Origin of the sequence: Klebsiella sp. RCJ4, from assembly GCF_009025755.1 — a bacterium.
GTDB classification, from domain to species: Bacteria; Pseudomonadota; Gammaproteobacteria; order Enterobacterales; family Enterobacteriaceae; genus Klebsiella; species Klebsiella michiganensis.
In genome coordinates, this window is sequence record NZ_WCIN01000012.1 from 1 (window position 1) to 57,671 (window position 57,671).

The following is a 57,671-nucleotide window of genomic DNA, read 5'->3' on the forward strand; positions in this document are numbered from 1 at the left end:
ATCAGACAATCTGTGTGAGCACTACAAAGGCAGGTTCTTTAAGGTAAGGAGGTGATCCAACCGCAGGTTCCCCTACGGTTACCTTGTTACGACTTCACCCCAGTCATGAATCACAAAGTGGTAAGCGCCCTCCCGAAGGTTAAGCTACCTACTTCTTTTGCAACCCACTCCCATGGTGTGACGGGCGGTGTGTACAAGGCCCGGGAACGTATTCACCGTGGCATTCTGATCCACGATTACTAGCGATTCCGACTTCATGGAGTCGAGTTGCAGACTCCAATCCGGACTACGACATACTTTATGAGGTCCGCTTGCTCTCGCGAGGTCGCTTCTCTTTGTATATGCCATTGTAGCACGTGTGTAGCCCTACTCGTAAGGGCCATGATGACTTGACGTCATCCCCACCTTCCTCCAGTTTATCACTGGCAGTCTCCTTTGAGTTCCCGACCGAATCGCTGGCAACAAAGGATAAGGGTTGCGCTCGTTGCGGGACTTAACCCAACATTTCACAACACGAGCTGACGACAGCCATGCAGCACCTGTCTCAGAGTTCCCGAAGGCACCAAAGCATCTCTGCTAAGTTCTCTGGATGTCAAGAGTAGGTAAGGTTCTTCGCGTTGCATCGAATTAAACCACATGCTCCACCGCTTGTGCGGGCCCCCGTCAATTCATTTGAGTTTTAACCTTGCGGCCGTACTCCCCAGGCGGTCGACTTAACGCGTTAGCTCCGGAAGCCACTCCTCAAGGGAACAACCTCCAAGTCGACATCGTTTACAGCGTGGACTACCAGGGTATCTAATCCTGTTTGCTCCCCACGCTTTCGCACCTGAGCGTCAGTCTTTGTCCAGGGGGCCGCCTTCGCCACCGGTATTCCTCCAGATCTCTACGCATTTCACCGCTACACCTGGAATTCTACCCCCCTCTACAAGACTCCAGCCTGCCAGTTTCGAATGCAGTTCCCAGGTTGAGCCCGGGGATTTCACATCCGACTTGACAGACCGCCTGCGTGCGCTTTACGCCCAGTAATTCCGATTAACGCTTGCACCCTCCGTATTACCGCGGCTGCTGGCACGGAGTTAGCCGGTGCTTCTTCTGCGGGTAACGTCAATCGACAAGGTTATTAACCTTATCGCCTTCCTCCCCGCTGAAAGTACTTTACAACCCGAAGGCCTTCTTCATACACGCGGCATGGCTGCATCAGGCTTGCGCCCATTGTGCAATATTCCCCACTGCTGCCTCCCGTAGGAGTCTGGACCGTGTCTCAGTTCCAGTGTGGCTGGTCATCCTCTCAGACCAGCTAGGGATCGTCGCCTAGGTGAGCCGTTACCCCACCTACTAGCTAATCCCATCTGGGCACATCTGATGGCAAGAGGCCCGAAGGTCCCCCTCTTTGGTCTTGCGACGTTATGCGGTATTAGCTACCGTTTCCAGTAGTTATCCCCCTCCATCAGGCAGTTTCCCAGACATTACTCACCCGTCCGCCACTCGTCACCCGAGAGCAAGCTCTCTGTGCTACCGTTCGACTTGCATGTGTTAGGCCTGCCGCCAGCGTTCAATCTGAGCCATGATCAAACTCTTCAATTTAAGTTTGATGCTCGTAGAATTAAACTTCGTAATGAATTACGTGTTCACTCTTTGAGACTTGGTGTTCATTTTCGTCCGAGGACGTTAAGAATCCATGTCACTTTGAGTGCCCACACAGATTGTCTGATAAATTGTTAAAGAGCAGTGCAACGCGGCTTTCGCTCACCGTTGCGAGGTCCCGTATAATACGTTTTCCTCATTCAGAGTCAAGCGCTTATTTTTGCTTTTCTCTGCCGGCATTCATCGCTGAATACCGCTGACCCGGCGGGCTGTAAGCCGTTGTTCCGTGTCAGTGGAGGCGCATTATAGGGAGTAATTCTGAAGTGGCAAGAGGAATTTCAAAAAAAAACTCCACCCGCTTATTTTTCAACCAAAGCTGCAGCTGAGAATACATTATCGCCTGGTTTTTAAACAAAAACGAGCCCGGCGGGCCCGTTTTTGCTGTTTTGTGATTTACTGCACTGCCACTATCCGGTCGTTTTTCACAACCAGCTGCACTTCTTTACCCGGTATTAGCTCACCAGAGAGAATCTGCTGCGCCAACGGGTTTTCGATCTGCTGCTGGATAGCACGTTTCAGAGGACGTGCGCCATAAACCGGATCGTAACCGTTTTCGCTCAGCAGCTTCAGTGCCTCATCAGAGAGGTGAACTTCATAGCCGCGTTCCTCAAGTCGTTTATACAACCGCTGCAGCTGAATCTGCGCAATAGAAGCAATGTGTTTTTCACCTAACGGGTGGAATACCACCACTTCATCAATACGGTTGATAAACTCCGGCCGGAAGCTTTGGCTAACCACGCCCAGAACCAGCTCTTTCATGTGGCTATAGTCCAGGGCACCAAAACGTTCCTGAATGAGATCCGAACCGAGGTTAGAGGTCATGATGACGACCGTATTGCGGAAGTCGACCGTTCTCCCCTGCCCGTCAGTCAAACGTCCATCGTCCAGTACCTGCAGCAGAATGTTAAAGACATCCGGATGCGCTTTTTCCACTTCATCCAGCAGGATGACGGAATAAGGACGACGGCGGACCGCTTCAGTGAGATAGCCGCCTTCTTCATAACCGACGTATCCCGGAGGCGCCCCAACCAGACGTGAAACGGAGTGTTTCTCCATAAACTCTGACATGTCGATACGTACCATCGCATCGTCGCTATCAAACATAAAGTTGGCCAGCGCTTTACAGAGTTCTGTTTTACCTACACCGGTAGGGCCCAGGAACAGGAACGAGCCAATTGGACGATTAGGATCGGATAATCCGGCACGGCTACGGCGGATCGCATTCGATACCGCTTCGACCGCTTCGTTCTGACCAATGACGCGACTATGCAGCTCCTGCTCCATACGCAGCAGCTTCTCACGCTCGCCTTCCAGCATTCTGGCCACCGGGATACCCGTCCAGCGAGCCAGCACTTCCGCGATTTCCGCATCCGTAACTTTATTACGCAACAGACGCATCGTCTTGCCTTCGGATTGCGTTGCCGCCGCCAGCTGTTTTTCCAGCTCCGGGATTTTGCCATACTGCAGCTCGGACATCCGCGCCAGATCGCCGACGCGACGCGCCTGCTCAATAGCGATTTTCGCCTGTTCCAGCTCAGCCTTAATCGTCTGGGTTCCGGAGAGCGATGCTTTTTCAGCCTTCCACTCTTCTTCTAAGACTGAATATTGACGTTCTTTATCGGCCAGTTCCTCATTCAGCATATCCAGCCGCTTAATGCTGGCTTCATCAGACTCTTTCTTCAGCGCCTGCTGTTCCAGCTTGAGCTGAATGATGCGACGGTCGAGTCTGTCCAGCTCTTCCGGTTTTGAGTCAATCTGCATCCGAATGCTGGATGCAGCTTCATCGATCAGGTCGATAGCTTTATCCGGCAGCTGTCGGTCGGCGATATAGCGATGAGACAGCGTGGCTGCCGCAACAATCGCCGGGTCGGTGATCTGCACGTGGTGGTGCAGTTCATAACGTTCTTTCAGACCACGCAAAATCGCAATGGTATCTTCAACGGTCGGCTCCGCCACGAATACTTTCTGGAAACGACGTTCCAGCGCGGCGTCTTTCTCAATGTACTGACGATATTCATCCAGCGTCGTAGCGCCCACGCAGTGCAGCTCACCGCGCGCCAGCGCCGGTTTCAGCATGTTACCGGCGTCCATTGCGCCATCCGCTTTACCCGCACCCACCATGGTGTGCAGCTCATCGATAAACAGGATGACGTTGCCTTCCTGCTTGGCGAGGTCATTCAGAACGCCTTTTAAGCGCTCTTCAAACTCACCGCGGTATTTGGCACCCGCCACCAGCGCGCCCATATCGAGCGCCAGCACCCGGCGCCCCTTCAGCCCTTCCGGCACTTCACCGTTGACGATCCGCTGCGCCAGCCCTTCAACAATGGCCGTTTTACCTACACCGGGTTCACCAATCAGCACCGGGTTGTTTTTGGTACGGCGCTGCAGAACCTGAATCGTACGACGAATTTCTTCATCGCGGCCAATCACCGGGTCAAGCTTGCCCTGCTCAGCACGTTCGGTCAGATCGACGGTAAATTTTTTCAAGGCCTGACGTTGGTCTTCGGCTCCCTGATCGTTCACGCTTTCACCTCCGCGCATTTGTTCGATCGCCTGACTCACGTTGGCGGTTGTGGCCCCGACGGATTTTAAAAGGTCGGTCAGCGTGCCGCGTGATTCAAGCGCTGCCAGAACGAACAGCTCTGACGAAATAAAGTTGTCCTTTCTCTTTTGCGCCAGCTTGTCGCAAAGGTTCAGAATACGCACTAAATCCTGGGACGGTTGAACATCGCCGCCGGTACCTTCCACCTGCGGCAATCGGCTCAACGCCTGTTCAATATTGGTGCGCAACTCTCCGGCATTGATGCCCGCCGAAGTTAATAAAGGACGTATCGATCCCCCTTCCTGATTCAGCAAGGCGCTCATAAGATGAAGAGGTTCGATGAATTGGTTGTCGTGCCCGAGTGCAAGGGACTGGGCATCGGCAAGAGCAAGCTGGAATTTATTGGTAAGACGATCCAGACGCATAACTCCTCCCATAACAGGTCAAATTTGCTACTGGAGATTAAATGAGGTCATCCCTCAATTATTCAAGGTTAAAGACCTGAACTATGCAAAAATAAGTTTGCCTTCTGGATCGTCTTAGTTCGGGAGGTTATATCAGCCAGATGAAACTTGCCATACGACCCGTCGTCTTGTCGCGACGATAAGAGAAAAAATCATCTTTTTCGCTGAGGGTACAGCGGTCACCGCCAAAAATCTGCTCAACGCCAACGCTCGCCAGCCGCTGACGCGCAAGCTGATAGATATCAGCAAAATACTTTTCACCTGCAGGACGAAATGCGCGCTCCGCCTGAGCATCTTTTGCCATAAAGGCCTCACGCACCTCCGGACCAACCTCAAACGCGTCCGGCCCAATGGCAGGACCAAGCCAGGCCATGATGTTTTCCGGTTTATCGGCAAAACAGGCTACGGTTTCTTCCAGCACGCCTTCACAAAGGCCCCGCCAGCCGGCATGAGCAGCCGCGACTTCCGTTCCCGCGCGGTTGCAAAAAAGCACCGGCAGGCAATCAGCGGTCATCACCGCGCATACCGTACCCGGCACATTGCAGTATGAAGCATCAGCACGCTTTGACTCGTACGGCCCGCCGTCGAGCTTTAACACTGCCGTACCGTGAACCTGCTCCAGCCACACCGGGTATGACGGAAGACCGCCAGCGGCGAACATACGCCGACGGTTCTCTTCTACGTGCTGCAGATTGTCTCCGCAATGGGCTCCGAGGTTAAGTGAATCGTATGGCGACAAACTCACCCCACCAGCGCGCGTGGAACTACAGGCTGCCACGCCTTCCGGCATTGGCCATTGCGGTACAATCAGTTTAGTCATAGCCAGTCAATATCGTCTTTATGGGTTTCAAAATCAGCGCGCATGGCATCAATCAAATCAACCATATCCTGTGGAATTGGCGCATGCCATTCCATCTCAATGCCGCTGATCGGATGGTATAAACGCAGCATGGTGGCATGCAGGGCCTGGCGATCGAACTTACGCAGAGCGGTGATGAACTCTTCCGATGCGCCTTTAGGCGGACGCGGGCGCCCGCCATAGACCTGATCGCCCACCAGCGGGTGAGTGATGTGCGCCATGTGTACGCGAATCTGATGCGTACGGCCAGTCTCCAGGCGCAAACGCAGACGAGTATGAATGCGAAAATGCTCCATGATCCGATAGTGCGTCACCGCCGGTTTTCCCATGGGATGTACCGCCATATGCGTACGCTTGGTCGGGTGGCGGCTAATCGGTTCTTCCACCGTTCCGCCAGCGGTCATGTGACCAATCGCCACCGCTTCATACTCGCGGGTGATTTCGCGCAGCTGCAGGGATTCCACCAGGCGGGTTTGCGCCGGAATGGTCTTCGCGACCACCATCAAGCCGGTGGTGTCTTTATCAAGACGGTGCACGATCCCCGCACGCGGCACGTCAGCAATGGCCGGATAGTAGTGCAACAGCGCATTCAGCACAGTACCGTCAGGGTTGCCCGCGCCAGGGTGCACAACTAAATCGCGCGGTTTATTAATTACGAGGATGTCATCATCTTCATAAACGATATTGAGCGGAATATCCTGTGGTTGGAAACGGACTTCTTCTTCGATTTCAACATCGATAGCAATCGTTTCTCCCCCCAGCACTTTCTCTTTCGGCTTGTCGCTGACGCTGCCGTTTACCAGCACTCTCTGGTCAAGGATCCATTCTTTTATGCGCGAACGCGAATAATCCGGGAACAATTCGGCCAAAGCCTGATCTAAGCGTTGTCCGAGTTGATTTTCGGACACCGTTGCGTTGAGTTGTACTCGTTGTGCCATATACAGCTTCTTCGTTTTAACGTTGGGTTTTACGGCTTTGCCGTTTAATATAGTGTGCTATTGTAGCTGGTCTTAATCGGGAGCAGGAACAGAGATTCTCCCGCATAAACATTTTGAGGAAGTCAAAACGTCATGACGCGCATGAAATACCTGGTGGCAGCAGCCACACTGAGCCTGGCTTTGGTGGGTTGCTCTGGCTCAAAGGAGGAGGTGCCCGATAATCCGCCGAATGAGATCTACGCGACCGCTCAGCAAAAGCTGCAGGACGGTAACTGGAAACAGGCAATAACGCAACTGGAAGCGTTGGATAACCGTTATCCCTTTGGACCTTATTCCCAACAGGTACAGTTGGATCTGATTTATGCGTACTACAAAAACGCCGATCTGCCGTTGGCTCAGGCAGCTATCGATCGCTTTGTGCGCCTGAACCCTACCCATCCTAACATTGATTACGTCATTTATATGCGTGGTCTGACAAATATGGCGTTGGATGACAGTGCGCTGCAGGGCTTCTTCGGTGTCGATCGTTCTGACCGCGATCCACAACACGCGCGCGATGCCTTTAACGACTTCTCCAAACTGGTTCGTGGCTATCCTAACAGCCAGTACGCTACTGACGCCTACAAGCGTATGGTGTTCCTGAAAGATCGTCTGGCGAAGTACGAGCTGTCGGTCGTGGATTACTATACCGATCGTGGCGCATGGGTTGCGGTCGTTAACCGCGTAGACGGCATGCTGCGTAACTATCCGGATACGCAGGCCACCCGCGACGCGCTTCCGAAAATGGAAAACGCCTACCGTCAGATGCAGATGAACGCGCAGGCTGACAAGGTTGCGAAAATCATCGCGGCTAACAGCAAGAACACCTGATAGCCCTTAGATAAGCAAAACGGCAGCCGAGTGGCTGCCGTTTTTTTATTCGTTAAATTGTTAAGCTGAAGCGGTTTAGCGCCGAGTTAACTCATCAAATATGGCTCTCTTTCTTCCATTCCACAAGTAAAATCTCACCTGTTCCTGTCCTGTCTCACAAAACAGATTTGTTGACAAAAAGTGACAATAAAATGTGATTTAAATCACGCATTTTGACATTGGGCGAGGTATGCTGAGTTTACCAAGACGGGAAAGACAAGAGGTAAAATTTATGACAATGAACATTACCAGTAAACAAATGGAAATTACTCCGGCAATCCGCCAGCACGTCGCAGACCGTCTCGCCAAACTGGATAAATGGCAAACCCACTTAATTAACCCGCACATCATCCTCTCTAAGGAGCCGCAGGGTTTTGTCGCTGACGCAACCATCAATACGCCAAACGGGCACCTGGTCGCCAGCGCACGGCACGAAGACATGTATGCCGCAATTAACGAATTGATCAACAAGCTGGAACGGCAGCTCAATAAAGTGCAACACAAAGGGGAAGCCCGCCGCGCCGCAACGTCGGTGAAAGAGGCAGGCTTTGTGGAAGAAGAAGAGTAATCCTTAACTTAAGCTTGTGTCATGCCACGCGCCTTCGGGCGCGTTTTTTATTGACAGAGTGAAAACAGTACAGGTACTGTAATCCCCACTAACTCAAGGAATTCATCGTGAAACTGATCCCGTTTTTCTTCGCATTCTTTTTTACCTTCCCCTGAATGGGAGGCAATTCGTCGTGTGATAAAGAATGCGAAGACGAACAACAAGGCCTCCCAAACGGGAGGCCTTTTTTATTGATAATCAATAACAAGAAAGGCAACACATATGACCGAGGAAAACCCATTACTGGCCCTACGCGATAAGATCAGCGCTCTGGATGAGAAACTGCTTGCGCTGCTGGCTGAGCGCCGCGGCCTGGCCGTCGAGGTCGGCAAAGCCAAGCTGGCATCGCACCGGCCGGTGCGGGATATCGACCGCGAGCGGGACCTGCTGGAACGCCTGATGACGCTGGGGAAAAAACACCATCTTGATGCCCATTACATCACGCGCCTGTTCCAGCTGATCATTGAAGACTCGGTCCTTACCCAACAAACGCTGCTGCAACAGCACCTGAATAAAATTAATCCGCACTCCGCGCGGGTGGCATTCCTCGGACCTAAAGGTTCATATTCGCACCTTGCGGCTCGTCAGTACGCCGCCCGCCACTTTGAACAGTTTATCGAAAGCGGCTGCGCGAAGTTCGCCGATATCTTTGAGCAAGTGGAGACCGGCCAGGCTGACTATGCCGTCGTTCCTATCGAAAATACCAGTTCCGGCGGCATCAATGATGTTTACGATCTTCTGCAGCACACCAGCTTATCCATCGTGGGCGAGCTGACGCTGCCTATCGATCACTGCGTGCTGGTCTCAACGTCCACCGATGCGCAACAGATTACGACGGTCTACAGCCATCCGCAGCCGTTTCAGCAGTGCAGCCAGTATCTGAGCCGCTATCCGCACTGGAACATTGAATATACCGACAGCACCTCCTCAGCGATGGAAAAAGTCGCTCAGGCTAAATCGCCGACCGTTGCCGCCCTGGGCAGTGAAGCAGGCGGAGCGCTGCATGGTTTACAGGTCCTGGAACATTGTCAGGCGAACCAGACGCAAAACATCACCCGCTTCCTGGTTCTGGCGCGTAAAGCGGTGGAAGTCTCCGATCAGGTCCCCGCGAAAACCACGCTGTTGATGGCCACCGGCCAGCAAGCCGGGGCCCTGGTTGAAGCACTGCTGGTGCTGCGAAACCATAATCTGATCATGACCAAGCTGGAATCACGCCCCATTCACGGTAATCCGTGGGAAGAGATGTTTTATCTGGATATCCAGGCCAACCTGGAATCACTGCCAATGCGCAAGGCATTAAAAGAGCTGGCCGAGATAACGCGTTCAATGAAAGTGCTGGGCTGCTATGCCAGCGAAAACGTGGTACCGGTCGACCCGGTTTAACGTTCGATAAACGGCAATTTCTTCATCCCTGCCACGGCGACTGGCAGGGTGAAGATCGCGCCGGAAAGCGGATATTTCGCCACTTCGTTGGCATCCATATTCTCCCGCGTGGTGGTAATGTAGAGCGTCTTCATATCCGCTCCGCCAAAACAGACCATCGTCGGGCAACGCACCGGTAGACGATGCTCCTCCAGCTGCTCGCCCGTCGGCGAGAAACGCGCAATACGCCAGCCGTCAAACATCGCGCTCCAGTAGCAACCTTCAGCATCAATGGCCGCGCCGTCTGGAATCCCCTCTCCCGGCTGAAAGCGCAGGAAGACCTCACGTTTACCCGCCTCGCCCCGCTCATCGAGAGGTGTTCGATAGATAACGGCATTTGGCGTATCCGAGGTATACATCCAACGTTTGTCTTCGCTAAACGCCAGACCGTTAGCGCCGTGAATATCACACTGGATAACCTGCGGGGAGAGATCGTTATTGATGCGCACTAAGAGCGCGCCGTTGAAATCTCCCGGCCCCCAAAAAGTCCCGGCATAAAAGCGGCCATCGCGATCGGTTCCACCATCATTAAAGCGCGCTAATTGCGGGTTGCTGGGGTTATCGCAGACTTTGCGCTGTAGAAGACCATGCGCATCAGTGAGCCAGATACCGCTGCGTAAAGCGACGATAAAACCGCCCTTCTCGCGCAGGGCAAAACAGCCGGGCTCCTCGGGAAATTGCAGAACCTGATGTTCACCCGTCTGCACGTCGTAGCGATGAATCTCGCATTCCATAATATCGGCCCAGTACAATGCCTGTTCGGCTTCGCTCCAGGTCGGACATTCCGGTAAATGCCCGGTGTAATCAAACAGCGGTTGTGGTTCAGCCATCGTTTTCATCCCTATAAAAAAAGCCAGCGGGTCACCCCTCTGGCTTTATTGTATACGTGTTTGACGACTTACTGCCGATTATCATTTGCCTGGCGCAGCAACGTCCGGCTTTCGCTCTGGAAGCGCTGGGCATAGTCACCGAACCAGTGCTCAACCTTACGGAAGCTATCGATGAACGCCTGTTTATCCCCCTGCTCCAGCAGGCCGATAGCTTCACCGAAGCGCTGGTAGTATCGCTTAATCAGCGCCAGATTATTTTCCGAGGACATAATAATGTCAGCATAGAGCTGCGGATCCTGGGCAAACAGCCGGCCAACCATCGCCAGTTCCAGACGATAAATAGGCGACGACAGCGCCAGAAGTTGCTCAAGACGCACATTCTCTTCGGCCAGGTGCAGGCCGTAAGCGAAGGTCGCAAAGTGGCGCAACGCCTGAATAAAGGCCATATTCTGATCGTGTTCGACGGCGCTGATACGATGGAGCCGCGCGCCCCAGACCTGAATTTGCTCCAGGAACCACTGATACGCTTCGGGCTGACGGCCATCGCAGTACACCACCACCTGCTTCGCCAGGCTGCCGCTGTCCGGCCCAAACATGGGGTGTAACCCCAATACCGGACCTTTGTGCGCGGCCAGCATCGCCTGCAGCGGTTCCGCTTTCACCGAGGCCAAATCGACCAGGATACAGTCCGTCGGCAGCGGTGGCAGCTGAGCAATCGTTGCCGCCGTGATATGAATCGGCACGCTGACGATAACCATACCGGCATCGGCGACAATCTCTTCCGCCCGCGACCAGTCGTCTTTTTCAAGGATACGAACCTGATATCCGGAAAGCGTCAGCATTTTCTCAAACAGACGCCCCATTTGCCCGCCGCCGCCAACAATCACCACCGGACGCAGGTTCGGATAAAGCGTTTTAAAACCTTTATCGTTTTCGCTGGAATAAGACTCCCGCATGACGCGACGCAAAACATCTTCGATAAGATCCGGTGGGACCCCAAGCGCAGCAGCCTCCTCGCGCCGGGACGCCAGCATCGCCGATTCACGTTCAGGAACGTAAATGGGCAGGCCGTATTGGCTTTTAACCTCTCCGACTTCCGCTACCAGCTCCAGGCGCTTAGCCAGCAGTTCCAGCAGCGCCTTATCGACTTCATCAATTTGATCGCGCAATGCGGTCAGTTCAGCAACCATATCATCCTCTTACGCCAGACGAGCCGCCAGATGGCCTCGCAGATCCTTATCAAGTTCGCGGAGCAGTGCATCGGTGGTTTCCCAACTAATGCAGGCATCGGTCACTGAGACGCCGTATTTCATATCGCAACGCGGCTGCTCAGAGGACTGGTTACCTTCGTGAATATTGCTCTCAATCATCAGACCAATAATGGAACGGTTACCATCTTTAATCTGCGCGACCACGGATTCCGCAACCGCAGGCTGACGGCGGTAATCTTTATTAGAATTCCCATGGCTGCAATCTACCATCAGCGATGGCTTCAGTCCCGCCTGAGTCATCTCTTTTTCACACTTCGCAACATCTTCCGGGCCGTAGTTTGGCGCTTTCCCGCCGCGCAGAATGACGTGACCGTTCGGGTTGCCCTGCGTTTGCAGCAGGCACACCTGTCCGGCCTGGTTGATGCCGACGAAACGGTGCGGCATCGCGGCAGCGCGCATTGCGTTAATTGCCGTGGCAAGGCTGCCATCGGTGCCGTTTTTAAACCCTACCGGCATCGACAGGCCAGAAGCCATCTCACGGTGAGTCTGGGATTCGGTCGTACGCGCACCGATAGCAGACCAGCTAAACAGATCGCCGAGATACTGAGGACTGTTTGGATCCAACGCTTCCGTCGCCAACGGTAGCCCCATATTGACCAGTTCAACCAGCAGACGGCGCGCAATCTTCAGGCCGCCTTCCACATCAAACGAACCATCCATATGCGGATCGTTAATCAGCCCTTTCCAGCCAACGGTGGTGCGGGGTTTTTCAAAATAGACGCGCATGACCAGATAGAGGCTATCGCTGACCTCTTCGGCAAGTGCTTTAAAACGACGAGCGTACTCAATGGCAGTTTCAGGATCGTGGATCGAACAAGGGCCACATACCACCAGCAGACGCGGATCGCGGCCAGCGATGATGTTGGAGATAGTCTGGCGAGACTGCGCGATCTGCGCCTCCTGCTCAACGCTCAGAGGGAATTCAGCCTTCAACTGATCCGGAGTGATCAAAACCTGTTCGTCGGTAATGTGTACGTTGTTCAGCGCGTCTTTTTGCATGATTGCGATCCTGTATAGCTCGTTTGCGATAGTTATTGCCTCAGCGAGGATGACGTAACGATACCACACAAAGTAAAGATTTCAATCCATATTCCGTAAATTTTACTTTACACATAGAAATTAAATCGCGCTGTATTTCATTCAATATGTATAAAATTGTTTACAACTCATCATTAAACGCCAGTTTTTCCCTGCTTCCTCGAATTTCTTTTACGAAAAATCCTGGTAAGAATTATCTCAAAGCAGCGAGGCTGGCTAATGACGATTTTCCTCAACAATGCTATTCTTCGCCCGGGTTTCAGCAATCTGCATCCCCCACGCTATGACAATCTGACGGAACCGTAATGACTGTTCTTCACCGTCTCTTTTTGACTTTAGTACTATCACTCGTGGGTATCTCTGCTGTTGCCTCCGGACCGTCTGAAAATGTTCGGACAATCGTTTCGGGGATCGTGACTTATACTCGCTGGCCGCAATTATCCGGTCCTCCAAGGCTCTGTATTTTTTCAACATCACGATATATCCATAGCCTGGCCGAAGACGCTCCGGAAATATTGCCTTATAAACCCGTGATTGTTCGTAATACACAAGAAGCCTTACAGACGACCTGCGATGGTTTTTATTTTGGCAGTGAATCGCCGACCCAACAGTCTGAATTTACGGCCAAATATGGAAACCGGCCCCTATTACTTATTGCGGAACAAAACACCGATTGCTCTATTGGCAGCGCTTTTTGCCTGCTCATCAACAATGAGAGAGTCAGATTTTCCGTAAATCTGGATGTACTGACGCACAGCGGCGTTCGGGTTAATCCCGAGGTGCTGATGCTTGCCCGGAAAACATCACATGAATAAGGATTTTTCTCAGGCCCCGCGCCCCACATTTAAAAGAGCGCTGCGCCGTATCAGCATGATAAGCGTGGTGATCTCTATGACACTGGTCTGGCTGTTACTCTGCACCGCTTCCATATTTACACTCAAGCAATACGCCCAAAAAAACCTGGAACTTACCGCCGCCACCATGGGCCGTAGCCTGGAAGCAGCGCTCGTTTTTGGCGATAGCGCAGCGGCTGAAGACACGCTGGCCACGCTGGGCAGACAGGGGCAATTTTCTCAAGCAATTCTGGTCGATGGCCGGCAAAGACCCTTCGCCTCATGGCATAACGATGGTCTGGTCAGTCAGGATAAAATCAGCGACGTCATCAGCAAATGGCTCTTCCCGAAACCCACGGTGCAAACTATCCTGCACCAGGGAAAAATTATCGGTGAACTCCGTCTGACCGCGCTGGACAGATTGATAAGCTATTTTCTTGGTATCTCTATTATTGTGCTCACCGGCAGCATTTTTCTGGCTTCCTGCATCGCCTTGCTCCTTACCCACTCGCTGCATCGCGGCATTGTGGCAGCGTTACAGAGCATTACCGAGGTGGTACATGACATCCGCGAAAATCGCCATTTCTCCCGCCGGGTGCCCGAAGAGCGCATTGAAGAATTCCACCTGTTCGCCCAGGACTTCAATAGCCTGCTGGGTGAAATGGAGGACTGGCAGCGGCAGCTTCAGGCTAAAAACGCCCAGCTCCTGCGCAGTTCATTACACGACCCGCTAACCGGGCTGGCTAACAGAGCGGCTTTCCGGAATGTCATTAATGATCTGATAAAGGATGAAACCGCCCAAAGTCATTCTGCGCTGTTATTTCTTGATGGCGATAACTTCAAGCTTATTAACGACAACTGGGGCCACGCAGCCGGCGATAAAGTGTTAATTGAGGTCGCGAGCCGCCTGATGGCCTTTGTCGGTAAACAGCATCAGGCGTGGCGTCTCGGCGGCGATGAATTTGCCGTTCTGCTACGGGATGTTCATTCAGAAACCGAAGTTCGGGCACTGTGCAGCGCGTTGTCTGAACAGTTTATCCCGCCGTTTAATCTACACAATGGCCACACCGCCAGCCTCTCACTGAGCATTGGTTACGCTTTAACCTGGGAACATACCTCTGCGGAAAATCTGCAAGAGCTTGCCGATCAAAATATGTATCGGATGAAACACCAGCGCTTACAGCAAACGCAAAAATAAAAGGAATCACCATGATCGGAAAATATTTTGCTCCTGCTTTACTGGCCGCACTTTTTCTTAGCGGTTGCCAGGCTCCGCAAGGAAAATTCTCGGCAGAACAAATTGCAGCAATGAAGTCATATGGCTTTACTGAAACCAACGGCGACTGGTTATTAGGAATATCTGATACCATCCTGTTTGATAAAAACGACTATCATCTGCGTGCCGAAAGCAAACAGCAAATTCGCACAATGGCTTCACGTCTGGCGAGCACCGGAATTACCCATAGTCGCCTTGAAGGTCATACTGATAATTACGGCGAAGACAGCTACAACGAAATGCTATCGCTTAAGAGAGCTAACAGCGTGGCGGATGCCTGGGCCGAAGGGGCGAATATTCCGCGCGCAAACTTGACCACTCGCGGACTCGGGAAAAAGTATCCTATAGCCAGCAACGATACCGCGAAAGGGCGCGCTGAAAACCGCCGCGTCACGGTGGTTATCAGCACGCCTTAAACACCTATTCGACTGATTTAGCCGCTATCACCGCCGTTGCTGAGCGCCAGCGCAGATAATCAACGGCGAGACATAGCGCGAGGCTGCTCCCCATGAGCGGCAGCGCCAGGCCCAACAACACCGCAACAACGGCAGTCAGCAAACGAGCGGGCCACGCTAAGCCAAACCACGCCTGTATCAACGTATTGGCCGGGTTAAACGCCGCGCGCGCCGGGCGACGGATCCACCACAGCCGGTACCCCACCGCTATCATCACGCAGAGTGCGATTCCGAACGCGATAAGCAGTAGCTGGTTAGCAAGACCGAACAAAATTCCCATATGGAAATCAACGCCCCAGCGGGTCAGCTTAGCCATGAGCGGAAAGTCGGAAAAATGAGTGCGGTCCACGATTTGCATCGTTGCACCATCGATCGCGACAGCATCAACCCGGGTTGGCCAGCTTCTGTCGATTTCATTTACCGTCCACGCGCGCCCGGCACCCGATGGAGGTCGAATCTCCAGCTTGCCGGCATCCAGCCCCGCCGCGCGGGCAGCCAGCAGAACCGGGTCAAAATCCTCTACGCGCAACTGCGCCGTCATCTCCCCCATTGCTCCATGTCCCACATGATGTTCGGCATGCGGATCGTGAGCGGCCGGAGCGGCACTTTCCAGCCGGGTATTCACCTGCGGCGTCAGCCAGCCAAAGGCGGCACGCATCCTATCGACGTGACTACCGGCCCATTGCGACCAGGTTAAACCGGTCGCCGAGAATAACAACATACCGACCAGCAGCACCCAGCCGAGAGAAACGTGCAGGCGGCGGTTATTCTGCACGCTGTTATTTATGCGACGACGCGGCCGGGTCATCGACCACAGCGCAATCCCACCCAGAGCGGCAACCCACATCCAGGAGGCTGCCAGCTCGCTGTACAGTCGGCCGAAGTTACCCAGCAGCAAAGAGCGATGGGCATAATCAATCCACTGACGCAGCGGCAAAATACCGCTGGTGCCGTAAACCGGCATATCGCCTGTCACCCGTAGCGTCACCGGATCGACAAAAATTGCCCGCGTTTCCGATTCGCCAAGGTTCGGGTCAATAAACATCACTCGAGTCGTATCGCCAGCCACTATCCCCGGCCGAACCGCATGCAGGCGGAGGTTTCCCTGAATGGCCTCCGTCGCTACGGTAATTTGCGCGCTTAGCGGCTGTTTTTCCCCAGTCAACGTACCGTACAGAGCATCACGATAGAGCCAGTTTTCCAGCTGAGGGGTGGCGACATATAGCGTACCGGTCAGGGCCGCCACAAAAATAAACGGCCCGATAAACAATCCGATATAGAAATGAAGACGACGCAGCAGGTTCAGCCATGCCGCGCGCGAGGTGCAGGTAGTCATACTTTTCCTTTTTTTAAAGCAAAAGAGAACGTTGCGCAGTGCGCACATTATTTTTTATGTAAGGGAGAAAGCAGACGGACGCGGTGGCGCGCGGGTGTGGGGATAAAGCCAGGTAAAGTCATGCCAGCGTTTCCTCTCCGGGCGGGAAACCGGGGCTCGCTGGCGTCGAAGCATCAGGCTGAGCAGCAGCACCAGCGCGAAAATCAGGCCCGGAACATGAGCTAACAGTACGCAGTAGCCACAGGCTTCAGCATGATCGAGCGGCACGCTGTGCGCGTGTTCCGGCATCGAGGCATCGGTATGCGTCACGGACATCTGATGTGATGGCATACCTTCCGGCATCCCCATCATTGCGTGGTGCATGCCATTCATCGGATCTTTTTGCAGGGCGATGGAGATCAACGGCGCCACCACGATCAGCAGGATCGCAAACAGCGCCAGCCATACGGCCCGCCGTTGTAATGCTGAATGATGAAAAATATTGCTGACCACCGTCCCTCCCCATGAGGGGCGTATTGTAAATGATTCTCAATGGAATGGTTAAAATAAAGATAAAAAAAGGGCCGGCCCATCAGGCCAGCCCTCTCATTCAGGATGTCGCGAAAGCGAATCTTAGTTAAGACGCTCTTTGATACGAGCAGACTTACCGGTACGCTCACGCAGGTAGTACAGTTTAGCTTTACGCACAGCACCACGACGTTTGACAGAAATGCTGTCAACTACCGGAGAGTGAGTCTGGAAGACACGCTCAACGCCTTCGCCGTTGGAAATTTTGCGAACAGTGAATGCAGAGTGCAGACCGCGGTTACGAATAGCGATAACCACGCCCTCGAATGCCTGCAGACGTTTTTTGGAACCTTCAACAACCCATACTTTCACTTCCACGGTATCACCCGGACGGAAGGAAGGTACGTCCTGCTTCATCTGTTCTTGTTCAAGTTGCTTAATAATGTTGCTCATAATTTAATCTCTTATCCTGGGTAAACTGATATTGGGGGCTTACGCCATCCCATCATGTTTATGTTGCTGTTGCGCGAGTTCCTTTTTGAACTCTGCCAGCAACCTTGCTTGCTCTTCAGTCAGAGCCAGGTTTTCCAAAAGTTCAGGTCTTCTAAGCCAGGTACGGCCCAGCGACTGCTTCAGACGCCAGCGACGTATCTCAGCATGGTTTCCCGACAGCAATACCGGCGGTACTTCCATACCTTCTAACACTTCAGGACGCGTATAGTGCGGGCAATCCAGCAATCCTTCAGCAAACGAATCTTCGATTGCTGAAGCTTCATGACCCAGCACCCCCGGAATAAACCGGGAAACGGAGTCAATCAGCGTCATTGCCGGTAGCTCACCACCGCTGAGAACGTAATCGCCAATTGACCATTCTTCATCAATCTCGGTCTGAATTACGCGCTCATCTACGCCTTCATAGCGACCGCACACCAAAATCAGCTTCTGATTTGTTGCCAGTTCGCTGACGCCCGCTTGATCAAGCTTGCGTCCCTGAGGTGAAAGATAAATCACCTTTGCGCCTTCACCTGCCGCGGCTTTTGCTGCATGAATGGCATCCCGTAAAGGTTGCACCATCATTAACATCCCCGGTCCGCCGCCGTAAGGACGATCGTCCACGGTACGGTGCCGGTCATGAGCGAAATCGCGAGGACTCCAGCTCTGGATGCTCAGCAGGCCATTTTTTACTGCCCGGCCAGTTACCCCGTAATCGGTAATTGCGCGGAACATTTCAGGAAACAGGCTAACGATACCTATAAACACAAGCCAATCCCCATAGTGCCGTTTTTTACCGTTTATTCGGAGAATTTAAAAACCAGGATCCCAGTCTACTTCGATGGTACGAGTAGCGAGATCGACTTTCTTGATAACCTGCCCATCGAGGAACGGAACCAGCCGCTCCTTGATACCAAATGCATCTTTCAGGTTTGCCTTGATGACGAGAACGTCATTAGACCCGGTTTCCATCATGTCGATGACTTTGCCGAGGCTATAGCCTTCCGTAGTCACTACCTGGCAGCCCATCAGGTCTTTCCAGTAGTAGTCACCCTCTTCAAGCGCAGGCAGCTGCGATGAATCCACGACAATTTCGCAATTAGTCAACAGATTCGCTGCATCGCGATCGTCAATGCCTTTCAGCTTAATGACGATATCCTGATTGTGGTGGCGCCAGCTTTCCAGCTCAACAACCTGCCACTGACCCGCCTTCTGGATAAACCAGGGCTGATAGTCAAAAATGCTTTCGGCGTCTTCGGTGGAGGAAAACACTCTGAGCCAACCACGGATACCGTAGGAAGAACCCATCTTGCCCAATACAATCGGTTCAACAGGTGCTTGTGCGGTGTGTTGCTTGCTCATCATGACCACCGTGACAGATTAAGCTGCTTTGTTAGCGGCTTTGATCAGCGCAGCTACGCGATCGGAAACAGTAGCGCCCAGGCCAACCCAGTGAGCGATACGATCCAGATCCAGACGAGTTCCTTCTTCGGTCGCAGAAGCGATCGGGTTGAAGAAACCAACGCGCTCGATGAAGCGACCGTTGCGTGCATTACGGCTGTCGGTAACAACAACCTGGTAGAACGGACGCTTTTTCGCGCCGTGACGTGCTAAACGAATAGTAACCATAACATCCTCTTGTGTGAATAAAACACCGGGCCCCATCGAGGAACGGAGCCCGGTGTCATATTAAAAGCCCGAAAATTTTACTGATTTCTGGGGAAATTGCAATCAGCAGTTATAAACTCTGCTGTGGAAGGGCGACTCCGGTACCCTTAAATTGGGTACCGGAGTATAAGTCATAGCCAGAATGCGCCAACCATGTGTCAGAAAAGAAGCGCGCCCCGGCAGAAATGGCGACCAGCCTATCGGCCTCCGGGGAACCCTGGCGGCATCATTCCTTTCATTCCGCGCATCATCTTCATCATGCCGCCTTTCGACTTCATCTTCTTCATCATGCGCTGCATATCGTCAAACTGCTTGAGCAGACGGTTCACATCCTGCACCTGCATTCCGCAGCCTGCGGCGATGCGGCGCTTGCGCGAACCTTTAATAATTTCCGGTTTAGCGCGCTCTTTCAGCGTCATCGAGTTGATGATGGCTTCCATACGCACCAGAACTTTATCATCCATCTGCGATTTAACGTTGTCCGGTATCTGCCCCATGCCCGGCAGCTTGCCCATCAGGCTGGCCATACCGCCCATGTTTTTCATCTGCCGCAGCTGTTCAAGGAAATCGGTCAGGTCAAAACCGTCGCCTTTTTTCAGCTTAGAGGCCAGCTTTTCAGCCTGCGCGCGGTCGACCTTACTTTCGATATCTTCGATCAACGACAGGACGTCGCCCATGCCGAGAATACGGGAAGCGATACGATCCGGATGGAACGGCTCCAGCGCTTCGGTTTTCTCGCCAACGCCGAGGAACTTAATCGGCTTGCCGGTGATATGACGAATCGACAGCGCCGCACCGCCGCGGGCGTCGCCGTCCACTTTGGTCAGCACAACCCCGGTCAGCGGCAGGGCTTCGTTAAAGGCTTTCGCCGTGTTCGCCGCATCCTGGCCGGTCATCGCATCGACAACAAACAGGGTTTCTACTGGATTGAGAGACGCATGGACCTGCTTAATCTCATCCATCATCGCTTCATCAACGTGCAGACGACCGGCAGTATCCACCAGCAGCACGTCGTAGAATTTGAGCTTCGCTTCTTTCAGCGCGGCATTAACGATATCAACCGGCTTCTGACCCACGTCAGACGGGAAGAAATCAACGCTAACCTGCTCGGCCAGCGTTTCCAGCTGTTTGATCGCCGCAGGGCGATAGACGTCAGCGGAAACGACAAGGACTTTCTTCTTGTGCTTTTCACGCAGGAATTTACCCAGCTTCGCGACGCTGGTGGTTTTACCCGCCCCTTGCAAACCGGCCATCAGCACCACGGCTGGCGGCTGCGCGGCTAAATCCAGCGCCTGGTTCTCTTCGCCCATCGCGGCAACCAGTTCGTTGCGCACGATTTTGACGAACTCCTGGCCCGGGGTCAGGCTTTTGTTGACTTCATGACCTACCGCGCTTTCTTTTACGCGGTTGATGAAATCACGTACCACAGGCAGAGCAACGTCCGCCTCCAGCAGCGCCATACGCACTTCGCGCAGGGTATCTTTAATATTGTCTTCAGTAAGGCGTCCGCGGCCGCTAATGTTGCGCAGCGTACGCGACAAACGATCGGTTAAATTATCAAACATTGTCTCTCGCCTGAGGTGGAAACGGTCGGTCGCCGCAGCGACACAAAAACGGAATGGGCGCAGTATAACACGACATAAACGCGAATGTGCTGCAACGGTTGGAGCCAGAGTCGCGTGACGCTATACTGCTTCTCTTTACTATTTAGTCAACAGTCGACACACCTATGCCTGTTTTTGCTCTACTCGCCCTTGTCGCCTACTCCATCAGCCTCGCGCTGATCGTCCCTGGTCTGCTGCAAAAAAACAGCAGCTGGCGGCGGATGGCGATTCTTTCCGCAACTATTGCGTTGATTTGTCACGCCTTCGCGCTGGAGTCACGCATTTTTCCCGGCGGCGAAAGCGGGCAAAATCTCAGTCTATTAAACGTGGGATCGCTGGTCAGCCTGATGATCTGTACGGTGATGACCATCGTCGCCTCGCGTAATCGCGGCTGGCTATTGCTACCCATTGTCTACACCTTCGCCTTAATCAACCTCGCGTTCGCTACCTTTATGCCGAACGAATACATCACGCATCTGGAAACCACGCCGGGGATGCTGGTCCATATCGGCCTGTCGCTCTTCTCTTATGCTACGCTGATTATCGCTGCGCTTTACGCGCTGCAGCTGGCGTGGATTGACTATCAGCTGAAGAATAAAAAGTTGACCTTCAGTAGCGAAATGCCGCCGCTGATGAGCATTGAACGTAAAATGTTTCATATCACACAGATAGGCGTGGTTCTGTTAACCCTGACGCTGTGTACCGGGCTGTTTTACATGCACAACCTGTTTAGTGCGGAAAACATTGATAAAGCAGTGCTGTCTATCGTTGCGTGGTTCGTATATATCGTCCTGCTTTGGGGCCACTATCATGAAGGGTGGCGCGGACGCCGGGTCGTCTGGTTTAACGTGACTGGCGCGGGGCTGCTGACGCTGGCCTACTTTGGTAGCCGCGTATTGCAACAGTTCATGAGCTAAGTCTTTAAGGAATCCCAAGTGGAACATATCTCCACCACCACGCTGATCGTGACGCTGATCGTCATGGTGGTCATCTCCGCCTATTTCTCCGGTTCTGAAACCGGCATGATGACGCTGAACCGCTATCGCCTGCGTCATATGGCCAAGCAGGGCAATCGTCAGGCAAAACGTGTCGAAAAGCTGCTGCGCAAACCTGACCGTCTCATTAGTCTGGTCCTCATTGGCAATAACCTCGTCAACATTCTTGCCTCGGCGCTGGGCACCATTGTCGGTATGCGCCTGTACGGGGATGCCGGCGTCGCCATTGCCACCGGCGTCCTGACGTTTGTGGTGCTGGTGTTTGCCGAAGTGCTGCCAAAAACCATTGCCGCGCTCTATCCGGAAAAGGTCGCCTATCCCAGCAGCCTCCTGCTCGCGCCGCTGCAAATTCTGATGATGCCGCTGGTGTGGTTGCTCAACACCATTACCCGCATTCTGATGCGCATGATGGGTATAAAAACCGATATCGTCGTGAGCGGGGCCTTAAGCAAAGATGAACTGCGTACTATCGTTAATGAATCACGCTCGCAAATCTCCCGCCGCAATCAGGACATGCTGCTCTCCGTTCTGGACCTCGAGAAAGTCAGCGTTGACGACATCATGGTCCCGCGCAACGATATTGTCGGTATCAATATTAACGATGACTGGAAATCCATTGTCCGCCAGCTGACCCACTCTCCGCACGGACGCATTGTGCTGTACCGCGACACGCTGGACGATGCCATCAGCATGCTGCGGGTTCGCGAAGCTTATCGCCTGATGACGGAGAAAAAAGAGTTCACGAAAGAAGTCATGCTGCGCGCCGCCGATGAAATTTACTTCGTGCCGGAAGGTACGCCGCTCAGTACGCAACTGGTGAAATTCCAGCGCAATAAGAAGAAAGTGGGCCTGGTTGTTGATGAATATGGAGACATTCAGGGTCTGGTCACGGTTGAGGATATCCTCGAAGAGATCGTTGGCGATTTTACGACTTCAATGTCGCCTACGCTTGCTGAAGAGGTGACGCCGCTTAACGACGGTTCAGTGATTATCGACGGTACCGCCAACGTACGTGAAATCAACAAGGCTTTTAACTGGCATCTGCCGGAAGATGAAGCGCGAACCATTAACGGTATTATCCTGGAAGCACTTGAAGAGATCCCCGCCCCGGGCACCCGCGTACGCATCGAACAGTATGATATCGATATTCTTGATGTTCAGGAGAATATGATTAAACGGGTGAAAGTGATGCCGGTAAAACCCATTCGCGAAAGCGTGGCCGAGTCATAGCAACCCTGGGACCTGGCTGAGGGGAATAGAAAAACGGCTACCTCGCGGTAGCCGTTTCGCTTATTTACTTCGCTTTCGCCACGGTGACCATCGCCGCGCGAATAGTACGCCCGTTCAGGGTATAACCCTTTTGCATGACGCCCAGAACGTTACCTGCCGCAACGTCTTCAGACTCAACCATCGCAATGGCCTGATGTACGTTCGGATCCAGCGGCACGTTAGTATCGCCAATCACTTCCACGCCGAACTTGCGCACCACGTCGAGCATGGACTTCAGCGTCAGTTCGATACCTTCAACCATCGGCGCCATATCCGGGTTAGCTTTATCAGCGACTTCCAGCGCGCGATCCAGGCTGTCGATGACCGGCAGCAGCTCGTTAACGAACTTCTCCAGCGCAAACTTATGCGCTTTTTCGATATCCAGCTCGGTGCGGCGGCGCAGGTTATCTTCATCGGCTTTCGCACGCAGCAATACTTCACGTTCGCGCTTCTGCGCTTCAGCAAGCTGAGCTTCCAGATTCGCAATTTTTTCATCGCGCGGATCCACCTGCTCAGCCGAAACCTCAGGCTCTACCGCCTCAACGTCGTCGTGCTGCTCCGTGATAATTTCTTCCGGGGCTTGCCCCTCAGGCGTTTTCTGTTCTTTACTACTCATGAATTTCTCCGCGTTTTTTTTCGCATTCATCTCGCTAACTTCGCTTATTATGGGGATCAGTTTCCTGGTTTCAAGGGAACGCAGCCAGATTGTCACTATTCATTTAACGCAAGGACATCCAGATCATGAAGAACCACTTCAAGTGTATAGGCATTGTGGGACACCCTCGTCACCCAACCGCGCTGACCACACATGAAATGCTCTGGCGCTGGCTGTCCGGCAAAGGTTATGAAGTGCTGGTTGAGCAGCAAATTGCTCATGAACTGCAGCTCAGCAATGTGAAGACCGGGACGCTGGCGGAAATCGGCCAGCAGGCAGACCTGGCCGTCGTGGTGGGCGGTGATGGCAATATGCTCGGCGCAGCGCGGACGCTGGCCCGCTACGACATTAACGTTATTGGGATTAACCGCGGTAACCTCGGTTTTCTGACCGACCTCGACCCGGATAACGCGCTACAGCAGCTCGCCGATGTCCTCGAAGGCCACTATATCGCCGAAAAACGCTTCCTGCTGGAAGCGCAGGTATGTCAGCAGGATTGCCAGAAGCGCATCAGCACGGCGATTAACGAAGTCGTCCTGCACCCTGGCAAAGTGGCGCATATGATCGAGTTTGAAGTCTACATTGATGAGGTGTTTGCTTTCTCTCAGCGCTCCGATGGCCTGATTATCTCCACGCCAACTGGCTCCACGGCTTATTCCCTCTCCGCCGGCGGGCCGATCCTCACGCCTTCGCTGGATGCTATCACTCTGGTCCCCATGTTCCCGCATACGCTGTCGGCACGCCCGCTGGTGATCAACGGTGACAGCACGATTCGCCTGCGCTTTTCTCAACGCTGTAGCGACCTCGAGATTAGCTGCGATAGCCAGATAGCGCTGCCGATTCAGGATGGTGAAGATGTGCTGATCCGCCGCTGTGACTATCACCTCAATCTCATTCATCCAAAAGATTACAGCTATTTCAATACATTAAGCACCAAGCTTGGCTGGTCGAAAAAATTGTTCTGATTTTATAGCCAGCCCCTTTACTGGATAAAAAACCATATTATACTGTACGAAAACACAGTAATGGTTTTTCATACAGGAAGGCAGCTATGTTGGCACAACTCACTATCAGTCATTTTGCTATCGTTCGTGAGCTGGAAATCGATTTTCACAGCGGGATGACCGCCATTACCGGCGAGACCGGCGCCGGTAAATCGATCGCTATCGACGCGCTGGGGCTGTGCCTCGGTGGTCGGGCGGAAGCCGACATGGTGCGCAGAGGCGCCAGCCGGGCTGATTTGTGCGCCCGCTTCTCCCTGAAGGACACGCCTGCCGCGCAGCGCTGGCTGGAACAGAACCAGCTTGAAAGCGGGCGTGAGTGTTTACTTCGTCGCGTCATCAGCGCAGACGGCCGTTCTCGCGGGTTTATTAACGGTACGGCAGTCCCTTTATCCCAGCTACGTGAGCTGGGTCAGCTGCTAATCCAGATCCACGGCCAACATGCCCACCAGCTACTGACTAAACCCGAACACCAGAAAACGCTGCTTGATGGCTATACCGGTGAGTACGCGCTTACTCAGCTTATGGCAGAGCGCTATCGTCAGTGGCATAAAAGCTGTCGCGATCTGGCGCAGCATCAGCAGCAAAGCCAGGAGCGCGCAGCGCGTGCGGACCTGCTGCAATATCAGTTAAAAGAGCTAAACGAGTTCAACCCGCTGTCGGGCGAATTTGAGCAAATTGATGAAGAGTACAAACGCCTTGCTAACAGCGGTCAGTTGCTGACCACCTGCCAGCATGCGCTGACGGTGCTAGCAGACGGCGAAGAATCCAACCTGCAAAGCCAACTCTACGTCGCGAAGCAGCTGGTCAGCGAGCTGGTTGGTATGGACAGTAAGCTCTCCGGAGTACTCGATATGCTCGAAGAAGCGTCTATTCAGCTTAGCGAAGCCACGGACGAACTGCGCCATTATCATGACCGCCTCGATCTCGATCCGAACCGCCTGTTTGAGCTGGAACAGCGTATCTCCCGGCAAATTGCCCTCGCGCGGAAGCATCAAATTACGCCCGAAGAGCTTCCTGACCTTTACCAGTCACTGCTGGAAGAACAGCGTATGCTGGATGATAGCGCGGGTTCTCTGGAATCACTCAGCCAGAGGGTTGTGGAGCATCATCAGCTGGCGCTGGATACGGCGAAACAGCTGCATGCCTTACGCCAAAATAGCGCCGATGAGCTGACTCAGCTCATTACGGAGAGTATGCACTCACTTTCGATGCCGCATGGGGTGTTCTCCATTGATGTCGCGTTCGATGAGCGCCATCTTACGGCTGAAGGCGCAGACCATATCGAATTCCGCGTCACCACTAACCCGGGTCAACCGCTGCAGCCGATTGCTAAAGTTGCCTCCGGCGGCGAGCTGTCTCGTATTGCGCTGGCGATACAGGTCATCACCGCGCGTAAGATGGAAACTCCAGCGCTGATTTTCGATGAAGTGGACGTCGGCATCAGCGGCCCTACGGCGGCGGTCGTCGGTAAGCTGCTGCGTCAATTGGGTGAATCAACCCAGGTGATGTGCGTTACCCACTTACCGCAGGTTGCCGGTTGCGGACATCACCATTTCTTCGTCTGCAAGGAAACCGACGGTGAAATGACCGAGACGCATATGCACCCTCTGGATAAACGCGCTCGTTTGCAGGAACTGGCCCGACTGCTGGGCGGTAGTGAAGTCACTCGTAACACCCTGGCAAACGCGAAAGAGTTGCTCGCCGCGTAAACTTTTTGATTTTCACAGAGTCATAGTGAACAGCAAATTGCCGACAGACCTGCAGCCGAAGGTTCCCAACCGGGCAAAGGTCTATTATCATCGGCATATTACAGATGAGCCACGTACTGCTCGGGCCCAAAAAGGAATCAAATCACTATGCGCTGTAAAATGCTGACTGCTGCCGCAGCGGTTCTTCTTATGTTGACCGCAGGCTGTTCCACTCTGGAACGAGTGGTTTACCGTCCTGACATCAACCAGGGTAACTATCTGGCACCAACCGATGTAGCAAAAATCCGCGTCGGCATGACGCAACAACAGGTTGCCTATGCTCTTGGTACCCCGATGATGTCGGATCCGTTTGGCACCAATACCTGGTTCTACGTTTTCCGTCAGCAGCCTGGGCATGAGAAAGTTACCCAGCAGACGCTTACCCTGACCTTCAACAGCAGCGGTGTGCTGACCAACATTGATAACAAACCTGCCCTGACGGCGGAGTAAAGCTATCAATACGCAAAAAGCGCTCAATGAGCGCTTTTTTTATATCTGCATCTTCGTGCGAAACGGTTACTTTCCGGCGCTTTTCTCTGCCCGCTGCCGGCGCAGCGCTTTTGGGTCAGCAATCAGCGGCCGATAGATTTCTACCCGATCGCCATCGTGGACCCGATCGTGAAGCTTAGCCGGGCGGCTATAAATCCCCACTTTGTTCTTCGTCAGATCGATATCATCACGCAGCGCCAGAAGGCCGCTGGCCACGATCGCCTGCTCGACCGTCGCGCCCTCCTCCAGCTTAACGCTTTGCAGATACTGCTTTTCCGGCAATGCGTAGGCCACTTCAACCACGATTTTAGCCGACACTGTAGACCTCTTTAGCGCGGGTCGTGAATGCCTGCACCATATTCATGGCCAGCTCTTTGAAAATGCGACCAAAGGCCATTTCAATCAGCTTATTAGTGAATTCAAAATCGAGATGGAACTCAATTTTGCACGCTTCCGGGCTTAAGGGAATAAACTTCCAGCCGCCAATCAGCTTTTTGAACGGTCCATCGACCAGACTCATCAGAATACTTTGGTTACTGGTCAGCGTATTTCGCGTTGTGAAGGTCTTGCTGATACCCGCTTTGGAGACGTCAACCGCCGCGGTCATTTGCGTCGGACCGAGCTCCAGAACCCGGCTACCGGTGCAGCCCGGCAGAAAATCAGGGTAGGACTTCACATCATTTACCAGTTGGTACATCTGTTCCGCACTGAACGGCACCAGGGCGGTACGGCTAATCTGAGGCATAGCAGGTTCCACATATAAACACGGTGTAAATAATATCATTTATCTGCTGCTAAAAAAAACGCTGTACCGCAACTCGTGCTAAGATAGCCCATTACGCCTCGCGGGAAGATTGAGGTACGACTGTTTTAAGACGATGACTTCAGGATACTATGACTAAGAAAAAAGCCCACAAACCTGGATCAGCCACCATTGCGCTGAATAAACGCGCTCGTCATGAATACTTTATCGAAGATGAATACGAGGCTGGTCTTGCCCTGCAGGGATGGGAAGTAAAATCTCTCCGCGCAGGTAAAGCCAATATTGGCGATAGCTATGTCATTTTAAAAGATGGCGAAGCCTATCTGTTTGGCGCCAACTTTACGCCAATGGCCGTTGCTTCCACTCATTACGTTTGCGACCCGACGCGTACCCGTAAGCTTCTGCTCAACCAGCGCGAACTGGATACCCTGTACGGGCGCATCAACCGCGAAGGTTACACCGTGGTTGCTCTTTCTCTGTACTGGAAGAATGCCTGGTGCAAAGTCAAAATCGGCGTAGCAAAAGGTAAAAAACAGCACGACAAGCGTACCGATATCAAAGACCGCGAGTGGGCGGTAGATAAAGCCCGAATTATGAAACACGCCGGTCGTTAATTCCCCTTCCTGTCAGGGTCAGTTTTGCTGGCCCTGATGCTATATCGTTGTTGATGCTGATTTTTCACCCAACCTGACGCCATAATCCTCAAAACGAGGACTGGTAAGCACATTCATAAATCTGTTATACTCACCGTACACATTGGGGCTGATTCTGGATTCGACGGGATTTGCGAAACCCAAGGTGCATGCCGAGGGGCGGTTGGCCTCGTAAAAAGCCGCAAAAAAATAGTCGCAAACGACGAAAACTACGCTTTAGCAGCTTAATAACCTGCTCTGAGCCCTCTCTCCCTAGCTTCCGCTCTTAAGACGGGGATCAAAGAGAGGTCAAACCCAAAAGAGATCGCGTGGAAGCCCTGCCTGGGGTTGAAGCGTTAAAACTAATCAGGCTAGTCTGGTAGTGGCGTGTCCGTCCGCAGGTGCCAGGCGAATGTAAAGACAGACTAAGCATGTAGTACCGAGGATGTAGGAATTTCGGACGCGGGTTCAACTCCCGCCAGCTCCACCAAAATTCTCCATCGGTGATTACCAGAGTCATCCGATGAAGTCCTAAGAGCCCGCACGGCGCAAGCCCTGCGGGCTTTTTTGTGCCTGCAATTTGTCCCGCGTAGTCCGAAGAGAACTAATTAAATCCGAACCTTTTAGGCCCATTGATAGGCCCAACGAAAAGCTCTATTGTTTTCGTTGGGCCTAAACGCAGGGAGACTCCCCATGGCAAGAAAAACCAAGCCGTTAACCGATACGGAAATCAAAGCTGCCAAACCTAAAGATGCCGATTATCAGCTGTATGACGGTGACGGGCTTACTCTGCTAATCAAGTCCAGCGGTAGTAAGCTCTGGCAGTTCCGTTACTATCGGCCTCTGACCAAGCAGCGAACCAAACAAAGCTTCGGAGCCTACCCTGCCGTCTCGCTTTCTGATGCACGTAAACTCAGAGCCGAATCTAAAGTTTTATTGGCGAAAGACGTTGATCCCCAAGAATATCAGAAAGAACAGGCGAGAAATTCTCAAGAGGCCAAAACCAATACTTTCCTGTTAGTTGCCGAGCGTTGGTGGAATGTGAAGAAAGCCAGCGTAACAGAGGACTATGCCGACGATATCTGGCGCTCGCTTGAGAGAGATGTTTTCCCAGCTATCGGTGATATCAGTGTCACTGAGATTAAGGCTCATACTCTGGTTAAAGCAGTGCAGCCGGTTCAGGCCAGAGGTGCATTAGAGACAGTCCGACGCCTTTGTCAGCGTATTAATGAAGTCATGATTTACGCGCAGAACACAGGCTTGATTGATGCAGTTCCCAGTGTAAATATCGGAAAAGCGTTCGAGAAACCGCAAAAGAAAAACATGCCAAGCATCCGCCCGGAGCAACTACCACAGCTAATGCAAACTATGCGTACGGCTAGCATTAGTATGTCAACGCGGTGCTTGTTCATGTGGCAGCTTCTCACCATTACCCGACCAGCCGAGGCCTCTGAAGCGAGATGGGATGAGATCGATTTTGATGCCAACGAATGGAAAATTCCTGCTGCTCGAATGAAGATGAACCGGGAGCATACGATTCCATTGTCTGATGGAGCCCTCGCTATTCTTGCAACGATGAAGTCTCTCAGTGGTGGCCGAGAATTTATCTTTCCCAGTCGCATCAAACCAACCCAGCCGATGAACAGCCAAACAGTGAATGCCGCACTTAAGCGTGCTGGATTGGGAGGCGTTCTCGTTTCTCATGGCTTACGCTCTATCGCCAGCACTGCTCTCAATGAGCAGGGATTTCCACCTGATGTTATTGAAGCAGCATTGGCTCATGTTGACAAAAATGAGGTTCGGCGAGCTTATAATCGTAGCGATTACCTAGAGCAACGTCGTCCAATGATGCAATGGTGGGCTGACTTTGTGAAAAAGGCAGATAGTGGTAGCCTCACTGAAGTTGAATTTACAACATTAAAGCTCACTGGATAGGAGAAATTCTTAATCCACAAAAGCAAAAAACAGGAGTGTGTGGTAATGACGCAATCCTGTTTTAAAATATCTTATTTCTTGGGCTACATGCATGATTTGACCGGAAGAGCATTGGCTCGTACTATCAGAAATAAATGTGAAGCAGCCTGCAATCGTACAGACTTGTTGAATGACGCCAAATGATGCAGACATGGGAGATTATGTTCTGGCTGCGACCTCTAATACCTGATAAACCAGCCTTCCATTGGTACGGGCACTTCCAGACACTATTATAATAAATCAGGGGAAAAATTTTGTTTACCCTTCGGGCTGCACATGAAGAGGCGAGTAGATTTAGAGAGCTACTCGAAAAATGTGATCCATCAACAACCTACCTCATACCTCACGACTTTCCTGTCATGAGTTGCAGGCTTTGCTCAATGCTGCTTTCCTTCCACTTTCTGCAATTATGGCCCGAGCTGGAATTGAAGGGTGTCACAGGAGCCACCGGTAAAAATGGCGTGATAACTCACTACTGGCTGGAAGTGGGGGATTACGCTATTGATATCACTGGGGACCAATACAACATCATCAACGCCAGTAAACTAAACGAAGATATCGTAAGAAGCAGGCCATTTGTGCCTGTTCACGTCGCTCACCGAAAGGACAGCTATCTCTATAATTTATTTAGAATTCAAGGGAAGGAACGTTTAATCTTTGGATTTCCGACAATCGGTGACGATTTCGTCGATGAGATGGAATGTGATTATCGCCAGCTTGTTGGCTGATGGTAAACATAGAACGAGGATAATAGTGCAGATCTGCGCTTATATCGGCAAATCTGCAACTGAGGTTCTACTGGCCTTACAGTGGCTATGACGTTATCTGACTTGTGCCTAAGTTCCGGTAACCGTCACTTAAATGTTTGGTGTTGTTCTTTGCCAGGTAAGCGACCCGTAGCAGGAAGTCATAATAATCAGGGCTTAACGTTAATGCGTGGTGTCGTGTGAACCAGGCTGTGTGGTTCTTCGGGAAATGAACCCGACTGGCGTAATCGGGATAATCAAGTCCAATAGCGCTGCACCAAGCTTTCTGAATACGAGTCGCCATATTATCAGCATCAGGTTCGGTATAATTCCCGAGATAAGCATAAACCTCTCTGTCAAACAACAGAACTAGGTGGTAGTGGGGATGTTCGCTGGTATTACGTTCTCGGGCCCAGATATAAGCGGGTAATGCAGGTTCACCAGCCCTGCCTGAACGCAGGTGCTCAGCCCGTAGCTGGCTTTTCAGGGAGTCTAAGGCTCGGGTGATAGCCTTCTCATCATCTCTTTGAAAACACAATGGTAAATCAGGTTCATCGGCAGCATGGGACTGAGCAAATCTCAAGACAGCAAACACGGCGAATATGCGGTTATTCTTCTCAAGAAAATCATATACCACCGCAAGCGAGCGACGAAGCATATATCGCGACATCCGGGATCTATATTTATTTTCTGCATCCAGCAGAAGGGATTCAAATCCTTTTTCAGATAACTCATTAGGTGATCTCATAATAAATTACTCAAGTAATTTTTGTTAGTGGGTAGCAGTAGGCTACCCATGTAATTAGGCGTACAGGTCCCTTTGCAGGGATGTATTATCTCTGCTGGTATCTGTCATATAGGGCTGGTTAGTTAACTGGTATACACGTATATGTTAACAAGATATACGAGGTATATTACATATACCGACTAGCTAAGCTAAGAAAAAATATTATCCGCGATAGTCGAACCCGCAACCAGCCAGGGATTGCCATCAAGGTAACCCCTTGATAAATAATAAATATTACTCTGAAGTTATTCAGGCTTAACAAGCTTGCTCATTGCCAGTGATCCAGACAGGTATACGGGTGTGTTAGTTTTCTCTGCCAGTTCGACAGGATGCATTTTTGAACCGGTAAATTTGACATAATTTATACCTGCTTCTTCGTATAATTGTACCTTTCCTTTAGATTCAAGCTTAGCCAATGCTGGCATCAAGCGCGCAGAGCATCTGGTTGATAACGGTCCATTTTTGATCATGACATTTCTACTGAAATTATAAGAACCATTTTGAACAAGGCGCGACTCCATCCAGAATAATATTTTTTCTTCATCACTCAACTCTCTTGTAGAATCAATTTTCGTGATGGCGTGATTGACAAACCAGTCCATCAGATTCAAAGCTGATAACAAATTTTCCTTTGTTATCATTGTCGAATCAGGGTCACCAGAAACTTGAAAAATGCCTGCCATTCTGAGCCCCTGCTCTATAATCCGAGCACCTATATCATCGTAGTGATACAAGGAGCCTCCAGGTTTCATCTTTTGCTGCAAACTTAACGAAGTTGCACCCAATAGCTCCTGAGCATCCGGGGTCAACGTCAGTGTTATTAACTCATCATCATTTTCTCTTCGCCTCACACCCGCTTTTAAATGCCGCGTTATCACTGAGTACAATTCAGAAAGCACTGACTCACTATGAGTATAATGGTCACTGATGATGCACGGTGTAGTAATCTGCTCCATGTCTATCATCAGTGTACGCGCCTGCAATCCAGTCTCTCTGATGTTTACTCTTTTCTGTCTGCTGGTATTGTTATAAGGTTGAGGTTGCATCATTAAAAAACATGAAAATACATAATTTTCAATAACAAAACTTTCACTGGATGCCCTGTCTATCGTGATTTTGTCTCCGCACCAGTATGTATTGAGAAGCGCGGGGTTGTTGAACACACTCCCCTTGTATACTGCTGTTGCCTCGTCATTAAAAAGCGCCTTATTTTGATACTCTAGCCCGATTGCTTTTGCGAGAGCTTCGCTTGTCGGATTCGTTGTGATAATGATCTTTCTTACTGGTTTATCCGGCTTTCGACCAATGTACTCTTCAAGCGCCTTACCCGTTTCGGTAGTATCTTCACCCTTGCTCAGAGTCTTTTTATAAAGCCTGTTTAATACTTCAAACTCTGCCTCCCAAAGAATATTTTTTCGCTCATATGCTTTAAGCTCAGCACGATAAGTATCTTCAAACTCCCGTTCCTGTTGTGCAAAAGGGTCCTTCAACAATCTGAATATTGTTGATTTTCCACTGCCAGATCTTGAAAGCAGCAGCAGATATAAGGCCAGAGGAAATCGCTGTTTATTCTTTAACTGAACACAGTACAAATCCTGACAGGCCAGCCCTAAAAAGGCTAATAACGTAACAAGGATTATTTCGATAGCCACTCCAGTTATGTAGTGCAAATGCGAAGCCCAATACCTGATGTGGCGTGGTAGTATGTCAAACTTCAGGTTAAGTTCATGATTAATTTTGCTTTTAAATTTATTGCTCATTGCATCATCCTTTTTTTGGTAAAAAAATTAAACTGTTCGGGAAGCGAGCCACTCGTCTACAGAGGTAGAGCGCCAGCCGACAGATGCAGCCCCAAGCCGGATCGGTTTAGGAAAATCAGCATCGTAGTAACGGGATTTTGGGTTCAATTTCTCGTAGATGCTGGATCGGGATATTCCCAGGAGTGCCGTCAATTCAGCCATACGCAGAATGCGCAGAGGCTGGTTAGAATGGTTCGTTTGTTCGCATGGCTTTAACATTGTTAGTTCCCCTTATTGGACGTCTTAGTCAGCGCTCGAACTCTCTCATACCATCTGAGATACTGTCCCCGTCATAAAACGGAAACCAACCGGAGGGAACGTGGGGACTCATGCTTTTGCTGATATGATGTATCGTCTTTACCAGTGCTTTGGCCTGTTTGAAAAGGATGACGAACGGCGTGAAGTGCGTGGAAACAGCAGTTTTTCCTTTCATCAGAATTTTTTTGATCAAGGCTATAACGATGTAATAAGAATAATTGACAGCAATGAAGTCTTCAGCCTCGAAGAAAGACGCGAAGTTTTTTACAAATACGAGCAACTATATAACGCGCTAATGCATATTCCGGTCTTTTCTCATCTAGATAATCGCCAAATCACAAAGCGCTACCTTCAGGTCGCATTGCCTCCCATAGTAGCATTAGACGTCTATAATTCTCTTCCCCCCGATGATGAAATGCATTTCTATTACCATATTCATCGTTTTTTGATCAGCACACACTGCCCACACGAAAGAGCTGATAAAAGAAAGATTTATGCAGGAGTGAAAGAATATCTACGGGAATATATTCGCACACTTGATTTTCACTACACGGATCATCTGACATCACTTATTAATTTCATTAATAATATTAAAGCAAGTAGTGGACAGAAGGAAGCGACTATAAAGAGAGTAATAGAAGATTGCCGTTCAGAGTATAATGAAAGCTACATTCCTGAAAAGAACATAAAAGTCAACTCACTAAATTTAAATAAAATTGAAAGGGCTTATCTGTCGCTTAACGTGCTGCTTGCATTCGAACGCAAGACCTCAGCAGTCACCGCGGTATCCATGCATTACCGACACACAGTGAACAATGGCATTAATTATAACAATAGTTATGGTATTTTGTGTCGATATATCTACTCTAAGGGGTATGACGAAAAACTGTTACATTACATTACTCTTCCATTTTATAATATGGCTATCCGGCCCGTTTCGGTAACTATAGAGGAAAAACCGTATCGTTATGTACACGAATTAAAATGGCTTATTTTTAACACTAGGAATAACACCAAATATTCTAAATGGGATTTAGCCGAAATAGCATCTTGTTTCAAATCCGCATCTAACTCAGATGTACTAATACCCTACTTCCAACTTTTGCAAGTCATCATTTTTCTCAGTCAGGATAAAACAGATGAAGCATTCCGACTTATAAACAAAATCCCATTAACTACCTTACCGATTGGTTACCTGCCCTCAGCCTTTTCAGTTATCAAACTGGCATTAAAAGTGAAACTGGAAAGAAAAAAAATAAGAAATAAAACATTACTGTCCGTGATAAACAGCACCTTGAGCAATCAAGGTGCTGTTACCGAACTTATTGCTGTAACTCAGGGAGAAACTGATAGTAATCTTGTATTATGCGCAGATAACATGACGATCATGCGTGCAATAAAAATGTACAACCACCTGATAAGAAAGGTAAGTTATTCATCTGAAGATTCACTATCTGATGAGTGTCCACAAGCTATATTCGGGATTCTTGATGAAATAGAATGTGCGCTGGGTAAATTAAATATCCTTATTCGCGAAACAGGTGATAGCATTGACAGTAATGAACTAGCCGGGCTTATAGTGAAAAATAAAACACTAACAACTCGTGAATTGAATGAAAACCTGGTTGGCGTACTTGATAAATGCACACTTTATAATTTCCTGAGTAGCATCAATGTTTTTATTAGTTATTTGAGATGCCCTGGAGAAGAACTAGGACACATCAGGATATTTTCCGGAGTAACAGAAAAGCCAAGACGTCTTCGGGGAAAGATATGTGAGGCTTTGAGGATTGCATCAGAAATACGTAGAGAGGGGGAATTTAAGAAGAAGGGAAAAACGACCAGACGTCAACAGAAAAGCGCTGGCGCAGTCCGAAAAAGCAAATGATGCTTTATGACTCCCCTGCTACAGCTGCTACACGTAGCAGCTGTAGCAGTTGCTAGGAAGCAAGATACACACTTTTGGCCTAAGCTAATACACATTAGATTACTCATTCAGGAGAAGACGAGTTGCTCCCACTATCGGCAATTCAAAACACTTCATCGGTTTAACGTTCTGTATTTCTAACAGTACCTGGGTAAGCTGGCATATCCAGCAAGATATGCTGGAAATACCCAAACGTCTGATGAGTCTCTTCAATTGCTTTTCTTTGTTTCAATAGAATTATATCCGTCCACTTCCGACGTAGTATGAGGCTTTTGTTCAGGTCAAGAAGCCACACTCAGTGTAATGCTAAAAAATTAGAGCCCTAAACGTTTCATTAGAAGTAAGCCATTCGATCTCAGCAAAAACGATGTTTCATCTTGCGATATATTCCATATCTCAGCTAATTTAATTGTTACAGTATTAGCCTCCCATGGCATTACATGCGCACCACGCATTTTCGCAAATGGTCCATCGCTCTCTGGGACCACTCGATCACGTGGCATCAGTGCTGCCAGCTTACGTCCATTAGCAGACTCCATCATTGTTGGTCCAACACTGAACCAACAGCCGGCATCGGCTGCTCTTCGAAGGACGGAAGGTGAATCGGTAAACCAGTGAAGAACCGCTGTGCCAAACCCAGGATTCACATCAAGAATATCTAAAACTTCCTTGGCTGCAGCCCGAGAATGAATGCTGAGAACTCGCCCACCTAGTCCTACACACTTTTCAACAATGGCTTTAAATATATTCTTTTGAAGTTCAAAGTACGGCCTGCACCGTGATGAACCATCCAGACCAATTTCGCCAATACCAGTGCAATCCTCCATTTGTGATAGCAACATTTCCAATTCGCTATGTTTTTTATCTGCTATCTCAGGGTGTAGGCCTGGGGAAATGAAACATTTCTGAGTGGTAGCCAGAACTTTCGAAGTTGCAGCGTATGCTCTTGGGCTAGTTGTAACCAGCCATACAAATTCGGTTCGCTGCAATGCTTCGATGTAGACTTTCTTGGCATTCGGATAAAGATCTAAGTGGCAGTGGAAATCCATCAAATTATACCGTCCCTTCGAAGCAAGGCAGCTAACTCAGCTAAACCCTGTTCAGCAACGTGACGATAATGAGGGCGATCCGCAGCTGACGCAAAGGCTAGTGTGGCCCCTAGGAAGGCATCAATCCCTTTTTTTTCGGCGGCGAGTACAGCACAAGCCACTGCCATTGGATCGTCAGCATTTGCTTTTCCTGCCAACGACAGATTGGTGAATTTATATCTTGTCGTATCAGAAATACCCCAACGCTGAATCGCAGCTTTACGAACCATACATGGCACGCATCGACCGCAGTGTGTTCGGTTGTAGGTACGGAAACGACCACAACTTGTCGAATCACATGCAAATCTTGCTAGCAGTGTTTGATCTGCACACTGTGCCAACATCTCTCCCTTCGTCATGAACCGATAGGGCATACACAATTGAGCATTGACGCCAACGGCATCAAGTAATTTTTGAAGGAAAGTCATGAACTGTGGATGTGTTGTTCTTGTGCTGAGGCTAGCCATCCTTCCCGGAAGCAATGGAGGATTGATACTTATGAATCCATTTTCTGGTACCAATATTTCGGCTCTTTTGACCGCTAACAATGATGTAGCGAGCACAGCAAGACCATAGAACGCCATTGAGCGAGCTCTGGTCGATGTTTCTTTTTTACCACTAAAAACGACTTTATGACTCCACTGTTGATGCCAGTCGCCTCCACCTAGTGCATCAGCATAGGCAACTTGCCGAGCAGAATCTTCAAAAGCAAGTTGTGACACAAAAATTGGTTTACGCCCTGCTGCTGTTGCATCTATACCACCTATCAGGCTATCAAGGCCTCCAGAAAGTAGTGACACACAATCTCGGTCGCACTCTCTGTGATTGCCTTTTGGTGGTGTTGGGCCGCCAGGCAGGAAGTGCAGCGTCCAAAAGTCACCAGAAAGAACTCGAAGCATTTCCTCTGCAATAGCTTTATTTGCTTCCCAAGGAACTGGATCATTAAGTGTAATATCGAGCTCAATTTGGCGAGTCCAACCATCAGCACTATTTTTGCGAAGAACAGCAACATCTGAGGCATAAACAGCAAAACAAAAAAGCATGAAATCCCACACTGGGATCGATGGGGCATAGCCAGCACTTTCTAGCTTACGCAGCCAACCAGAGGCAATACGTCCAATGCCGGGTCGTGATGATGCCTCTAGGAAGGTGAATGCACGAGTGCCTACTGGCACATTTTGGGGTAGCGAATTGATACTTGAGCAAAGAATTTTCATGATTCAGAGAACACCGTAAGGGCGTCTTGTAACGCCAAAGTCGCAATTTCTCGCATGGAATGTGAAGTACTGCCAGAACGTACCTTTTCCATCGATTTGTTAACAACAACCATAATGTAGTCAAGCACTTGTGCTAATCGCTGTTGTATGACGCTGGGTACATATTTTAGCTTTTCAAAAACCCTTCCGAGTTCAAGTTGAACCCGGTTGTAAACATCGTACGCCACTGTGAATGCCATTACATTGGCAATCTGGTCATCCGCAAGATTGAAGATATCAGCAGTGGGATCTACTTCATAAAGATGAGAGATGGCCTGATTCATTGCATGCTTGGCTGACTCTTCGTCAATACTTCCACCCGTGGGCAGCAGCTTTTGTACAACTTCTAGTGCAGTATCATGGGCAGATAGATTTCTCTGTTTTACCGAAGCAACCCACGCATCGATATCAGGGTCGGTCCCATCTCGGGCTGTTGCCAGAAAGCCCCCTAATGAAGCAGAAGCTATAGCGCCGGTGCGCATACGACTCGCCGCTTTTACTGAGCCGCCCATACCTTTTTTAATGAAACTCGAAATACCTCGCCGTAAATCAGATCCACTACCAGATTGCACGAAACCCGTGAGAGCCCTTCGTGCTTCCTGATAACGACCCGCTGGCGCTGCCGCCGGACTTTCTACATGCTGCGGTGTAGTGTTGTCATTCTCCGAGTCACTGTCATTTGCACCATCAGAGCCATCTTCGGGAGCTGGATTTGGTGATATAGGTTTGTCTGCCTGGCTAGAGTCAATGCCAGTTTCAGCATCATCTAGCCATGGTGGATCAAATGATGCGCCAGAACCGGCTCCTGCGCTTGAGGTCGAGGTACCCATTTATTTATTTCTTCCTTGCGTTTTCAATTGCACGTTTAACAGGTTTCGGAATCTGTTCGTCCCGTTCCCACTTAGATAAAACATCTTTCGCCCAGCTACACTCTGTCAAAGCTGAAACCAAGCCTGGGGCGAGCTGAGAAATAGGTGCCTGACTAATGAGTGCAGCGGCTCGAGCCCCGGTACTTGGGTGAATATGAGACACCTCGATAAGCATCAAGACCTCTTCGGCCTTTTGCCATAAACGGTTTGGTCGCCGAATTTCCCAGGCGCGAGCCATGGCAAGACCAGACTGCAGTTCACCAGCATCCATTATTTGCTGTTTTAATGCTTCGTTCGAATTTCGGGCTGCCACCAACGCATCACGTAATGCTTTACCTGCTACGTTCAGATCATCGGCACCAAAATCCCTAACGGTGCTATCTCTACTGAGGTGCAATATTGGTCGCATATCCATATCACCAAGCAGAGGTTTAAGCTGCAGCCACTCACGAACAAACTCTTTATCTCCAAATAGGGTGGGGAGCGTATTATCCGGGTCTTTAGCTGCCATCTCTGCGTCATGAAGAATGCTGACTCTGCCTTCGTTTTCGGCCGAAACCTTTTCTGCCAATGCATTCGCCGTAGCTTCGTCACACCGCTCGAGCAAATGCCACTTAGCCAGAATTTGTACATCCACATCAATGCCTTGTGGTTTAGCTAATGTCTTACGCAAAAACACGGTATTAAGAAATCGCTTAATCAGTCGTGGGTTGGCCTGGACTGTACTTGCACTAAAAAGTAATGGAGCCAACCTCTCAGCTAGCCCCATTAGGTCGAGCAACTCAGCATCCTCCTTTTCCACCAGCGTTTCGAGGAATGCAAGATCAACGGTTTTTCCCGTCCAAGTTTCTCGTAGTCGAGCTTCTACGCTGAGTTTAGCTTTCTCAAAACTCTCGGTTTTCAGCTGTCCGCTGCGGTGAGCACGTTCCAAAAATAGCAACGCGGTATATGCTTTAGTCTCGTTAGCGCCCAGTCTTGGTACTCGCAATGGAACTTGAATTAACTTGTCGAAATAATTAGTTGCGATATCGTCATCCAAACCAGTACCAGCAAAGTGGACACGGACGGCTCCACGAATAAACACATCGTCCGCGGCAATGACGAATGCACTTCGACGCAGAAACAGTAGCAACCGAATAGCCTCGAGCGTTGAAATAGCAGTCTTAGGTAGGCATCGATCAAGGTCATCGACAAAGACTACCAACGTGATATTCAGCTCGACGAGTAGCTCTTCCAAGGCTTCCCGAAAGGATTGTATTTCTTTTGGCAGCGAAACGGGTTTAGCTTCGTTCAAGAGTCCTTTGGTAGCATCTGATGCATCTTTGGCGACTGCGATGCCTTCATTAAGTGATTCATTCTGCAATGCACCTTTTCCAGCCTCGACAACTTTTCCAATTAGACCGACCGGAACCCCTGTGATCAAAGTGGCTGCAACTTCTCCACCAAGTTGAGCCAACCGTAGAAAATTAATGCGCTTGACGAGGGATTTTGCCTTACCTAAAAGTCCACTATTCTGAGCGACTACAGCCTCAAGTACTGCATCTCCAACCGTCTGTAGCAGCGCGGTACGTGCATCCTCAAAGCCTTGGTAAAGCCATGGATTGAAAGTTATCACTACATGTTTTGGTCGTTCCTCAGAGGCAATTCCCACTCCGACAGTCTGTTCCAGCGATAACTCAGATGCGATCATCCGTACAAGTGACGATTTTCCTGCGCCCCAGCCTCCCGAGATCCCAATCGAGATTGGCTCCCCACCGGTATCTTGAATGAGCTCCGCACATGCTTTTGCTACTAGGCGAAAATTAACGTAATCAACGGTTGTCTCATTGTCATGCCACATAACGTCCCCAATTATTTTTCTTCAAAACAACTGTTTACTAATCTCAGAAAGTTCTTCGACCCGACACCTGCTACCGAATTTATAGTATATGGGCAAGTTCCCTTTCTATTTGCAAGGTTTTTATTAGGATAAGGTAGATAATTGCTGTCGAACTCAAATTCATTACAAACATAAATTTTAGAGTGATTTCCATGGCCTTCTACGGGGGGATTACCTCACTCTGGTTAAGCGCTTCTGGCGTAGCCAGTGGTGCCGGGCTACGGCTTGGCAGACGTTGCTTTCCTTTTCGACGAAAACTCAGTTTCTGCAGACAGTAAATCCAGTGAACACGCTTATGGTTCTGACCTGCTCCCCGTTGATTAATACACCGCGATGTTAGTAATGTCTTCATAAGCCACATGAGGACATCCCCATGAAGAAGCGTTTTTCCGACGAACAGATCATCAGTATCCTCCGCGAGGCTGAAGCCGGGGTTTCTGCCCGTGAGCTCTGCCGTAAGTACGCCATTTCCGACGCCACCTTTTACACCTGGCGTAAGAAGTATGGCGGTATGGAGGTGCCCGAGGTTAAGCGCCTGAAGTCGCTTGAGGAAGAGAACGCCAGGCTCAAGAAGCTGCTTGCCGAAGCCATGCTGGATAAGGAGGCGCTTCAGGTGGCTCTGGGGCGAAAGTACTGACGACAGGCCAGAAGCGGGAAACCGTGGTGTTGATGTGTGATGCGACCGGTCTGTCGCAACGTCGTGCCTGCCGGCTTACAGGTTTGTCCCTGTCGACCTGCCGTTATGATGCTCAGCGTCCGGCTGCTGATGCACATTTATCAGGGCGTATTACTGAGCTGGCGCTTGAACGCAGACGTTTTGGTTATCGGCGCATCTGGCAGTTGCTGCGTAGGGAGGGCCTTCACGTCAATCACAAGCGGGTATACCGTATTTACCACCTTAATGGACTGAGCGTAAAACGCAGACGACGCCGTAAAGGGCTGGCGACCGAACGGTTTCCGCTTCTGCGCCCGGATGCACCGAACCTTACATGGTCGATGGATTTCGTTATGGACGCACTGGCCAACGGTCGCAGGATCAAGTGCCTGACCTGTGTGGATGATTTCACGAAGGAGTGTCTGACGATCACCGCTGCTTTCGGTATTTCAGGCGTTCAGGTCACGCGTATTCTGGACAGCATCGCGTTGTTTCGGGGGTATCCGACGACAATAAGAACCGATCAGGGCCCGGAATTTACCTGCCGCGCGCTCGATCAATGGGCCTTTGAGCATAGTGTGGAACTACGGCTTATCCAGCCAGGTAAGCCAACGCAGAACGGATTTATTGAGAGTTTTAACGGACGCTTTCGCGATGAGTGTCTGAATGAACACTGGTTCAGCGATATTCTTCATGCCCGGAAAACGATTAATGACTGGCGGCAGGATTATAACGAGTGCCGTCCCCATTCATCGCTGGATTACCAGACACCAGCTGAATTCGCAACGGACTGGCGAAACAGGAAATATGAAGAAAAACCAACCGACATTACTAACTGAAGGTTGTATCTAATCCGGGGGGCAGGTCAGTTCCAAGCGTTACCCTGCCTGCATATCATCAGGAACCCGGAAATCTCAAAAAGTGCGTGGAACTAAAACAGGTATGCTTACACCGGGGGCAGGTCAAACCGAAAGCTCAATTTATTTAAAAAAAAGCATAATTAACTCCGACCATTCAAAATGGTCGGAGGGGTATAAATTCCTATCAATTTAGCATTATCTCATTTGACATGAATAACGCCGCTCACCTATTTTTTGTCCTTTAGCTAGTTCATAGCAACCTAGAAAAATTTATTCGCTGCAATATAAATGCTACTTGCGCAGCGATAAAATTGCCCGTGCGGTTTCAGCACGGTTAGCAATTTGCATTTTTTGTATTGCAGCATCCACATCTTCACCACTTTTCTTATTCAGTTTAATCAGAAACTCAACAGGTAATAGCGAAGTTAAATTTTCAAGTTTTGATTCAGACCAATTGATGGTTGCAACAACCCCTTCAATTCGCTTAATCATTAGGTTTTTAAGTAATTCTAAACGCTCTGGCTCAACGGTTATATAACCAATCGGCAGGGTTAATGCACTATCAGAATTAGGTTGACCGTGGTATTGCACCAAAGCAATCACATCAGGAATTAAGAGGATCTCCAAACGATCAAACTTAGCCTCTGAAGTAAGGCCAATACCGGTAGGAAAACGACCTAAGTGTCGCTTACGTTCTTGACGTTTCTCACCTTCATCAGCGCTTGGGTGTAAAAGCGAAATGCGGGCAATCTTATCATCGGCATAATTACCAAGTATATCGCCTAGATCGCGATTAAAACGCGAAAGTTGACTGCCATTAGCTCCCCACAGTGGTACTTTACTGCTATACCACAGCGCTTTTGGAGCTGTTTTACCCACATAATCACGTAATGCATTATGCAACATACTAATGAACAGCTTAGAGTTGTGCGGCAAATAAACAGCCCCTAACATGCCGGTAGTCAATGAAGTACCGTAGCCAGTTTTCCGTTGTTCGCGAGCCTCTATCCAGCCGGAATAGTCGAACTTATAACCATTAGCAAATTGTAACAACACTTTATCATTTGCTAGTTTACAGAAATCTTCACAGTCGATACCAAATTCATCTAGTTTATGTTCTCCCAAAAAATCTGCGATATGAGCCTCCAGCTCGTTTGAAAGCGGCAGTCGGGTGTTACCTAAATATTCATAGGAGCGAGTAAATTTCTGCGGCTCAATGCTACCAGCAGAAGCATCGTAGCTAACCTCTATCTCTATTGGGAGCTGCACCATTTCATGCGAACTACAGCCCATTATCTTATATAATCTAGTCCTTTGACGCTCATACTCGCTGTTGCGGCTGAGCAAAAGATGGTGGCGAAACTGGGAGCTAAAAGCCTCTGTTACCGCAGCAGCATCTCCCCCGATCTGATGCCGAGGCAATAGCTCTGGCAGTCCAGAAGTAAAACGACGATTCGGTTGCGGTTTACATATCGAAAGAGTTAATAGATCGAATGCCACTTCCTCCGTACGTTCTTGATACTTAACTAAACTTGGCTTCCCACCATTACTAGCTGCATGCTTACGTAGGAATGAGCTAGCCTCAATATGCCCATCAGGGTTAATGTTGATCAGTCTGTTAGCCAGCAAGCCATCAAGCAATACCTCTCGCTCACGATCGGTTAGACCAAAGTAATTCTGTAACTCGCTGGGATAGAGCTGATCAAAAATCAGCAGCAAGCGACATGCAAACTGTTCAATTCCAGGCATCAGTTTTTCAGTGGTCAAAGCGCAGTTGATCTTGTAACTACGCGCAGGTAGTAAAACGGTAATCAGATTACCCAGACGTGGTTCTGACATTAGTTGTTATCTCCAAGCAGACTTTGACCACACAGGATTTGGTAGTTGGGTTCATCTACGGCAACCTGTTTACTAATAAATTCATGAACGTTTCCAAGTGCTGAATCATTATTGGTCTTTGACCACATACGCCTAGCTCCCAGAATCAATAACCTTTCTTGAGCTCGCGAAATAGCAACGTTTATTCGCGGCGCATCGCGCAGGAAACCTTGTAGTTTGTTGGGGTTATCGCGAACCAGACTGAGGATAATTATCTTGTTCTCCTGGCCCTGATATGAATCAACGGTATCGATCTTAATCAAACCACGTAACGATGCAGCCCATTCAGCCCGACTGATAGCATTGTCAATTTCCTCTTTTTGCTGACGATACATTGTGATTATACCAATAGGATATGGCTGCTCTGTGGTAATAGTTTGCTCAAGCTGTGCAATGCAGTCATCGCTCGACAATGACTGCAAAGCCTCTAACAGTAGCCGGACTTCTCGTTGATTATAGTAACGGCCATTACCCTTATGCTCTTCTGCACCTGCTTCATTAGGGCTCGAACTATCGATCCAAGTAACAGTTTTGTTCCAAGGACTTGGTAACTGGGAATACCAATCTGGCGAGACTTTCCTCGATGAATGCAGTTTACCGATATCTTGAGCGTAAAAGCACTCCGATACTAACTCGCCAATTGGTTCTACCATTCGATATTGAGTATCGAGTGTTACGCCGTCTGTTGCTTTAAAAGCGCGTTCAAAATCAGACTCGTAAAAGATCCCTTTCCCGAGTTCTAACTTCTTAGAGGCTAACTTAAGATGCTGTTGATGATAGAATGGTGGCAATTGTTTATGATCCCCTACCAGCAACACTCGCTTGCCTGATTGCAGCGCTACCATCAATTCAGCAGCTTGTGCTCGGCCAGCCTCATCAACTATTACCCAATCAAAACTAGACTCAGCTAGCTCTAGTCGACGATTCCCAACACCAACAAGAGTTCCGCAAACCAATCGCTTACTTTTGAACATAAATCGATCAAACCCAGCCTCGCCGCCGCGTAATACATCCATCCACTCTTGGCTCATTTCCAATAGCTGCAGAAAACGTTCAAGGTTCTCTGGATTGTTATAACTGCATTGTATGGCAATTTGCTCAGCCAACTGTCTTATCAAGGTCTCATCATAGACGAGAGTTTTCAGCAAGCTGTCATCGAATATTGAGTTAATAATTTCTTGTGTTCGCAGTTTAAGCTGATTGCTTTGTTCTAATAATTCAGTCAGTCGCTCTTGATGACTAATACTACTGCTCTTTGTCTGTTCTACTTTATCCAGCTCACGGCTATATTGGCCATATGTCACCATCAAGGGATTCAGCGTACGATGTAACTGACATAACTGTTTGACTAATAATGGAGCCATCCCTAGACGCTTTCCTAGGGAGCTAACTCGCAGGTCATATTCACGGTGAAATTTATGCTGAATCTGTCGCTGAAGAGCTTTAGTTGCAACACTTAGCATACCCTCATCAATCATAAGTTCATTACCAATACGTACTGTATCCAGTTCCATTCCTTTTGTATGGCAGAGCTCTCTAGCCTTGATGGCAACATTATCAACAGACGCATGGGATTGGCCGACCAGAAGAATATTATTCACACCGCAATGTTGATACAGATAGTGAATAAATTTTGAAATAAAGGTTGTTTTACCTGTTCCTGGCGGTCCCTGCAGAACTCCAACAGGTCCCAACTCGACCAACTGTTGAAACGCCATGAGCTGCTGTTCATTAAAACGTTGTCCAGGCTGATCATAAAGCTCGCGTAATGTCTCCGCGGATGGCCGCGGTTGCATTTGCTGCATGCAGGGTTTCTGGTGGTAATCAAAATACTGTGGCAGATGCTGGATCTCTGCTTTGTTTTCAATTACTCGTTGAAGGGCTCTTTGACGCAACTCTCTTGATGATTTGTCACGGATCGACTCCAATTGTAGCTGGCTGCCGCTACTAATTCGCTTACGAGCAGCATCGAAATCAAAGCGAATAGCCAATAGATTCGGCGTAGTCTCACTTAGTCGCAACTCCCCTAACTGCACTGATTCACGCTTATCTTTAATATAAACAATGATCTTATCATCAAGTTCAAAGCTGAGGTCAGCACCGGATTCCGTAGTATATGGGTAGAGTAAGCAACCACTTGGTGATTCCTGAAAGTCAGTTGAATCGATGTTGACTATATCTCGTAGGTCTACTTCTGTGTCAGACAATGCCTGCCACAACTCAACTGGACTTGACTCACTACTATCGAAGTCATCTTCATCCATCTCTTGATTAGGATTAGCCCGCTCAATGATGGCGTCAATTACTGGCTCGAGATTAAACAGTAGTTCAATAAAAGTATTGCGCTGATTAAGTGAGCCACGCTGTAATGAAAGTTGAGTATTAATTTTAGCTTGGGAATATTTACCAGCCTTTATACTTTCTTCGATCGATAATCCTTTTTTATACACTATTCTATTAATAGTGCGATTATCAGGATCCAGGTCTACCAATAGCCGCTCACCTAGGCCAGTGATGTTACAACGCAATTCATGCGCAAAGCGTGGGTTAGCTGACCAGTTACAGTGAAAATGATAGATCCCATCATTTTGTTCTAGAAGCTTCACTTCTTGCGGCCAATCATCTGCGCCCCAGCAAACAGGAATTACATTATCCTGTGACTCAGACTCCACAACTTGCTTAATCTCAGCTTGTTCCGGTGCTCGAAGTGACTGCAGCAAAGGATCGAGCGCGATAGGTATACCGTCAACGGTTTGCTTTGCACGTTCTAACTCAGCTTGCACCGGTACTGGCATATCTTCACTAAATAGCTCCTCCACCATACGATATACTGCAAAGCAATCTCGCCCAAAAGCATCAGTACTTTCAGGATTATCTGGCTGGTAGCGATTATCTGCAGTTAATTCATCACTGAATTCAAGCAATCCAATCAGAGTAATTGCTGTCTGCTCCCCGACTTGTACCAGCAGTTTCTCTGGGCAAAGATCTCCATGAGGTAACTGTTTTTCATGAAAAGCATGAATGGTGTTGATCAACGTCTCCGCAATTGTGAAACGTTGGGATTGTTCTAAAACGTTCTCAGCAATAAACTGTGACCACGGTAGACCATCCACATACTCGCTCACTACATACAAGCCGCCTTGTCCTAATAGTCCACAGGAACGCACCTTAGGAGTTGGCAGATTTATATGCGTAAGCTTATCGATTCGCTGCTTAAAAGCGTGGATACGGCGGTTAACACCAGGTTGCTGAGGATTCAAAATCACGCCATCCCACAATTTTACCTGCAGGGCTTTCCCACCTTGTTCACAGTGATAACTGATGCTGCCAGTCGTAGCAATGGCAGCAAGCGCAGGGTAAACCATAGGCAACTGTTCAGGAAGCGGAGGAAACTCAATTAACACACCAACGCTGTTCATCCCTTCGCGAAAGAATTTATTTTGCTTTAACTCTTGATAAATCTGGTTAGCTTCATCAAATTCTTGGCTATGTTCCTTAGTAGCCGCATTAAACTCATTGAGCATTATGTCCGCACGTGGAAAGCGTTTACTTGGCTCAAGGTTAAGAGCTTGTTCAAACCAGCTATTTAAAATGCCGCTAAAAGGATCAGTTAATGGAGCTCGCCATTCAGGCATCTGTCCAGGAGTCAGTAACGATTCGCCTGCAAAACAAATACGATAAGCAATTACAGCCAACATGAATACATCTAGGCGATAGGGCTCAACTGCTTCTTCAAAAGCATCTTCGGGCAGAGTATATGGAGCACTTTGCAATGTCGGACGTAATGCCTCTAGGCTATTATGTCCCTCCAGCGAGGCTGCGCCAAAACCAGTAACGACAATGCTCTTTTGATCCCCTGCGTACCATAGATTGTGCGGGTCAATATCACAATGGCCGATACCTAGGCTATGTAATTCAGAGAATGGAGCCAATAATGCACGAACGCGATCAATACGATCAGACTTACTCCATCCGTCAGCTTCGCTATCTAGTATCTCATCCAATCGGCTAAAACTACGGCGTAATTCATACAGCTCACGGGCATCATCAGTTATATCCTCCTCGGATAATTCCCTTACCGCACGCAACATATAATCCTGCATAGTTGCACTGCCATGACGAACCAAGCGACCGACTCGAGTCTCACGCAGCGCTATCTCAGACCATAATGTTTGCATTGCATTTGCCACACCCAGGGCATCAAAGTTCCACTGACGCAGCAGACCTCTGTGTTGACTATTGTCTTTGTGGGTAGCCCTGAATTCGTTGTAGACCATGTGAGGGTGACTAAAGAATGGCTTATCGTTCGCAAGATAACCGCTTTCTTTAAGTGGTAAAGGCCTGACTTTTGGGCCTTCAAAGAAGGACTTAATGATCGGTAATGCCTCATCTGAATTTGGCCGAGGCTTTCCCCCCTCAAAAAGATGAGAAAAGTTAGTGTCCTGCACCAGCTTTTCGTAATTTTTGGGGTTGCCTATAGTCAAGAATTCATCACGGGTATGAACATAGCGACTCTCACTTGATGGCAAGTTCTCAGGACCTGCAGTGCCACACAGCACTACATGAGCCTCAACATGCAAAAAGTAACCCAACTTACGAGATAGCTCTTCCTGCAACAAATCTTTTAGTCGCAGTGCATGCTCACGCTTGATCTGATAGGGACTTTTGCCTCGTGGCTTACCATTTTGCAGCCACTTACCCCCTTCGTATGTGATGTTACCATTCCACTCTTTAAGCTCGACTAATAGCAGCCGGTCAGCAGTAATAATTAGCGTATCGATTTCCATCGATCCTTGGCTATCAGTAACAACCAAGCCAGCATAGCCAAACCAACTATCTGGTAACTGCTTAACCATCATATCAACTGTTTTGGTTTCGCTGCGGTGCAGGCCTGCACCACCTACTATCTGATACTTCACGTTTTCTCCTGCACCACTATATTTTTGTTGGTGGTAGTCAAGTAAAAATGGATGTAGTTATCTCAGACATTGCATAGATTGTGCCTGCCTGATCCTAAAAAATGTAATTATGAAAGCGAACGCCAGAAATTTTATACCGTTCGCAATGAGAACGCATTCCAAAACTTTTCAAATATATATCATCATCTTGAACATATCACTATAACGGCGAATCCATAAGGATTCGCCGTTTTTGTTTTCTTTGTTTCAGGAGATATCATGAATAATCTGGGAGGGTTGCAGTCCTTGCAGGGCTCACTTAAGGGCTTACCAGAATGGGCCTCAGAACGGGTCATGCAGCAAATTCGTCAGCTCACAAACTACGAGCCAGTTATCGGCATTATGGGGAAAACAGGGGCGGGAAAATCGTCGCTGTGCAATGCCCTGTTTGCCGGTGAAGTGTCGCCGGTCAGCGATGTGGCGGCCTGTACACGTGAACCTCTGCGCTTTCGTCTGCAAGTCGGTGAGCGCTATATGACGCTGGTGGACCTTCCCGGCGTGGGGGAAAGTGGTGCACGCGATACTGAGTATGCTGCGCTGTACCGCGAACAGCTACCCCGGCTCGACCTAGTACTGTGGCTGATTAAGGCTGATGATCGGGCTCTGGCGGTGGATGAGCATTTTTACCGGCAAGTGATTGGTGAGGCATACCGGCATAAGGTGCTGTTTGTTATCAGCCAGTCAGACAAAGCTGAACCCACCAGCGGAGGAGAACGATTATCCACAGAGCAGAAGCAAAACATCAGCCGCAAAATCTGCCTGTTGCATGAGCTGTTCCAGCCCGTGCATCCGGTGTGTGCTGTGTCGGTCCGTCTACAGTGGGGACTACGGGTGATGGCAGAGCGCATGATCCGTTGCCTGCCGCGTGAGGCCAGCAGCCCGGTGGTGTCGCAACTGCAGCATCCCTTTCGCACAACGGTAGTCCGGGAGCAGGCCCGTGACGATTTCGGTGAAACCGTAGGTGCAGTACTTGATACCATCAGTGCTTTGCCCCTTATTCCCGCCCCGATGCGGGCCGTCATTCAGGCCGTGCGCGGCACAGTGGTGTCGGTTGCCCGTGCCGTCTGGAATTTCTTCTTCTGAATATTGCTTCTTAATCCGTCGTTTCCTGAGCCCTGCCGCCATTTGAGCGGCAGGGCTTTTTTGTCTTTATTTTCCATCATGAGGAGTCTGCTTATGACCCGTCTGGCTTCGCGCTTTGGCGCAGCAAACCTTATTCGTCGTGATCGTCCGTTAACCCGTGAAGAGCTGTTTCGTGTGGTGCCCAGCGTGTTCAGCGAGGATAAACACGAATCCCGCAGTGAACGTTATACCTATATTCCGACCATCTCCCTGCTGGACAGCCTGCAGCGCGAAGGCTTTCAGCCATTCTTTGCCTGTCAGACCCGGGTACGTGACCCTGGTCGTCGGGAGCATACAAAGCATATGTTGCGTTTGCGTCGGGAGGGACAGATTACCGGTAAACAGGTCCCGGAAATCATTCTGCTCAACTCGCATGACGGCACAAGTTCGTATCAGATGCTGCCGGGATTATTCCGTGCAGTGTGCCAGAACGGGCTCGTCTGCGGTGAGTCTTTTGGTGAGGTGCGGGTGCCGCACAAAGGAGATGTGGTGAGTCAGGTGATTGAAGGGGCGTATGAAGTGCTGGGGATTTTTGACCGTGTGGAAGAAAAGCGAGATGCCATGCAGTCGCTGATGCTGCCGCCACCTGCTCAGCAGGCTCTGGCACAGGCCGCGCTGACGTACCGCTTTGGTGAGGACCACCAGCCGGTTGCCCCGTCACAAATACTTTCCCCACGCCGCTGGCAGGATGAGAGTAATGACCTGTGGACCACCTACCAGCGTATTCAGGAGAACCTGATAAAAGGCGGGCTTAGCGGACGTAGTGTAAAAGGCGTGCGAACGCATACCCGTGCCGTGCGCGGCATTGACGGAGATGTGAAGCTTAACCGGGCACTGTGGGTGATGGCGGAAGCCATGCTCAGTGGTTTCCGGCCTGCGTGAGTTCACATTTTACCTCTGGCATGGTTATTAAAATGTGAATAAATGACACACCCTGTCATTTCGGGTGCACAGAACTTGCCGGTTAAATCATCAGAAATCCGCGCAGGTCTGATAATCACGGGCTTCATGCGCTTCCCAAATTAATTCCCGTCGTGGACATATCCTGTCAACCCTCTCCTTTAGAATCTTATTTCTTTCAGTCAGTTAACCATGCGGAGGAGCCTCCATGCCACTGACAGAGCGCCGCTACGACAGGCTGGCGGTCAGGCTGTCGCTGATTATCAGCCGTCTTGTGGCGGGTGAAACGTTAGAGATGCAAAAACTGGCGACCGAGTTTGATGTGTCGGTCCGTACCCTGTACCGGGATTTTCGCGAACGACTGATGTACCTGGACCTCGAATGTCATCAGGGATGCTATCGCCTGCGGACCGGTGCAGGTCCGCAGGGTGAACTGGATGTGCTGACTTTTGCATACCGGGCCGGGCTGGCCGATATCTTTCCGGGGCTGGACCGGCGTCTGGCGGGCGCACTGCTGGCATCGGATGGAACCCCTTGCCTGGTGTGGCAGTCACCACAGCCGATAACGACCACCAGCCCGCTGGTATTTTATCGACTGGTCAGCGCCATCACCGGCAGCCAGCGTGTATTGCTGCTCGCGGACGGTGAACGTTGTGACGGACTGGCCCCGTACCGTCTGATATTTCTCGACGGCTGCTGGTACCTCACCGGTGAACTTAACGGGCATATAACCGTGCATCCTCTGGCGACCATCCATGCAGTGACAATCCTGAACACCACTTTTACCCCTCGAAAACGACTCAGCCTGTTAACCACTCAGGCAGGCTTTATCCGGGCACTTCCTCACTTCAGCTGTATCCGTGAAGTTTTGTCACAGGCTGCCGATAACGGGGGATCGGGATGAGCTTTGGTTTAATGACCTCTGTTAACAAGGAAAAACAATGACATGGCATTACGAGATAAATGGCGTACGTCACGACAATGTGACCGAAGACGACATCACCGGCCTGATTGTTCACGGTGAACTGACTGCCGCCACTCTGGTTTGGCGACAGGGAATGACGGAGTGGCAACCGATCTCCGCCACCCCACTAGCTTCGGTGCTACTTCAGAGCGCCATACGCGAGCATACGCCCACAGCCCCTGACGCATCAGGGGCTTTATAAGGAGTCTTATAATGAAAAGAAAATCTTTCTCTGCAAATGTGAAATGGAGTTGGTTGGCATTGTCTGTGGCACTGATGGCCCCGACTGTAGTCCAGGCAACCGCCAAAACGGCGGTAGAAGCCAAGAACTGTCAGTCAGAAAACAATACATGCCCATATCCTTTCGACCTGTACAAAACCGACCCAGCGTACAAAAAGTCGTTTGATGAGACCATGAATCAGAATGGTTTACCGGCGATGCTCGACGAGATGAATGGTCCAGCGGGTCCGATGGAACCAGTAAAAATTGACGGTAAAGTCTACCTGAAAGGTTTTATGTGTGAAGACGGTAACTGTGGTAACCACAATCTGACATTCTTGTACCAGCCTGACCTCCATAACTTCGTGGGCTTCTACAGCAACGGTAAAGATGGGCAATGGGTTAACACCCCAAGTGATGGTGAGCTGAAAGTAATACGTGCATTAGTCAATGGGACTGCGGAACCAACACACACGCCAACCGCCACTACCACGTCCAATGATGCACCACCAGCGAATACCATCTGGGAATTTACCGGGGGTAACGGTGACACTCTGTGGAACATGTGCGGCGGTAAACATAACAGTTGTGTGATTGTTGGTAATACCAAACACGTGGCCGCCGTGTTAAATCACAAATCTGCAAGTGGGTGTTCATTAGGTGATTTTTACATCATTGACAGGGATGACCGTTCCTGGCAACAGCGAGATACTGGAACCTGTAGTCCAAATGCTTGGGTGCGCAAAGGCTCCATTAAAGGTGGTCAATATCTGTCTGTTGACATCGGCGTCGGTGATGAAACTGTTATCCAGTACCCTATCGGTTACTGGTCAGACATGAAAGAGTTTTCCGGCCCGAACCGACCATCCTGGGAAAAAGCAAAACAAGCTGCTAAGCAGTAGTGTTATCGTTACGACACGAAACATACCCTATTTTTCCTTCCTCTCTTTCAGTCCCCTGTCGCTTTTGCGACAGGGGATTTTGCTTTTAAGGTACACCGAATGTCTGAACCTAAATGGTTACCACCGGGACCTTTCATCCGACAGCAGGCCGAAGCGATTACCCGCCGATATCACAACATCGCCATTGAAGACGACCAGGACAGTCACTTCCGTCTGGTGGTTCGCGACCCCGAAGGCCGGATGGTCTGGCGGGCGTGGAACTTTGAACCGGATGCCGGTACGGCCCTCAACCGGTATATCGGGCAGGATGGCATTTGCAGAGCATTATCCACCGACTGACTGCAGTCATTTTTCAGACCCTGATTACCCCACCTCATACGCCAGCCATCGCCGCTGGCGTTTTTTATTGACGGAGAAACCCTATGACAACACAGACACAGCACGAGTTTGTTCCCGCTAACGAACCGCAGTTCACCCTCAGTGCCACGCTGGTACCCGACGAACAGCGTATCAACTTCTGGCCACAGCACTTCAGCTCCATTCCGCAGTGGATAACGCTGGAGCCACGAATTTTTGTCTGGATGGACCGCTTCTGTGACAAGTACAGCGGCGGTATCTGGTCGTTTTACACACTCAGCAATGGCGGGGCGTTTATGGCACCCGATGCTGAGGATGACGATAAATGGCATCTGTTCAACAGCATGAATGGCAATGGTGCTGAAATGAGCGCGGAAGCCGCAGGCATTGCTGTCTGCCTGATCGAATACAGCCATCACGCCTGTCGCACCGAATGCGATGCCATGACGGAGCACTATTATCGCCTGCGGGACTATGCCCTCCAACATCCTGAAGCCCACGCCATTCTGCGTATCATCGACTGACCGGAGGAACAACAAATGAAACAGCTTTCCTTTTTACCCGGCGAGATAACGCCACAGGACCGGCGTCTCATCCAGCGTGCTCTCAGGGTTCTAGACAGGCATTTGCATGAGCCCGGGGTGGCCTTCACCTCCACACATGCTGTCCGTGAATGGCTGCGACTGCATATGGCCGCACTTGAGCGGGAAGAGTTCCGGGTGTTGTATCTGGACAACCAGAATCAGCTTATTGCCCATGAGACGCTCTTTAGCGGCACGATTAACCGCACCGAGGTGCATCCCCGGGAGGTGGTCAAGCGCGCCCTGTATTTCAACGCGGCGGCGGTAATACTGGCGCATAACCATCCTTCCGGCGAGACGACGCCCAGCCAGGCTGACAAAGCCCTCACGCAGCGGCTGATTCAGGTACTTCAGATGGTGGATATCCGTGTCCCCGACCATCTGATTGTCGGTGGCAGGCAAATCTATTCGTTCGCAGAACACGGTCTGCTGTGAGGTATTAAATGAAAATTATCAGTAAACGCCGGGCAATGACGATATACCGCCAGCATCCTGAGTCCCGAATCTTTCGCTACTGCACCGGCAAATACCAGTGGCATGGCAGCGTCTGCCATTACACCGGCAGGGAAATTCCGGATATTCCCGGTGTGCTGGCGGTATACGCCGAACGCCGCCAGGACCGCAACGGACCGTATGCCTGCCTGATGAGTATCACCCTGAACTGACAATAAAGAGGTTATCAATGAGCAAAATCACATGGGGTCTGCAGCGAAATATCACGCCACACCTGGGAGCCCGTCTGGTGCAGGAGGGGAACCGGCTGCATTATCTGGCTGATCGGGCCAGTATCACCGGTAAGATCAGTGACGCCGAATGTCTTAAGCTGGATGTGGCATTTCCGCATTTTATCAGTCAGATGGAATTGATGCTGACCACCGGTGAAATGAACCCTTGCCATGCCCACTGCGTCATCCTGTATCACAACGGTTTCACCTGCGAAGCCGATACCCTTGGCAGTTGCGGCTACGTATACGTCGCCGTTTATCCCACTCAGCGCTAACAAATTTCACGAGAGCAAACATGAAAACTTTACCTGCAACAACTCCGCAGGCGGCGAAGCTATGTCTGCCGCCCGTGGCCGTCTGGCAAATGTTACTGACACGCCTGCTGGAAACGCACTATGGCCTGACACTGAACGACACGCCATTCAGTGATGAAACTGTTATTAAGGAACATATTGATGCCGGGATCACCCTGGCCGATGCAGTCAACTTTCTGGTGGAAAAATACGAACTGGTTCGTATCGACAGGAATGGATTTTCGTGGCAAGAACAAACCCCGTATATTTCCGTAGTGGATATTCTGCGAGCAAGGCGCTCTACCGGCTTGCTAAAAAATAACGTGAAATAAACGCTTAAATACAGAGCAGACTAAAGGAAAGCAAAATGCTAATCTCACCAACGAAGAGGCTCCTGCTATAACCTCCCCTCCCCTGCCAAAAAAACCTGACATTTTCTTTTAGGACCAACAATGGGACCAAATTGAAAATTGAATTGAAAGTTAAGTATTATAAAACAACTGGTTACACAACCAATTCAGACTCCGCCAGCCCACCAAAATTCTCCATCGGTGATTACCAGAGTCATCCGATGAAGTCCTGAAAGCCCGCACGGCGCAAGCCCTGCGGGCTTTTTTGTGTCTGTATCGGTCTGGCGGGAATGACTGAGGACCGCAGCCTTGTGGTGCCTTTTTGGGCTCCAGGAGAAAAGAGCCAAAAAACGCGGGTCCTAAAATGGCAAAACTCATTAAGAAGCTCATTGCAGCTAAAAGCACAAGCATGAAGCCTTCAGAGCAGGCATCCTGAATATCTGTAATGGGTCAGGCAACGGTTGCCTGCACAATATGAGAAACCGCCGCGACTATTCAGGCAAGGCAATCAACGGCATGGAAAAAGAGCTCTTCCGTCATGATGACATTCTCTTTTTCGCTCTGATGTTCGCGGCGGATAAACCAGCCCGTTTCCGGCGCCATGCTCAGGTAAAACAGCTGAGTGATTCCGGGAGCATTAACCCGCATTGTCATACAGCCCGTTTCCGCACCTCGACAGAGCTGTTCAGGTACGATGCTGACGTGACGATCGCCGTTCTGGAGCCGGATTGTGGTGATGTCATAACGGCATATACCGCTGTTCAGGCTATAGCCGATCGTGCTCAGATCATGAATATGCTTTGTTGATAGAATGACCTCAATGCCGGAACCCGCAAACCACTGGCTGATTTGCTGCACCAGCGCATCCATCCGGCGGCGGAATGCCTGAATTTCCGCCTCAGCGGTTTTATTGCCGGGCGGTGTGCTATCGGAGTTCTGCTGCACTTTCTTAAAAAAACGTTCTCTGGCCGACACGTTATCGCCCCCGTTAACTTTTAATACGTTGTGAGATATGCGCTGAGCGGCATTCTCTTTTTTCATCGCCGCTCCCGCCACCTTATTTTTCGTAAACAGATTAAGCGCACAGCACTGCGGCACGGGCGGGATCGATGGCAATCAGCTCGGCAAGCAGGCGGTCCATAGCAGACTGCAGGCGGTTTTTGTCGGTTTCACTGCGCCCGGCCTTCATGCGTAGCAGCCTGAGGTGGCGGGCTTTGACTTCGAACAGCAGACCTGTCTCCCATTGTGCCAGCGGAATTCCGGCAGCATCCGTGCCCAGTTCCGCCAGCAGGTGTTGCGCCAGCTCATTTTTGCCGGTCTGCTCGGCGATACGCGCCATCAGCAGGCGCAGCAGCCAGCGGCTGCGCACGCTGGTGATACCCGGGCGGTTCTGCAGCCAGGCCAGCGCCGCCTCCGGGCCGTCGCTGTCGGCAACCGCGAGGGCCTCCGGCTCCAGCAGCAGAATATCGTCATCGCCGGATGCGGTAGCGGCGCTGGCGGCAGTATCATCCCGCCAGCCTGCGGCGTTCTCCAGCACCTGCTGTTGTATCCAGTTCAGCGTGACCTCATCGGCAAACGGCGTGCCGTCGTTAAATGCCAGTCCTTCCAGCCCCGTCAGCCGGGTCAGCAGCCCTTTCAGGTCATTCTGAATAATAGCGGCTTCCGCTTCCCGCCCAGCCTTCAGCAGAGCCTGGTGGATATACCACTGCAGGTCCAGCCACAGATGATTCGCCCCACGAGAAAACATCCCGTCAGCCTGTTCCAGCAGTTCCGTCCAGCTCTGCTGGAGATACAACCGCTTCAGCAATGCCCGCTGGTCCGGCTTCGGCGGTTCAATACGGGTTCTGCCTTCTGCTGATAGCGGCGGCAGCTGATATAGCGTGTCGTGGCGGATGCTTTTCATCAGATGGTGAGCGGCCAGCCAGCCCTCCGGCTGGTCACCGAGATATTTCGCCAGGATACGCGCCTGGGTCAGCAGTTCCTGGCCAGAGGTGATAGGGCTCAGCGCCGGCGTATAGTTGTTTGTCTGAGAGGGCGAAACATCGCTGACGTTCTGCGGCACGACGGCATCCG

54 protein-coding genes, 1 rRNA gene, 1 other RNA gene, 2 pseudogenes and 1 other annotated feature (1 of these 59 running past the window's edge) are annotated in these 57,671 nt (G+C 50.3%); of the genes and pseudogenes, 29 read left to right on the forward strand and 29 right to left on the reverse strand.

Annotation, left to right across the window (positions count from 1 at the left end):
* Nucleotides 1–44 precede the first annotated feature (44 nt).
* The 4 genes from F8562_RS04000 to rluD form a co-directional block, all read right to left on the reverse strand.
* Nucleotides 45–1,584: ribosomal RNA gene (locus F8562_RS04000) — 16S ribosomal RNA — on the reverse strand.
* A gap of 453 nt (nt 1,585–2,037) precedes the next feature.
* Nucleotides 2,038–4,611, reverse strand: a complete 2,574-nt coding sequence (clpB, locus tag F8562_RS04005) for an ATP-dependent chaperone ClpB (protein WP_094909251.1) — start codon at nt 4,609–4,611, stop codon at nt 2,038–2,040.
* A 127-nt stretch (nt 4,612–4,738) separates the two neighbouring features.
* Nucleotides 4,739–5,470 carry a purine nucleoside phosphorylase YfiH gene (gene yfiH / locus F8562_RS04010; RefSeq protein ID WP_042934144.1) on the reverse strand — a complete coding sequence of 244 codons (732 nt, stop codon included), beginning with the start codon at nt 5,468–5,470 and terminating at the stop codon, nt 4,739–4,741.
* On the reverse strand, nt 5,467–6,447 hold the full coding sequence (gene rluD / locus F8562_RS04015) for a 23S rRNA pseudouridine(1911/1915/1917) synthase RluD (RefSeq protein ID WP_004853302.1): 981 nt from the start codon (nt 6,445–6,447) through the stop codon (nt 5,467–5,469). The genes yfiH and rluD overlap by 4 nt, the downstream gene beginning before the upstream one ends.
* Before the next feature lie 132 nt (nt 6,448–6,579).
* Here rluD and bamD point away from each other — a divergent pair, with 132 nt between their 5' ends.
* The 4 genes from bamD (at nt 6,580) to pheA (ending at nt 9,346) form a co-directional block, all read left to right on the forward strand.
* A complete protein-coding gene (gene bamD, locus F8562_RS04020; RefSeq protein ID WP_004853303.1) occupies nt 6,580–7,317 on the forward strand; it encodes an outer membrane protein assembly factor BamD in 738 nt (245 codons plus the stop codon).
* Between the two features lie 271 nt (nt 7,318–7,588).
* A complete protein-coding gene (raiA, locus tag F8562_RS04025) occupies nt 7,589–7,924 on the forward strand; it encodes a ribosome-associated translation inhibitor RaiA (RefSeq protein WP_004104616.1) in 336 nt (111 codons plus the stop codon).
* A 106-nt stretch (nt 7,925–8,030) separates the two neighbouring features.
* Nucleotides 8,031–8,155 (forward strand) — a sequence feature (Phe leader region).
* The gene (gene pheL, locus F8562_RS04030; protein WP_101706155.1) at nt 8,032–8,079 is read left to right on the forward strand and encodes a pheA operon leader peptide PheL; all 48 of its coding nucleotides are present in this window, start codon (nt 8,032–8,034) and stop codon (nt 8,077–8,079) included. Its footprint overlaps the feature before it by 48 nt.
* A gap of 30 nt (nt 8,156–8,185) precedes the next feature.
* Nucleotides 8,186–9,346 (forward strand): bifunctional chorismate mutase/prephenate dehydratase, encoded by a 1,161-nt coding sequence (gene pheA / locus F8562_RS04035; protein WP_004853306.1) that lies wholly within the window; start codon nt 8,186–8,188, stop codon nt 9,344–9,346.
* On the opposite strand, the gene F8562_RS04040 is transcribed toward pheA, so the two are convergent.
* The 3 genes from F8562_RS04040 to aroF form a co-directional block, all read right to left on the reverse strand.
* Nucleotides 9,343–10,215: an SMP-30/gluconolactonase/LRE family protein gene (locus tag F8562_RS04040; RefSeq protein WP_014839236.1), complete on the reverse strand. Its 873-nt coding sequence runs from the start codon at nt 10,213–10,215 to the stop codon at nt 9,343–9,345. The genes pheA and F8562_RS04040 overlap by 4 nt on opposite strands.
* A gap of 68 nt (nt 10,216–10,283) precedes the next feature.
* A complete protein-coding gene (tyrA, locus tag F8562_RS04045; RefSeq protein WP_014839237.1) occupies nt 10,284–11,405 on the reverse strand; it encodes a bifunctional chorismate mutase/prephenate dehydrogenase in 1,122 nt (373 codons plus the stop codon).
* Between the two features lie 9 nt (nt 11,406–11,414).
* Complete coding sequence (gene aroF, locus F8562_RS04050) at nt 11,415–12,485, reverse strand: 3-deoxy-7-phosphoheptulonate synthase AroF (RefSeq protein WP_014226435.1); 1,071 nt, start codon at nt 12,483–12,485, stop codon at nt 11,415–11,417.
* A 344-nt stretch (nt 12,486–12,829) separates the two neighbouring features.
* On the opposite strand from aroF, the gene F8562_RS04055 reads away from it, so the two are divergent.
* Genes F8562_RS04055 through F8562_RS04065 form a run of 3 tightly spaced genes read left to right on the forward strand, consistent with a single transcriptional unit; the run spans nt 12,830 to nt 15,049 of the window.
* Nucleotides 12,830–13,339: a YfiR family protein gene (locus tag F8562_RS04055; protein ID WP_004853313.1), complete on the forward strand. Its 510-nt coding sequence runs from the start codon at nt 12,830–12,832 to the stop codon at nt 13,337–13,339.
* Nucleotides 13,332–14,555 carry a diguanylate cyclase DgcN gene (dgcN, locus tag F8562_RS04060; RefSeq protein ID WP_094909252.1) on the forward strand — a complete coding sequence of 408 codons (1,224 nt, stop codon included), beginning with the start codon at nt 13,332–13,334 and terminating at the stop codon, nt 14,553–14,555. The genes F8562_RS04055 and dgcN overlap by 8 nt, the downstream gene beginning before the upstream one ends.
* 11 nt (nt 14,556–14,566) lie before the next feature.
* Nucleotides 14,567–15,049: an OmpA family protein gene (locus tag F8562_RS04065; RefSeq protein ID WP_014226437.1), complete on the forward strand. Its 483-nt coding sequence runs from the start codon at nt 14,567–14,569 to the stop codon at nt 15,047–15,049.
* Between the two features lie 4 nt (nt 15,050–15,053).
* Here F8562_RS04065 and F8562_RS04070 read toward each other — a convergent pair whose 3' ends face one another.
* The 7 genes from F8562_RS04070 to ffh all read right to left on the reverse strand — a co-directional run bounded on the left by F8562_RS04070 (nt 15,054) and on the right by ffh (nt 20,656).
* Nucleotides 15,054–16,424 (reverse strand): PepSY-associated TM helix domain-containing protein, encoded by a 1,371-nt coding sequence (locus F8562_RS04070; protein WP_014839239.1) that lies wholly within the window; start codon nt 16,422–16,424, stop codon nt 15,054–15,056.
* A gap of 54 nt (nt 16,425–16,478) precedes the next feature.
* Entirely contained in the window at nt 16,479–16,916 is a 438-nt protein-coding gene (locus F8562_RS04075; RefSeq protein WP_014839240.1) for a DUF2946 domain-containing protein, read from the reverse strand.
* Nucleotides 16,917–17,036: 120 nt separating this feature from the next.
* The gene (gene rplS, locus F8562_RS04080; RefSeq protein WP_004104634.1) at nt 17,037–17,384 is read right to left on the reverse strand and encodes a 50S ribosomal protein L19; all 348 of its coding nucleotides are present in this window, start codon (nt 17,382–17,384) and stop codon (nt 17,037–17,039) included.
* Nucleotides 17,385–17,423: 39 nt separating this feature from the next.
* A complete protein-coding gene (gene trmD, locus F8562_RS04085) occupies nt 17,424–18,191 on the reverse strand; it encodes a tRNA (guanosine(37)-N1)-methyltransferase TrmD (protein WP_004104636.1) in 768 nt (255 codons plus the stop codon).
* A 45-nt stretch (nt 18,192–18,236) separates the two neighbouring features.
* Entirely contained in the window at nt 18,237–18,785 is a 549-nt protein-coding gene (rimM, locus tag F8562_RS04090) for a ribosome maturation factor RimM (RefSeq protein WP_014226441.1), read from the reverse strand.
* Nucleotides 18,786–18,803: 18 nt separating this feature from the next.
* Entirely contained in the window at nt 18,804–19,052 is a 249-nt protein-coding gene (rpsP, locus tag F8562_RS04095) for a 30S ribosomal protein S16 (RefSeq protein WP_004123777.1), read from the reverse strand.
* A gap of 236 nt (nt 19,053–19,288) precedes the next feature.
* Nucleotides 19,289–20,656 carry a signal recognition particle protein gene (gene ffh, locus F8562_RS04100; RefSeq protein WP_004123779.1) on the reverse strand — a complete coding sequence of 456 codons (1,368 nt, stop codon included), beginning with the start codon at nt 20,654–20,656 and terminating at the stop codon, nt 19,289–19,291.
* A 164-nt stretch (nt 20,657–20,820) separates the two neighbouring features.
* On the opposite strand from ffh, the gene F8562_RS04105 reads away from it, so the two are divergent.
* Both F8562_RS04105 and F8562_RS04110 read left to right on the forward strand, forming a co-directional pair.
* Nucleotides 20,821–21,612 carry an inner membrane protein YpjD gene (locus F8562_RS04105; protein ID WP_004853326.1) on the forward strand — a complete coding sequence of 264 codons (792 nt, stop codon included), beginning with the start codon at nt 20,821–20,823 and terminating at the stop codon, nt 21,610–21,612.
* A gap of 18 nt (nt 21,613–21,630) precedes the next feature.
* Nucleotides 21,631–22,920: an HlyC/CorC family transporter gene (locus tag F8562_RS04110; protein ID WP_014839241.1), complete on the forward strand. Its 1,290-nt coding sequence runs from the start codon at nt 21,631–21,633 to the stop codon at nt 22,918–22,920.
* A 64-nt stretch (nt 22,921–22,984) separates the two neighbouring features.
* Here the strand turns inward: F8562_RS04110 and grpE are convergent, their stop codons facing one another.
* On the reverse strand, nt 22,985–23,575 hold the full coding sequence (gene grpE / locus F8562_RS04115) for a nucleotide exchange factor GrpE (RefSeq protein WP_004853330.1): 591 nt from the start codon (nt 23,573–23,575) through the stop codon (nt 22,985–22,987).
* Between the two features lie 125 nt (nt 23,576–23,700).
* Between grpE and nadK the strand changes: the two genes are divergently transcribed.
* From nadK to bamE, 3 genes are all read left to right on the forward strand, one after another.
* On the forward strand, nt 23,701–24,579 hold the full coding sequence (nadK, locus tag F8562_RS04120) for an NAD(+) kinase (protein WP_004123797.1): 879 nt from the start codon (nt 23,701–23,703) through the stop codon (nt 24,577–24,579).
* 86 nt (nt 24,580–24,665) lie between these two features.
* Nucleotides 24,666–26,327, forward strand: coding sequence for a DNA repair protein RecN (recN, locus tag F8562_RS04125; RefSeq protein ID WP_014839242.1), 1,662 nt, complete (start codon nt 24,666–24,668; stop codon nt 26,325–26,327).
* A 147-nt stretch (nt 26,328–26,474) separates the two neighbouring features.
* Nucleotides 26,475–26,816 (forward strand): outer membrane protein assembly factor BamE, encoded by a 342-nt coding sequence (gene bamE / locus F8562_RS04130; RefSeq protein ID WP_004123807.1) that lies wholly within the window; start codon nt 26,475–26,477, stop codon nt 26,814–26,816.
* 66 nt (nt 26,817–26,882) lie between these two features.
* On the opposite strand, the gene F8562_RS04135 is transcribed toward bamE, so the two are convergent.
* Nucleotides 26,883–27,173 carry an RnfH family protein gene (locus F8562_RS04135; protein ID WP_014839243.1) on the reverse strand — a complete coding sequence of 97 codons (291 nt, stop codon included), beginning with the start codon at nt 27,171–27,173 and terminating at the stop codon, nt 26,883–26,885.
* Nucleotides 27,163–27,600, reverse strand: coding sequence for a type II toxin-antitoxin system RatA family toxin (locus F8562_RS04140; protein WP_004123817.1), 438 nt, complete (start codon nt 27,598–27,600; stop codon nt 27,163–27,165). Before F8562_RS04140 ends, F8562_RS04135 begins: the two co-directional genes overlap by 11 nt.
* A gap of 149 nt (nt 27,601–27,749) precedes the next feature.
* Here F8562_RS04140 and smpB point away from each other — a divergent pair, with 149 nt between their 5' ends.
* The 4 genes from smpB (at nt 27,750) to F8562_RS04160 (ending at nt 30,952) form a co-directional block, all read left to right on the forward strand.
* Nucleotides 27,750–28,232, forward strand: a complete 483-nt coding sequence (smpB, locus tag F8562_RS04145) for an SsrA-binding protein SmpB (protein ID WP_004104655.1) — start codon at nt 27,750–27,752, stop codon at nt 28,230–28,232.
* A 144-nt stretch (nt 28,233–28,376) separates the two neighbouring features.
* Nucleotides 28,377–28,740: a transfer-messenger RNA gene (ssrA, locus tag F8562_RS04150) on the forward strand.
* Nucleotides 28,741–28,943: 203 nt separating this feature from the next.
* Nucleotides 28,944–30,185 (forward strand): integrase, encoded by a 1,242-nt coding sequence (locus F8562_RS04155; protein WP_094909253.1) that lies wholly within the window; start codon nt 28,944–28,946, stop codon nt 30,183–30,185.
* A 419-nt stretch (nt 30,186–30,604) separates the two neighbouring features.
* Nucleotides 30,605–30,952 (forward strand): hypothetical protein, encoded by a 348-nt coding sequence (locus F8562_RS04160; protein ID WP_224376444.1) that lies wholly within the window; start codon nt 30,605–30,607, stop codon nt 30,950–30,952.
* Nucleotides 30,953–31,037: 85 nt separating this feature from the next.
* Here F8562_RS04160 and F8562_RS04165 read toward each other — a convergent pair whose 3' ends face one another.
* From F8562_RS04165 to F8562_RS04175, 3 genes are all read right to left on the reverse strand, one after another.
* Complete coding sequence (locus F8562_RS04165) at nt 31,038–31,718, reverse strand: inovirus Gp2 family protein (RefSeq protein WP_094909254.1); 681 nt, start codon at nt 31,716–31,718, stop codon at nt 31,038–31,040.
* 284 nt (nt 31,719–32,002) lie between these two features.
* Nucleotides 32,003–33,517 carry a DUF3987 domain-containing protein gene (locus tag F8562_RS04170; protein ID WP_094909255.1) on the reverse strand — a complete coding sequence of 505 codons (1,515 nt, stop codon included), beginning with the start codon at nt 33,515–33,517 and terminating at the stop codon, nt 32,003–32,005.
* Nucleotides 33,518–33,544: 27 nt separating this feature from the next.
* Entirely contained in the window at nt 33,545–33,775 is a 231-nt protein-coding gene (locus F8562_RS04175) for a helix-turn-helix transcriptional regulator (protein ID WP_054626367.1), read from the reverse strand.
* Between the two features lie 100 nt (nt 33,776–33,875).
* Between F8562_RS04175 and F8562_RS04180 the strand changes: the two genes are divergently transcribed.
* Nucleotides 33,876–35,702: a hypothetical protein gene (locus F8562_RS04180; protein WP_103284127.1), complete on the forward strand. Its 1,827-nt coding sequence runs from the start codon at nt 33,876–33,878 to the stop codon at nt 35,700–35,702.
* Nucleotides 35,703–36,055: 353 nt separating this feature from the next.
* Here the strand turns inward: F8562_RS04180 and qatD are convergent, their stop codons facing one another.
* The 5 genes and pseudogenes from qatD to F8562_RS29740 all read right to left on the reverse strand — a co-directional run.
* Nucleotides 36,056–36,790 carry a Qat anti-phage system TatD family nuclease QatD gene (gene qatD / locus F8562_RS04185; RefSeq protein ID WP_054626370.1) on the reverse strand — a complete coding sequence of 245 codons (735 nt, stop codon included), beginning with the start codon at nt 36,788–36,790 and terminating at the stop codon, nt 36,056–36,058.
* Entirely contained in the window at nt 36,790–38,046 is a 1,257-nt protein-coding gene (qatC, locus tag F8562_RS04190; protein WP_215412380.1) for a Qat anti-phage system QueC-like protein QatC, read from the reverse strand. Before qatC ends, qatD begins: the two co-directional genes overlap by 1 nt.
* The gene (gene qatB, locus F8562_RS04195) at nt 38,043–38,915 is read right to left on the reverse strand and encodes a Qat anti-phage system associated protein QatB (protein ID WP_094909258.1); all 873 of its coding nucleotides are present in this window, start codon (nt 38,913–38,915) and stop codon (nt 38,043–38,045) included. The genes qatC and qatB overlap by 4 nt, the downstream gene beginning before the upstream one ends.
* A 4-nt stretch (nt 38,916–38,919) precedes the next feature.
* Entirely contained in the window at nt 38,920–40,794 is a 1,875-nt protein-coding gene (locus F8562_RS04200; RefSeq protein WP_054626373.1) for a P-loop NTPase fold protein, read from the reverse strand.
* 217 nt (nt 40,795–41,011) lie between these two features.
* Nucleotides 41,012–41,140, reverse strand: a pseudogene (locus tag F8562_RS29740) (IS3 family transposase); the annotation flags it as partial.
* A 66-nt stretch (nt 41,141–41,206) separates the two neighbouring features.
* Here F8562_RS29740 and F8562_RS04210 point away from each other — a divergent pair.
* A protein-coding gene (locus F8562_RS04210; protein ID WP_094909259.1) for an IS3 family transposase occupies nt 41,207–42,327 on the forward strand; the annotation gives its coding sequence in 2 pieces (ribosomal slippage) (nt 41,207–41,465 and nt 41,465–42,327; 1,122 coding nt in all).
* A 312-nt stretch (nt 42,328–42,639) separates the two neighbouring features.
* Here the strand turns inward: F8562_RS04210 and F8562_RS04215 are convergent.
* Together F8562_RS04215 and F8562_RS04220 are read right to left on the reverse strand one after the other, a co-directional pair.
* Complete coding sequence (locus F8562_RS04215; RefSeq protein WP_054626374.1) at nt 42,640–44,187, reverse strand: hypothetical protein; 1,548 nt, start codon at nt 44,185–44,187, stop codon at nt 42,640–42,642.
* Nucleotides 44,187–49,145, reverse strand: a complete 4,959-nt coding sequence (locus tag F8562_RS04220) for an AAA domain-containing protein (RefSeq protein ID WP_094909260.1) — start codon at nt 49,143–49,145, stop codon at nt 44,187–44,189. Before F8562_RS04220 ends, F8562_RS04215 begins: the two co-directional genes overlap by 1 nt.
* Nucleotides 49,146–49,403: 258 nt before the next feature.
* Between F8562_RS04220 and F8562_RS04225 the strand changes: the two genes are divergently transcribed.
* The 11 genes and pseudogenes from F8562_RS04225 (at nt 49,404) to F8562_RS04275 (ending at nt 55,580) form a co-directional block, all read left to right on the forward strand.
* Complete coding sequence (locus tag F8562_RS04225) at nt 49,404–50,267, forward strand: GTPase family protein (protein WP_054626376.1); 864 nt, start codon at nt 49,404–49,406, stop codon at nt 50,265–50,267.
* A gap of 93 nt (nt 50,268–50,360) precedes the next feature.
* Complete coding sequence (locus F8562_RS04230; RefSeq protein ID WP_054626377.1) at nt 50,361–51,188, forward strand: DUF932 domain-containing protein; 828 nt, start codon at nt 50,361–50,363, stop codon at nt 51,186–51,188.
* Between the two features lie 226 nt (nt 51,189–51,414).
* The gene (locus F8562_RS04235) at nt 51,415–52,110 is read left to right on the forward strand and encodes a hypothetical protein (protein WP_054626378.1); all 696 of its coding nucleotides are present in this window, start codon (nt 51,415–51,417) and stop codon (nt 52,108–52,110) included.
* Between the two features lie 37 nt (nt 52,111–52,147).
* Nucleotides 52,148–52,321 (forward strand): annotated as a pseudogene (locus F8562_RS04240) (DUF4339 domain-containing protein); the annotation flags it as partial.
* A 62-nt stretch (nt 52,322–52,383) separates the two neighbouring features.
* Entirely contained in the window at nt 52,384–53,292 is a 909-nt protein-coding gene (locus F8562_RS04245) for an Ivy family c-type lysozyme inhibitor (RefSeq protein WP_094909261.1), read from the forward strand.
* Nucleotides 53,293–53,391: 99 nt separating this feature from the next.
* Nucleotides 53,392–53,631: a DUF905 domain-containing protein gene (locus F8562_RS04250; protein ID WP_054626379.1), complete on the forward strand. Its 240-nt coding sequence runs from the start codon at nt 53,392–53,394 to the stop codon at nt 53,629–53,631.
* An 83-nt stretch (nt 53,632–53,714) separates the two neighbouring features.
* Nucleotides 53,715–54,173 (forward strand): antirestriction protein, encoded by a 459-nt coding sequence (locus F8562_RS04255; RefSeq protein WP_049606139.1) that lies wholly within the window; start codon nt 53,715–53,717, stop codon nt 54,171–54,173.
* Between the two features lie 15 nt (nt 54,174–54,188).
* Nucleotides 54,189–54,665 (forward strand): JAB domain-containing protein, encoded by a 477-nt coding sequence (locus F8562_RS04260; protein WP_054626380.1) that lies wholly within the window; start codon nt 54,189–54,191, stop codon nt 54,663–54,665.
* Nucleotides 54,666–54,673: 8 nt separating this feature from the next.
* A complete protein-coding gene (locus F8562_RS04265; protein WP_054626381.1) occupies nt 54,674–54,895 on the forward strand; it encodes a DUF987 domain-containing protein in 222 nt (73 codons plus the stop codon).
* A 17-nt stretch (nt 54,896–54,912) separates the two neighbouring features.
* Nucleotides 54,913–55,230, forward strand: coding sequence for a type IV toxin-antitoxin system YeeU family antitoxin (locus F8562_RS04270; RefSeq protein WP_054626382.1), 318 nt, complete (start codon nt 54,913–54,915; stop codon nt 55,228–55,230).
* Nucleotides 55,231–55,250: 20 nt separating this feature from the next.
* Nucleotides 55,251–55,580, forward strand: a complete 330-nt coding sequence (locus F8562_RS04275; RefSeq protein ID WP_054626383.1) for a TA system toxin CbtA family protein — start codon at nt 55,251–55,253, stop codon at nt 55,578–55,580.
* 513 nt (nt 55,581–56,093) lie between these two features.
* Here F8562_RS04275 and F8562_RS04280 read toward each other — a convergent pair.
* Nucleotides 56,094–56,573, reverse strand: coding sequence for a hypothetical protein (locus tag F8562_RS04280; protein WP_042934403.1), 480 nt, complete (start codon nt 56,571–56,573; stop codon nt 56,094–56,096).
* 100 nt (nt 56,574–56,673) lie between these two features.
* Nucleotides 56,674–57,671, reverse strand: the 3' portion of a protein-coding gene (gene tssA / locus F8562_RS04285; RefSeq protein ID WP_014839255.1) for a type VI secretion system protein TssA. Its footprint extends 577 nt past the window's final position; the window shows 998 of its 1,575 coding nt (coding positions 578–1,575); its start codon lies beyond the right edge, outside the window — the gene reads right to left on this strand; the stop codon is at nt 56,674–56,676.

What these genes read in the sequence shown, in the direction of transcription:
- clpB (WP_094909251.1), bottom strand. Translation starts at nt 4,611, where the DNA reads ATGCGTCTGGATCGTCTTACCAATAAATTCCAGCTTGCTCTTGCCGAT.
- yfiH (WP_042934144.1), bottom strand. Translation starts at nt 5,470, where the DNA reads ATGACTAAACTGATTGTACCGCAATGGCCAATGCCGGAAGGCGTGGCA.
- rluD (WP_004853302.1), bottom strand. Translation starts at nt 6,447, where the DNA reads ATGGCACAACGAGTACAACTCAACGCAACGGTGTCCGAAAATCAACTC.
- bamD (WP_004853303.1), top strand. Translation starts at nt 6,580, where the DNA reads ATGACGCGCATGAAATACCTGGTGGCAGCAGCCACACTGAGCCTGGCT.
- raiA (WP_004104616.1), top strand. Translation starts at nt 7,589, where the DNA reads ATGACAATGAACATTACCAGTAAACAAATGGAAATTACTCCGGCAATC.
- pheA (WP_004853306.1), top strand. Translation starts at nt 8,186, where the DNA reads ATGACCGAGGAAAACCCATTACTGGCCCTACGCGATAAGATCAGCGCT.
- F8562_RS04040 (WP_014839236.1), bottom strand. Translation starts at nt 10,215, where the DNA reads ATGGCTGAACCACAACCGCTGTTTGATTACACCGGGCATTTACCGGAA.
- tyrA (WP_014839237.1), bottom strand. Translation starts at nt 11,405, where the DNA reads ATGGTTGCTGAACTGACCGCATTGCGCGATCAAATTGATGAAGTCGAT.
- aroF (WP_014226435.1), bottom strand. Translation starts at nt 12,485, where the DNA reads ATGCAAAAAGACGCGCTGAACAACGTACACATTACCGACGAACAGGTT.
- F8562_RS04055 (WP_004853313.1), top strand. Translation starts at nt 12,830, where the DNA reads ATGACTGTTCTTCACCGTCTCTTTTTGACTTTAGTACTATCACTCGTG.
- dgcN (WP_094909252.1), top strand. Translation starts at nt 13,332, where the DNA reads ATGAATAAGGATTTTTCTCAGGCCCCGCGCCCCACATTTAAAAGAGCG.
- F8562_RS04065 (WP_014226437.1), top strand. Translation starts at nt 14,567, where the DNA reads ATGATCGGAAAATATTTTGCTCCTGCTTTACTGGCCGCACTTTTTCTT.
- F8562_RS04070 (WP_014839239.1), bottom strand. Translation starts at nt 16,424, where the DNA reads ATGACTACCTGCACCTCGCGCGCGGCATGGCTGAACCTGCTGCGTCGT.
- rplS (WP_004104634.1), bottom strand. Translation starts at nt 17,384, where the DNA reads ATGAGCAACATTATTAAGCAACTTGAACAAGAACAGATGAAGCAGGAC.
- rimM (WP_014226441.1), bottom strand. Translation starts at nt 18,785, where the DNA reads ATGAGCAAGCAACACACCGCACAAGCACCTGTTGAACCGATTGTATTG.
- rpsP (WP_004123777.1), bottom strand. Translation starts at nt 19,052, where the DNA reads ATGGTTACTATTCGTTTAGCACGTCACGGCGCGAAAAAGCGTCCGTTC.
- ffh (WP_004123779.1), bottom strand. Translation starts at nt 20,656, where the DNA reads ATGTTTGATAATTTAACCGATCGTTTGTCGCGTACGCTGCGCAACATT.
- F8562_RS04105 (WP_004853326.1), top strand. Translation starts at nt 20,821, where the DNA reads ATGCCTGTTTTTGCTCTACTCGCCCTTGTCGCCTACTCCATCAGCCTC.
- grpE (WP_004853330.1), bottom strand. Translation starts at nt 23,575, where the DNA reads ATGAGTAGTAAAGAACAGAAAACGCCTGAGGGGCAAGCCCCGGAAGAA.
- nadK (WP_004123797.1), top strand. Translation starts at nt 23,701, where the DNA reads ATGAAGAACCACTTCAAGTGTATAGGCATTGTGGGACACCCTCGTCAC.
- recN (WP_014839242.1), top strand. Translation starts at nt 24,666, where the DNA reads ATGTTGGCACAACTCACTATCAGTCATTTTGCTATCGTTCGTGAGCTG.
- bamE (WP_004123807.1), top strand. Translation starts at nt 26,475, where the DNA reads ATGCGCTGTAAAATGCTGACTGCTGCCGCAGCGGTTCTTCTTATGTTG.
- F8562_RS04140 (WP_004123817.1), bottom strand. Translation starts at nt 27,600, where the DNA reads ATGCCTCAGATTAGCCGTACCGCCCTGGTGCCGTTCAGTGCGGAACAG.
- smpB (WP_004104655.1), top strand. Translation starts at nt 27,750, where the DNA reads ATGACTAAGAAAAAAGCCCACAAACCTGGATCAGCCACCATTGCGCTG.
- F8562_RS04155 (WP_094909253.1), top strand. Translation starts at nt 28,944, where the DNA reads ATGGCAAGAAAAACCAAGCCGTTAACCGATACGGAAATCAAAGCTGCC.
- F8562_RS04160 (WP_224376444.1), top strand. Translation starts at nt 30,605, where the DNA reads ATGCTGCTTTCCTTCCACTTTCTGCAATTATGGCCCGAGCTGGAATTG.
- F8562_RS04165 (WP_094909254.1), bottom strand. Translation starts at nt 31,718, where the DNA reads ATGAGATCACCTAATGAGTTATCTGAAAAAGGATTTGAATCCCTTCTG.
- F8562_RS04170 (WP_094909255.1), bottom strand. Translation starts at nt 33,517, where the DNA reads ATGAGCAATAAATTTAAAAGCAAAATTAATCATGAACTTAACCTGAAG.
- F8562_RS04175 (WP_054626367.1), bottom strand. Translation starts at nt 33,775, where the DNA reads ATGTTAAAGCCATGCGAACAAACGAACCATTCTAACCAGCCTCTGCGC.
- qatD (WP_054626370.1), bottom strand. Translation starts at nt 36,790, where the DNA reads ATGGATTTCCACTGCCACTTAGATCTTTATCCGAATGCCAAGAAAGTC.
- qatC (WP_215412380.1), bottom strand. Translation starts at nt 38,046, where the DNA reads ATGAAAATTCTTTGCTCAAGTATCAATTCGCTACCCCAAAATGTGCCA.
- qatB (WP_094909258.1), bottom strand. Translation starts at nt 38,915, where the DNA reads ATGGGTACCTCGACCTCAAGCGCAGGAGCCGGTTCTGGCGCATCATTT.
- F8562_RS04200 (WP_054626373.1), bottom strand. Translation starts at nt 40,794, where the DNA reads ATGTGGCATGACAATGAGACAACCGTTGATTACGTTAATTTTCGCCTA.
- F8562_RS04215 (WP_054626374.1), bottom strand. Translation starts at nt 44,187, where the DNA reads ATGTCAGAACCACGTCTGGGTAATCTGATTACCGTTTTACTACCTGCG.
- F8562_RS04225 (WP_054626376.1), top strand. Translation starts at nt 49,404, where the DNA reads ATGAATAATCTGGGAGGGTTGCAGTCCTTGCAGGGCTCACTTAAGGGC.
- F8562_RS04230 (WP_054626377.1), top strand. Translation starts at nt 50,361, where the DNA reads ATGACCCGTCTGGCTTCGCGCTTTGGCGCAGCAAACCTTATTCGTCGT.
- F8562_RS04235 (WP_054626378.1), top strand. Translation starts at nt 51,415, where the DNA reads ATGCCACTGACAGAGCGCCGCTACGACAGGCTGGCGGTCAGGCTGTCG.
- F8562_RS04245 (WP_094909261.1), top strand. Translation starts at nt 52,384, where the DNA reads ATGAAAAGAAAATCTTTCTCTGCAAATGTGAAATGGAGTTGGTTGGCA.
- F8562_RS04250 (WP_054626379.1), top strand. Translation starts at nt 53,392, where the DNA reads ATGTCTGAACCTAAATGGTTACCACCGGGACCTTTCATCCGACAGCAG.
- F8562_RS04255 (WP_049606139.1), top strand. Translation starts at nt 53,715, where the DNA reads ATGACAACACAGACACAGCACGAGTTTGTTCCCGCTAACGAACCGCAG.
- F8562_RS04260 (WP_054626380.1), top strand. Translation starts at nt 54,189, where the DNA reads ATGAAACAGCTTTCCTTTTTACCCGGCGAGATAACGCCACAGGACCGG.
- F8562_RS04265 (WP_054626381.1), top strand. Translation starts at nt 54,674, where the DNA reads ATGAAAATTATCAGTAAACGCCGGGCAATGACGATATACCGCCAGCAT.
- F8562_RS04270 (WP_054626382.1), top strand. Translation starts at nt 54,913, where the DNA reads ATGAGCAAAATCACATGGGGTCTGCAGCGAAATATCACGCCACACCTG.
- F8562_RS04275 (WP_054626383.1), top strand. Translation starts at nt 55,251, where the DNA reads ATGAAAACTTTACCTGCAACAACTCCGCAGGCGGCGAAGCTATGTCTG.